Consider the following 57,488-nt stretch of genomic DNA (forward strand, 5'->3'; position numbering starts at 1 on the left):
GCTTCAGAGTCAAGTGATTAATTTCGCTTTTCTCTGCTGACCCGGCGGCGTGTGTGCCGTTGTTCCGTGTCAGTGGAGGCGCATTATAGGGAGTTATTCCGACGTGACAAGCATAAAATACAAAAAACTTTTCGTTCGCTCACTTTTCAAACTTAACGCTTATTTATGTCGCGAATCGCCCGTTAAATGTGCGATTTCCCGCGCAAAACTGGCCACCTGCGACCAGTCGGTATAAACCACTTCTTTACGCGTATCGGTTTCACCCCCCGTCATCTTCATAATCAGGCGGATCATAAAGCGGTCATACCAACGGTAGCGAGGGTAACGCAGCGCGCCGGCAAAGACGGCGCACAGGTCTGGCTGCCACGGCGAGCTGAGTAAAAACTTGCGCGTGTAGCTGTTGGTCTGCGGCGTACGCTTCTCAGCTTTACGTGCGACCAGGTTGACCGAGTAAAACGCACCAGGCAATTTGTTGAGCACCGCCGTGTGCTTTTTCACAAAGCGATCCAGCGCCGGATGGAAATGCCCGTAACGAATTGACGCGCCAATTACCACGCGATCGTACTCCTGCCAGGCAATCTGCTCCGCACGGTTCAGGTTCACCACATCAGAGTAAATACCCAGCTCTTTTAATTCCGACGCCAGACAGGCGGCAATCTCACGCGTTTGTCCGTCTCGCGTAGAGAAAAGAATCAATGTTTTCATCAACGGCTCCTTACTCACGCCAGAATGTAGGGGTGAACAGCACCAACAGCGTAAAGACCTCAAGACGACCAAACAGCATATTGGCGATGAGGATCCATTTCGCGACCGGGTTCATGCTGGCAAAGTTATCCGCCACAACGCCCAGGCCGGGCCCGAGGTTATTCAATGTTGCTACGACGGACGCAAAGGCGGAAAAATCATCCACCCCCGTCGCGATAATCGCCAGCATACTGACGATAAAGACCAGCGCATACGCCGAGAAGAATCCCCACACCGCTTCGAGGATACGTTCCGGCAGCGCGCGGTTCCCCAGCTTAATGCTGTAAACCGCGTTCGGGTGGACCAGGCGCTTCAGCTCACGGTTCCCCTGCTTAAACAGCAGCAGAATACGAATTACCTTCAGGCCACCGCCCGTAGAACCCGCACAGCCCCCGATAAATGCCGAGCATAACAGCAGCACCGGCAGGAACAGCGGCCAGCGCGCGATGCTGTCGGTGGTAAACCCGGCGGTCGTCGCCATTGATACCACCTGGAAGAAAGCCTGATTTAGCGTGGTCAGCGCGGAGTTGTAAACATCATGGAACCACAGCACCAGGGTACAGATGATCACCAGCGTAAGCTGGACGCCAATAAACATGCGGAACTCTGGGTCACGCCAGTACACCTTCAGGCTGCGCCCGCTCAGTAAAGAGAAGTGCAGACCGTAGTTACAGCCGGAGATCAGCAGGAAAATGGCAATAATAGTGTTAATCGTAGGGCTGTCGAAGTAGCCGACGCTGGCGTCGTGAGTGGAGAACCCACCGATCGCGATCGTCGCAAAGCTGTGTCCGATGGCGTCGAAAGCGGGCATCCCGGCAAACCATAGCGCCAGCGCACAGGCCACCGTCAGTAATACATAGATAAGCCAGAGGGTTTTCGCCGTCTCGGCAATACGCGGGCGCATTTTGTTATCTTTCAGCGGCCCGGGCATTTCGGCGCGATAAAGCTGCATGCCGCCAACGCCCAGAATAGGAAGAATAGCCACTGCCAGGACGATGATCCCCATCCCCCCGAACCACTGCAGCATCTGGCGATAAAAGAGAATGGCGTGCGGGAGTGAATCCAGCCCCACCAGCGTCGTCGCCCCGGTGGTTGTTAAACCGGAGAACGATTCAAAAAAGGCATCCGTGATGCTCAGATTAGGCTGTTCAGAGAAGATAAAGGGCAGCGAACCGACGCTCCCCAGCACCGTCCAGAACAGGACCACAATCAGAAATCCTTCGCGAGATTTCAGCTCACCTTTCTGACGACGGTTTGGCCACCACAGCAGCGAGCCGATCGCCAGCGCGACAAAGAAGGTCTGGGTAAATGCCCGCCCCGCGCCGTCCCGGTAGATAAGCGCCACCAGTCCTGGGAGAATCATCGTCCCGGAAAAGAGTATGACCAGCAGTCCAACGATTCGGGTTATGGCACGAAAATGCATCTCTGCCGCTTCCTTTGGTATTCAAAAAAGTGAGGTGGGGATTATTCTTCAATCGGCAGCAATTGCAACGAACCACGACTAAAATCAGCCAGTTTTGCTGAAAAAGCAGCCAGCTCCGCCTGAGGAAGCGCCACGCGTAATTGCACCATTGCCTGATATTCACTGTGCGCGATGACGCCGTTAAACTGTTTGAGCAGCGTTTCAATGCCCGATAGCTGAGCGTAATCGCACAACAAAGTATATTCGGTGAGCGGCGTTTTGCGGGTAGTTGTGAGCATATTCAGTGCCTGCTGAACTCCGCCGCCATAGGCTTTTACCAGCCCACCCGTGCCTAACAGGATGCCGCCGTAGTAGCGCACCACCACGGCGGTAATTTCACCCACGCCGCTGCCCATCAGCTGCGAAAGCATGGGTTTACCGGCCGTGCCCGCCGGTTCACCGTCATCGGAAAACCCCAGCTGTTGTGAATCGTCCGGCGGCCCTGCCACCCACGCCACGCAGTGGTGACGCGCGTCAGGATGCTCAGCCCGAACGGACTCGACAAACGCCTTTGCCGCCTCTACGCCGTCGGTATGCGCCAGCAGCGTAATAAAGCGGCTTTTCTTGATTTCCTCAACAAAGGTGACCGGTTCAGCCGGTATCAGCCAGCTTTCCATCAGGCCAGCTTCAGGTCTCGCGTCATATTCTCGATACCGTTTTCGTGAACCACCACGTTATCTTCGATGCGAATACCGCCAAACGGCTTCAGCGCGTCAATTTTTTCCCAGTTGAAGTGTTTGCTGAACTGGCCTTCACGCCACGGCGCCAGCAGGGATTCGATAAAGTAGATCCCCGGTTCAATCGTCAACACCATACGCGGCTCCAGAATACGGGTGCAGCGCAGGTAAGGATATTTAGACGGTGCCGCCAGGTGCGTGCCGGTGTCATCCTGCATAAAGCCCGCAACGTCGTGAACCTGCAGGCCCAGCGGATGGCCAATACCGTGCGGCATGAATGGCCCGGTTAGATCGTTCTCGACCATCGCCTCTTCGCTCATGTCTTTCACAATCTGATGTTTACGCAGCAGTTTTGCGATACGCTGATGGAACTGGATGTGGTAATCCACATAGCTGGTTCCCGCCTTCATGGTGCCAATCAGCGCCAGCTGTTCATCGTTTACGTCTTTAATCAGCTGCGCGAAATCGGTATCCGCATTCGCCGCCCAGGTACGGGTCAGGTCGGCCGCGTAACCGTTGTACTCGGCGCCTGCGTCAAGCAGGAAGCTGCGCATCTCCGACGGTACGTGGTGATCCAGTTTGGTGTAATGAAGCACAGACGCGTGCTCATTCAGCGCGACGATATTGCTGTACGGCACGTCGGTATCACGGTGGCCTGTCGCGGTCAGATAGGCCTGATTGATGTCGAACTCGCTCATCCCCGACTGGAATGCTTCATGCGCCGCACGGTGACCGTTCACCGCCGTTTTTTGCGCTTCACGCATGCAGTAAAGTTCGTAGTCGGTTTTATACGCGCGGTAATAGTGCAGGTAATCCAGCACCCCTTTCGGATTGAGTTTGTCTGCCGGAATATCCAGACCCAGCGCGCGCTCCGGAACAGGGCCAATATAGGCGATATTGCCCCGCGCGGCAGGCAGCTGGCTGCCAATGCCGTCCGCTTTCGGCAGTGCAATCACATCAATCTCTTCCGTCCAGAAAGAGGTCGGCAGCGGTTCTACGTTGTGCCAGTAATCGACCGGCAGGTAGAACCACAGTTTCGGCTTGTTCACGCCATCCACCAGCAGCCAGCAATTTGGAACCTGAGTCACCGGCACCCAGGCTTTAAACTGCGGGTTCACCTTAAACGGATAAGCGTGGTCATCCAGAAAGGTATTCATCAGCTCGCCGGAGTGGATCAGCAGCGCATCCAGCTTGAAGCGGGCCAGTACATCGCGGGTACGTTCCTGTAGGGTAACGATATGATTTTTATAAAGCGAAGCCAGTGAGTCCATCATTCTTCCTTTCGTTTTTTTGACCTCAAGTCATCGCATCTTAGCACACCTCACTCCGGCTGCGTGATTTCCACCGACCGTGATCAATGCAGCATTTTCTTAATGAGTAATTTGCATTTTATTAACATAAATCCCACACTCCGATTCATCTGGTATGACCAGATCCAATTGCTGGATTCAGGAGACTGACATGCTCTACAAAGGCGACACCCTGTACCTCAACTGGCTGGAAGATGGCATTGCCGAACTGGTGTTCGATGCCCCCGGCTCAGTGAATAAGCTTGATACCGCGACGGTGGCCAGTCTTGGCCTGGCGCTGGATGTTCTTGAAAAACAACCTGAATTAAAAGGGCTGCTGCTGCGTTCGAACAAAGCGGCCTTTATTGTCGGTGCCGATATCACCGAGTTTCTTTCGCTGTTCCTGGTCCCGGAAGAACAGCTGAGCCAGTGGCTGCACTTTGCCAACAGCGTCTTTAATCGTCTGGAAGATCTGCCTGTCCCGACCATTTCCGCCGTTAACGGCTATGCGCTGGGCGGCGGCTGCGAATGCGTACTCGCGACCGACTACCGTCTGGCGACGCCGGACCTGCGCATCGGCCTGCCGGAAACCAGGCTGGGCATCATGCCGGGCTTTGGCGGCTCCGTGCGTATGCCGCGCATGCTGGGTGCCGACAGCGCGCTGGAGATCATTGCCGCAGGTAAAGATGTCGGCGCAGAACAGGCCCAGAAAATCGGTCTGGTCGACGGCGTCGTGAAGCCAGAGAAACTGGTTGAAGGCGCACTCGCCATTCTGCGACAGGCCATTAACGGCGATCTCGACTGGAAAGCCAAACGCCAGCCGAAGCTGGAACCGTTAAAACTCAGCAAGATTGAAGCCACCATGAGCTTCACCATCGCTAAAGGCATGGTGATGCAGACGGCGGGTAAACACTACCCGGCACCGATCACGGCGGTGAAAACCATTGAAGCGGCTGCTCGTCTCGGACGCGATGAAGCGCTGAAGCTCGAAAATCAGAGCTTTGTCCCGCTGGCGCACACCAATGAAGCTCGCGCGCTGGTCGGTATCTTCCTCAACGATCAGTTCGTGAAGGGTAAAGCCAAACAGCTGACCAAAAACGTTGAGACGCCAAAACATGCGGCGGTACTCGGCGCGGGCATTATGGGTGGCGGCATCGCTTACCAGTCGGCCTGGAAAGGCGTGCCGGTAGTGATGAAAGACATCAGCGAGAAATCCCTGACGCTGGGCATGACCGAAGCGGCCAAGCTGCTGAATAAACAGCTGGAGCGCGGAAAAATTGACGGGCTGAAGCTTGCAGGCGTGATCTCCACCATTCAGCCCGTGCTGGAATACAGCGGTTTCGACCGCGTGGACGTAGTAGTCGAAGCCGTCGTCGAGAACCCGAAAGTCAAAAAAGCGGTGCTGGCGGAAACGGAAGACAAGGTTCGTCCTGAGACCGTGCTGGCCTCTAACACCTCCACCATTCCAATCAGCGAACTGGCGAGCGTGCTGAAGCGTCCGGAAAACTTCTGCGGGATGCACTTCTTCAACCCGGTACACCGTATGCCGCTGGTCGAAGTGATCCGCGGGGAAAAAACCTCTGACGAAACCATCGCTAAAGTGGTGGCATGGGCCAGCAAGATGGGCAAAACGCCGATCGTTGTTAACGACTGCCCGGGCTTCTTCGTCAACCGCGTGCTGTTCCCTTACTTCGCCGGTTTCAGCCAGCTGCTGCGCGACGGTGCAGACTTCCGCAAAATCGACAAAGTGATGGAGAAACAGTTCGGCTGGCCGATGGGCCCGGCGTATCTGCTGGACGTGGTCGGCATTGATACCGCTCACCACGCTCAGGCGGTGATGGCGGCAGGCTTCCCGCAGCGTATGCAGAAAGATTATCGCGACGCCATTGACGCTCTGTTCGACGCTAACCGCTTCGGCCAGAAAAACGGCCTGGGCTTCTGGCGCTATAAAGAAGACAGCAAAGGCAAACCGAAGAAAGAAGAAGATGCCGCAGTGGATGGCCTGCTGGCCGACGTTAGCCAGCCAAAACGCGACTTCACCGACGATGAGATCATCGCCCGCATGATGATTCCAATGATCAACGAAGTGGTGCGTTGCCTCGAAGAAGGCATCATCGCCAGCCCGGCAGAAGCCGATATGGCGCTGGTGTACGGCCTGGGCTTCCCTCCGTTCCACGGCGGCGCGTTCCGCTGGCTGGACACGCTCGGCAGCGCCCGCTATCTCGATATGGCTCAGCAGTATCAGCACCTCGGCCCGCTTTATGAGGTGCCGGAAGGGCTGCGTAACAAAGCGCGCCATAACGAACCCTACTATCCAGCAGTTGAGCCAGCCCGTCCGGTTGGCGAGCTGAAAACGGCTTAAGGAGTCACAATGGAAAAGGTTGTCATTGTTGATGCGATTCGCACCCCGATGGGCCGTTCAAAAGGCGGTGCATTCCGTAACGTGCGTGCGGAAGACCTCTCCGCGCATCTGATGCGTAGCCTGCTGGCGCGTAACCCGGCGCTGGATCCTGCTGCGCTGGACGATATCTACTGGGGCTGCGTGCAGCAGACCCTGGAGCAAGGTTTCAACATCGCCCGTAACGCGTCGCTGCTGGCGGAGATCCCGCATTCGGTTCCGGCCGTCACCGTCAACCGCCTGTGCGGTTCGTCAATGCAGGCGCTGCACGACGCGGCGCGGATGATCATGACCGGTGATGCGCAGGCCTGCCTGGTGGGCGGCGTTGAGCACATGGGGCACGTGCCGATGAGCCACGGGGTCGATTTCCACCCTGGCATGAGCCGTAACGTGGCGAAAGCCGCGGGGATGATGGGTCTGACCGCCGAGATGCTCTCTCGTCTGCACGGCATTAGCCGTGAAATGCAGGATGCCTTTGCCGCGCGCTCTCATGCTCGCGCATGGGCGGCGACGCAGTCCGGTGCCTTTAAGAATGAGATCATCCCGACCGGCGGCCACGACGCTGACGGCGTACTGAAGCAGTTCAGCTACGACGAAGTCATCCGCCCGGAAACCACCGTAGAAGCGCTTTCTACCCTGCGCCCTGCGTTTGATCCGGTCACCGGTACGGTAACGGCAGGTACTTCGTCGGCGCTGTCAGACGGTGCCGCCGCGATGCTGGTGATGAGCGAAAGTCGCGCCCGCGAGCTGGGCTTAACGCCTCGCGCACGGGTACGTTCGATGGCGGTCGTGGGCTGCGATCCTTCAATCATGGGCTACGGCCCGGTTCCGGCCTCGAAGCTGGCGCTGAAAAAAGCGGGATTAACCGCCAGCGACATCGACCTGTTTGAAATGAACGAAGCGTTCGCCGCGCAGATCCTGCCGTGCATTAAAGATCTGGGGCTGATGGAGCAGATCGACGAGAAGATTAACCTCAACGGCGGCGCGATCGCCCTCGGCCACCCGCTGGGCTGCTCCGGGGCGCGTATCAGCACGACGCTTATCAACCTGATGGAACGCAAAGATGCCCAGTTTGGTCTGGCAACGATGTGTATCGGGCTGGGTCAGGGTATCGCGACGGTGTTTGAGAGAGTGTAAATCAGGAAAAGTATCTCAAAGCCAATGGCGTCAGAACAAGGCGGCAAGCGAGCGAATCCCGATGAGCTTACTCAAGTAAGTGATTCGGGTGAACGAGCGCAGCCAACGCAGTTATGGCGTCATTGGCGAAGAGAGACAGTTTAGTTGCCGTTCTTCCCGCCTGTCAGGGGCGGGTTTTTTATTTAAATGAAGGCAAACGCATCGCCAAACAGGCGGTCTTCACGCGCGTCACGTTCGTTGCAGAACAGGTCGCGGGCAATTTTCGCCATCTCAAAACGGCCAGCGATATAGATATCGTGCCCTGCCAGCGTGCCGTGATCCTGCAGCACCGCCGTCAGCACCGTCCCGCTGCGACCACGCCAGCCCTCTTCCGGCTGCTCAACCACCGGCTCAATGCGCAGGTTAGGATGGGTTACGCTCAGCGCTTCCAGCTCAGACAGGTCGTACAGATGTTTCTCTTCGCGGCCACCCCAGTAAATGGTGATGTCACGGTCCGGGTTACGCGCCAGGGCGGTCAACAGAATAGAGCGCACATAAGAGAAGCCCGTACCGCCAGCGATCAGGATCAGTGGACGGTCTTCGTCATCGCGCAGCCACGCATCGCCGTGCGGAATATCCACCACGATTTCACGTTCCTTCAGGATCCGATCCATCACCGCCATCGCATACAGGTTAAGCTCTGACGCACCAATATGAAGCTCAATAAATTCCTGCTCCGCTGGCGTTGAGGCCATAGAGAAAGGACGCTTATCACGCTCATCCATCACAACCATCAGGTACTGACCCGCGCGGAAAGAGAATGGCGCTTCTGGCACTAAACGGACGCGATATACGGTGTCGGTGATGGCATCTACCGAGGTCACTTTACAGCTTAAGGTTGTCATTCGCTCTCTCTGTCGGGAAGTCTATAGGGCTTAACGGTCAGCTCAGGGTTTACCGTTATTCATTATGGCCAGCTCGTCCCAGATCGCGTCAATTCGCGCGGTCACTGCAGGATCTTTTTTGATCGGGCGACCCCATTCACGGTCGGTTTCGCCAGGCCATTTATTTGTGGCATCCAGTCCCATCTTTGAGCCAAGGCCGGAAACCGGCGAGGCAAAATCCAGGTAATCTATCGGCGTATTTTCGACTAACACCGTATCGCGCGCCGGGTCCATTCGCGTGGTAATGGCCCAGATTACGTCATTCCAGTCGCGGGCGTTAACGTCATCATCGCAGACAATAACAAATTTGGTATACATAAACTGGCGCAGGAAAGACCATACGCCCATCATCACGCGTTTAGCATGACCAGGATACTGCTTCTTCATCGTGACCACCGCCATGCGATACGAGCATCCTTCAGGCGGCAGATAAAAATCAACAATTTCCGGGAACTGCTTTTGCAGGATTGGCACAAACACTTCGTTCAGCGCCACGCCCAGCACCGCCGGTTCGTCCGGTGGACGTCCGGTATACGTGGAGTGATAAATCGCATCTTTACGCTGCGTAATGTGCGTCACGGTGAACACCGGGAAGTTGTCCACTTCGTTGTAATAGCCGGTGTGGTCGCCGTAAGGGCCTTCTGGCGCCATTTCACCCTGCTCAAGGTAACCTTCCAGCACAATTTCTGCACTGGCCGGAACTTCGAGATCGTTAGAAATACACTTCACGACTTCGGTTTTCGTTCCGCGCAGCAGGCCAGCAAACGCATATTCAGAAAGGGTATCCGGCACGGGGGTGACGGCTCCCAGAATGGTGGCCGGATCGGCGCCTAAGGCGACAGACACCGGGAAACGTTCTCCCGGATGCGCAGCGCACCACTCCTGGAAATCCAGCGCGCCGCCGCGATGCGACAGCCAGCGCATGATGAGTTTATTCTTGCCAATCAACTGCTGGCGGTAAATACCGAGGTTTTGCCGCTCTTTGTGCGGGCCGCGCGTAACGGTCAGCCCCCAGGTAATAAGCGGAGCGGCATCTTCAGGCCAACACTGCATGATAGGGATTTTGGTCAGATCAACCGCATCGCCTTCCAGCACTTTCTGCTGGCACGGCGCGCCGCGCAGGCGTTTGGTAGGCATGTTCAGCACCTGCTTAAACTGCGGCAGCTTGTCGAACAGATCGCGGAAGCCTTTCGGTGGCTCCGGCTCTTTCAGAAACGCCAGCAGTTTACCGACTTCACGCAGCGCCGTGACGTCTTCCTGCCCCATTCCCAGTGCAACACGACGCGGTGTACCAAACAGGTTGCACAGCACCGGCATGGAGTAACCTTTCGGATTTTCAAACAGTAATGCGGGGCCGCCGGCACGCAGGGTGCGGTCAGCAATTTCTGTCATCTCCAGATAAGGATCGACAGGAAGTGTAATACGTTTGAGTTCACCCTGCTTTTCCAGCAGCGTCAGGAAGTCGCGGAGATCGTGGTATTTCATGCAGTTAATCATGGCCTCTCTGTAAGCGCTTCATTATACGGCGTAAGCCTGCTTGATGCTGTAATTTTGTTAAATAAGCGTGAACTTATGCGTTCTGTTCCATTTTCCCCCATTATAATCAACTTAGCGATCCCGCCAGGGTTTTGATATGCTTGCGCCCCGAACTAAGGGAAAGAGTGATTATGCAGGCCTGGTATTTACTGTATTGCAAACGCGGGCAACTTCAGCGCGCGCAGGAACATCTTGAACGTCAGTCTGTAAATTGCCTGACACCCGTGATCACGCTTGAAAAAATGCAGCGCGGGAAGCGCACAACCGTCAGTGAGCCGTTGTTCCCGAACTACCTGTTCGTGGAGTTCGACCCGGAAGTCATCCACACCACCACCATCAGCGCAACGCGCGGCGTCAGCCACTTCGTTCGTTTTGGCGCCCACCCGGCAACGGTTCCGTCGACGGTCATTCATCAGCTGTCGATTTATCAACAGCCCGAAGGGATCACCGACCCCGAAACTCCTTACTCGGGCGATAGCGTCGTGATAACCGAAGGCGCTTTCGAAGGCCTGCAGGCGATTTTTGCCGAGCCGGACGGGGAAGCGCGCTCTATGCTGTTGCTCAATCTGCTGAACAAGCAGGTGCTGCAGAGCGTTAAAAACACCGACTTCCGCAAGCTTTAAACGTTTATCCCGAACAGATTACGCACGTTGTCATCCGTCTGCGCCGAAAGCCAGTGCGGATCCTCTCCGCGCCACTTCGCGACGCTCTCAACAATGTGCCCCAGATACGCGGGCTCATTCCGCCGCGATGCCGGTTTGGGCTTCATATCGCGCGGTAGCAGATAAGGCGCATCGGTTTCGAGGAGCAGCCGGTCAGCCGGGATTACCGGCAACAGCTCACGAAGTTCAAGCCCGCGGCGCTCATCGCACACCCAGCCGGTAATACCCAGATAAAGCCCTCGCGCCAGGCAATCCAGCGCTTCCTGCCGTGAACCGGTGAAACAGTGCAATACCGCGCCGGGCAGTTTCTCCAGCCACGGATCCAGAAGTGCCAGGAAACGCTCATGCGCGTCGCGGCAGTGCATAAATACGGGCATTCCAAGCTCTGCCGCCAGCGCAAGCTGGGCAGTAAACGCCTTTTCCTGCTCTTCAGGCGTGGAAAAGTTACGGTTGAAATCGAGACCGCATTCGCCGATCGCCACAACGTCTGGCGTCTTCGCCAGCCTGTACAGGATGTCGCCACTTTCCGCGGTCCACTGGCTGCTGTCGTGAGGATGCACGCCAGCAGTAGACCAACAGCGATCGTAGCGTTGCGCCAGCTGCTGCGCCTGCTCGCTCTCATGCAGGTTGGTGCCCGTCAGCAGCAGTCCTTTCACCCCGGCGGCAAACGCACGCGCAACCACCTCATCACGATCTTTCGCAAACTGCGAGCTGGTCAGGTTGAGTCCGATATCAAACATGCAAATCCCCATATAACAACCGCCCTGACGGGCGGCTGGTTTTACTCTTCAGTGGTCTTGTCGGACGTATCGTCTTCGTCATCCGCTCGACGTCCTTTACCCACGTAGAAACGCGAGAAGAAAACGCCGACCTCAAACAGACAGTACATCGGTATGGCCAGCAGCGTCTGCGAGAACACATCCGGCGGTGTCAGCAGCATGCCGACAACAAATGCGCCCACAAGGATATACGGACGCTTCTTACGCAGGTCATCCGGGGTCGTTACTCCTACCCAGCAGAGCAGCACAATAGCCACCGGCACTTCGAATGCCACGCCAAACGCCATAAACAGCGCCATCACAAAGCTGAGGTAGCTGGCGATATCCGTCGACACCTGGACCCCTTCCGGCGCGGTATGCGTCAGGAAGCCGAAGGCCAGCGGGAAGACAACGAAATAGGCAAACGCCATGCCGATATAGAACAGCAGCGAGCTGGACACCAGCAGCGGGATAACCAGCTTGCGTTCATGCTTATACAGCGCAGGCGCCACAAACGCCCACACCTGGTAAAGAATGACCGGTGCAGAAGCAATCAACGACACCCAGAAGGTCAGCTTGATGGGGGTAAAGAACGGAGAAGCAACATCTGTTGCAATCATCGTTGCGCCCAGCGGCATCTGCTTGATCAGCGGCGCAGAGACCACCTGATAGATATCGTTGGCAAAATAGACCAGGCACAGGAATATGAGTAAAACCGCAATAATGCAGTTTAACAGGCGCTTACGCAGCTCAATGAGGTGCGTAATCAGCGGTTGAGTATCATCTACTGCCATGTTTACGCTTTATCACTCGACGAGGGGGATGATTCGGAAACGGACGCAGCGGGCTTCACTTCCGCCGTTTTTGCTACCGGCTCTTCCGGCTGCGCCTGTTTTTTCACTTCGGTTTCCTGAGGCGTCTGTTCTGGCGCGGCAGCCTGATGTTCAGCGCTGGCAGGTGTTACGCCCTCGCGCTGCTCCTCGCTGCCCTTCAACACCGGGTTATGGATGGTGTTCGCTTCATCGCTCGCTTTTTCAGGATCGTTAACGCTATAGGAGCGCTTCATCGATTCTGCCGCTTCGCGCAGCTCATCCATTGAAGCTTTCAGTTCCGGCGTCAGGTTATCCATGCTCGCCTTCTCGACCTTTTTCAGGCTTTCCTGAAATTCCTGCAGCTTAAGCTCCTGCGCCAGTTCATTCTGAACGGTCGATGCCAGCGATCTCAGCGCACGAACCCAGCCCGCAACGGTTTTCACTGCCACCGGCAGACGCTGCGGCCCCAGCACAATCAGGCCAATCACAAAGACCAGCAGGAGCTCACTAAAACCAATGTCGAACACGACTTACACCTGCTCTTTATCGTGGCGTTTAGCGTCTTCCTTTTTGGCTTCTTCTTGCTTGTCGGCGATGGATTTAGCAGTAAAGTCAGCGTCCTGGCTGGTTTTATCCTGCTTGCTCTCATCATCGCTCATCGCTTTCTTGAAGCCTTTGATAGACGCGCCCAGATCGGAACCAATAGAACCGAGCTTTTTGGTGCCAAACAGCAGCACGACGATGACGGCAATGATCAACAATTGCCAGATACTGATACCACCCATACATGTTCCTCAGGGATAGATGATTAATGAGTCAGGCCGCATTATACGTATGCGACCCGTCGATAGCGACGCACGCTCAGCGCGTTTTTCGCCAGCCTGCTAGCCAGACTACCACTCCGCCAGCCATCAGCCAGGCGGGCATCATCTGCCAGTCCGGACGGTTGATCAGCAGCAGCGTACCGCTCAGCAGCAGCGTTGCGCCAATCCCAAAGAGATAACGTGACTGCCCCTGGCGAACACGGCTGGACTGAAGTTCGCGGGCGATTTTATCCATGCTGTGCTGAAGGTTCTTGCTCTGACGCAAACTGTCATAAACCAGTTCAGGAATTTCAGGCATTTTTTCTATCCAGAACGGGCCTTTCTCTTTCAGCGAGCGCACCAGCGCCGGAATGCCAACCTGATCCTTAATCCAGGATTCAAGGAAAGGTTTCGCGGTCTTCCACAAGTCTAACTGAGGATAGAGCTGTCGGCCTACACCCTCAACGTAAAGTAATGTTTTCTGGAGTAAAACTAGCTGTGGCTGAACTTCCATATTAAAGCGGCGAGCCGTGTTGAACAGGTTTAACAGCACATGCCCGAAGGAAATTTCCGCCAGCGGTTTTTCAAAAATCGGTTCACAAACGGTCCGGATCGCGAACTCGAACTCTTCGACGTTGGTGTCCGGCGGCACCCAGCCGGAATCGACGTGCAGCTCGGCCACCTTACGGTAGTCGCGGTTGAAAAACGCGATGAAGTTCTCAGCCAGATACCGTTTATCTTCTTTGTTCAGCGACCCCACAATCCCGCAGTCGATACCGATATACTTCGGATCCTCAGGATGTTCGTAGCTCACGAAGATATTGCCCGGATGCATGTCCGCATGGAAAAAGCTGTCGCGGAACACCTGGGTAAAGAAGACCTGTACGCCTCGTTCAGCCAGGAGCTTCATGTTCGTTCCCTGTTTCTCCAGGGCGACCACATCCGAAACCGGAATACCGTAGATACGTTCCATCACCATCATGTTCTGGCTGCAGTAGTCAGAATAGACTTCAGGTACATAGAGCATCGGGCTGTTTTCAAAGTTGCGACGCAGCTGAATGGCATTCGCCGATTCACGCAGCAGGTTAAGCTCATCAATCAGCGTTTTTTCATATTCCCGCACCACTTCCAGTGGACGAAGGCGACGCCCGTCCGGCAGCAGGCGTGGCACCCAGCGCGCCAGCCGATAAATCAGCTTCATGTCCGCTTTGATGACTGGCAGGATGTCCGGACGAATGACTTTAATAACGACTTCTTTGCCGTTTTCTTTCAGACGCGCGGTGTGCACCTGCGCGATAGAGGCCGATGCCAGTGGCTTAATGTCGAAATCGTCAAACCAGGTCTCGACGGGGACATTTCCCATCGCCTCTTCAATTTGCTTTTTCGCGCGCGCGCCGTCAAACGGTGCGACGCGATCCTGCAGCATCGCAAGCTCATCGGCAATCAGAGGCGGGAAGAGATCGCGGCGGGTCGACAGCATCTGTCCGAATTTAATCCAAACCGGGCCGAGCTCCTGCAGCGCCAGGCGCAGACGCTCACCCAGCGGTTGACCTTTATGGCGATTGGGCATCCAGAAGAGCATCCGCCGCCAGATACGAAGCGGCAGCGTGATACGCATTTTGGGGATAAGCTCGTCGAGCCCGTAGCTCAAAAAGGTGCGAATAATAAAATAGAGGCGCCGAATTTCACCAGGCGTCATTTGCCCTCCAGTTTTTCCAGCCGTTTGGTTAACGCATCAACCGCACGTTCAACAGCAGCGGTCTCTTCCGCAAACCATGCAACTTCCAGTGGCCCGGGCGCCATTCGCCACTCCTCAGTCAGCACTTCCGCCGCATAGCGTTGCTGGCGCTGAAGGTTTTTACGCGCAAAGGAGGCGCCGCCATGAAGGACTTTCCCGATGCCTTCGGCGGCAATGTCGCCGATAAAAGGCGCGAGCAGCTCTGCCGGGTCGAACTCCGCCAGATCGGTGAGCGCAACGAAGTTCTGCACGACCTGAATGTCGCCCTCCACTTCCAGCTCACCGCTGCGGATAAGCGCCGTTAATTGCTGGCGATCGCGCAGTTTTGGCAGCACGCTCATGTGCGTGATGACCGAGCAGTCGGCCTCACCTTCCCACGCCCCCAGAACGTCAAGCTGACGTTCGCTGAATACCAGCACAAGCGGCGTCGATAACTCTTTTAAAACAATGCGTAATACCTTCCCGTTAAGCCGCTGACGTGCAGCTTTCAGCGCCGGGGCGCGATACAGAAAAGCGTTCAGTACATTCTCGACGCCTGCGGAGACTAAGGGTTTAAAGGGCACGGGACACCTCCACTCAGAATTTGTAACCGCGATGCAGCGCGACGACACCGGCCGTCAGGTTGAAATATTCAACGTTCTCAAATTCCGCGTCCTGCATCATGGCTTTTAATGTGTCCTGATCCGGGTGCATACGGATAGACTCCGCCAGATAGCGGTAGCTTTCAGCGTCGTTAGCCACCAGCTCACCAATACGCGGCAGCACGTGGAAGGAATAGGCGTCGTAGGCTTTGCTCAGCGGCTCAATGATCGGTTTAGAGAACTCGAGCACCAGCAGACGTCCACCCGGCTTCAGCACGCGGTACATAGAGCGCAGCGCTTTTTCTTTATCGGTCACGTTACGCAGACCGAAAGAGATCGTGATGCAGTCAAAGGTATTGTCCGGGAATGGCAGCGCTTCGGCGTTTGCCTGCACATACTCCACATTCCCCACCACGCCGATGTTACGCAGCTTTTCGCGTCCCATTTTCAGCATGGAGTCATTAATATCGGCGAGAACTACGCGACCGGTTTCGCCCACCAGACGGGAGAATTTGGCGGTTAAATCGCCCGTGCCGCCGGCTAAATCCAGCACCGTTTGTCCACGACGTACGCCGCTGCAGTCAATGGTGAAGCGCTTCCACAAGCGATGAATGCCGAACGACATCAGGTCATTCATCACATCGTACTTCGCCGCCACGGAATGAAATACGTGGGCCACCATGTCAGCTTTCTGCGCTTTGGCGACAGTCTGAAAGCCAAAGTGCGTTGTGTCTTGTGAATCGTCAGCCATCTCAGAGCCTGCTTATCAGTAAAATGTTCGTGAAGTGTAACAGATTGGGCGCGTTTGCCCTACGTTTCAACCACCGTGAATGAAACGCGCAGGAGTCTCGTCTGGTGACAAATCCGCCGCTAACGTGTTGTCTTCACTGTTTGTCTTTTGTTCGTTCGCACCTTCTCGCAGGCGAAATTCTTCGTCCTGGGCGGTGGCCTGTTCGACCAATTCCGGATTAATCTCGCGTTTAACCTCAACCCCCAAGCTGCGGAATGATTCAGCCTGTGCCAGCAGATTGCCGCGTCCGGAGGCGAGTTTTTTCATCGCCTGGCGGTAGTTATCCTGCGCACGATCCAGGCTCTGCCCGACTGAAGACATGTCGTCCACGAAGAGGCGCATTTTGTCGTACAGCTTGCTGGCACGATCGGCAATCTGCTGCGCGTTGCGGCTCTGGTGCTCATAGCGCCACAGGTTCGCAATGGTGCGTAACGCCACCAGCAGCGTGGTGGGGCTGACCAGCATAATGTTATTTTTGAGCGCTTCGGTGATAAGCTCGGGCTGTCTGTCGAGTGCCAGCAGGAACGCGGGTTCTACCGGGATGAACATCAGAACATAGTCCAGCGAGCGCAAACCCGGCAGCTGCTGGTAGTCTTTTCTGCCAAGCAGGCGAATATGATTACGTACGGAGGCAATGTGCTCCTGCAGCGCAGACTCGCGGGTGTAGTCATCGTCCGCATTAAAGTAGCGTTCATACGCCACCAGCGTCATTTTGGCGTCAATCACCACATCTTTACCCTGCGGCAGCCGCACGATGACATCCGGCTGCATGCGCGAGCGGGCATCGTTTTCGATACTCACCTGCGTTTCGTATTCGTATCCTTCGCGCAGACCAGAGGCCTCCAGCACGCGGGTCAGCACCACTTCTCCCCAGTTGCCCTGGGTTTTGTTATCCCCTTTCAGCGCGCGGGTCAGGTTGACCGCTTCCTGCGCCATTTGCGCATTCAGCTGTTGGAGATTGCGAATCTCATGCGCCAGCGTGTGCCGCTCGCGGGCTTCCTGACCAAAGCTGTCCTGCACCTGACGGCGAAAACCGTCCAGCTGTTCGCGCAGCGGCGTCAGCAGGCTGTTCAGGCTCTGGCGGTTCTGTTCGTCAACGCGGCGGTTGCTGTGCTCAAAAATTCGGTTGGCGAGGTTCTCAAACTGTTCGCTGAGGCGCTGCTCGCTGTTGATCATCTGGCGGATTTTGTCTTCCGCATGCAGCTGGGTGGATTCAAGGCGGGTGGTCACTTCGCGGAGATCGGCCTCCAGTGACGTATTGATGTCTCGCAGATTACGCAGCTCGTTATTAAGCAATTCGCACTCGTCGCGCCAGTGTTCGCTCAAAGCAAGCTGCTGTTTTGTCGCACTTAAATCGGCGACCATCTCTTCTCGCTCGGCCAGCTGGTCGGCCTTCTGCTGCGCATGCTGGTAGCTGGAAATCAGCCAGCCAATCCCTAAGCCCACCAGCGCAATCACCGCGTAAATCAGGATTGAGATATCCACAATGCCCCCTGCATCAACGTATTACCCGCACAAAATAGAATTGTGCTGTATAAACGTCCAGTTTGAAAGGGTTTTCCTACGAGGCGCTACGCAAAAAATAAAGGCCGAACGCGTCGGCCTTTGATTACAGAAGAGAGGATCAGATCAGACGACGCGCTGCTTCCACCACGATTTTCACTGCATGACTTTCGGTCTGCTTCATGGTTTCGGCGTTCGGGATCTCCTGCTGGGTACGGTTGACGATAACGCCCGCCACCATACCGGCACGCAGACCCTGGCTTGCGCACATGGTCAGCAGCGTTGCGGATTCCATTTCGTAGTTCATCACGCCCATGGACTGCCACTCTTCCATTGAGCCTTTGAAACGGCTAACCACGCGGCCTGAGAAGGTGTCGTAACGCTCCTGGCCCGGGTAGAAGGTGTCGGAAGAGGCGGTGACGCCCACGTGGGTGGTTGCGCCCACGGATTTCGCAGCTTCAACCAGCGCGGTGGTGCATTCGAAATCAGCCACTGCCGGGAATTCCATCGGTGCAAAGTGCTGGCTTGCGCCGTCCAGACGAACGGACGCGGTCGTGACCAGCACGTCGCCGACGTTGATGTGCGGCTGGATAGCGCCAGTGGTACCAATACGCAGGAAAGTACGGATGCCCAGCTGTGCCAGCTCTTCAACAGCAATAGACGTAGACGGACCACCGATACCGGTAGAGCACACGATCACCGCTTTGCCATCCAGCTCTGCGCGCCAGGTGGTGAACTCACGATGGGCAGCCAGCTTGACCGGCTTATCCATCAGCGCGGCGATCTTTTCCACACGCTCAGGATCGCCAGGGACGATAGCGAGCGTAGCCCCTTGTAAATCGTTTTTGGTGAGGCCGAGATGAAAAACATCAGACTTAGACATAGGTGACTCCTCTGTGGGTCGGTTAGTCAGAAGAAGTAAAACGGTACTTTACAGAAGCAGTAAGCATATTTTCGTGACACACCTCACCATGAATGAAAATTATTACATTGAATTTCCATAAAAAAGTGATTCACATCACATTAACAAGTTATAACGCCAGGTGCTGCACAAAAGATAGACCGTTTAAGGCACTGTGAGTTGTTAACCTGGTGTCTATATTTACCTTTGCGCTAACTCATTGGTACGGAGAATGCCATGACTGAAAAAACCGGTTTTGCACCTGCTGCGGCCCCACATGCTTCAACCATCGTGTCGACGCCAGAAGCGGCAATTACCGCGGGCGAGACCTCCATTCCCTCGCAGGGGGAGAATATGCCTGCTTATCACGCACGGCCAAAATCGGCAGACGGTCCGCTGCCTATCGTGATTGTGATTCAGGAGATATTTGGTGTTCACGAACACATTCGCGACCTCTGCCGCCGACTGGCGCTGGAAGGGTATCTGGCCGTTGCGCCAGAGCTCTACTTCCGTCAGGGCGATCCGAACGACTACAGCGATATTCCAACATTGCTCAGCAACCTGGTGAGCAAAGTCCCGGACGCGCAGGTGCTGGCCGATCTCGACCACGTCGCCAGCTGGGCGGCGCGCAACGGCGGCGATCCGCATCGTCTGCTGGTCACGGGTTTCTGCTGGGGTGGACGCATTAGCTGGCTGTATGCCGCGCATAACCCGCAGCTCAAAGCCGCTGTCGCCTGGTACGGCAAACTGGTGGGTGAGAAAACGCTGAATTCACCGAAACATCCCGTCGATATCGCCACGGAGCTAAACGCCCCCGTGTTAGGGCTTTACGGCGGTCAGGACACCGGTATTTCGCTGGATTCGGTAGAGACCATGCGCCATGCGCTCCGTGCGGCCAATGCGAAGGCAGAGATCGTGGTGTATCCGGATGCCGGGCACGCGTTTAACGCCGATTATCGTCCGAGCTATCACGCAGAATCAGCCAAAGATGGCTGGCAAAGAATGCTGGCGTGGTTTAGCCAGTACGGCGTTAAGAAAGCGTAATAAAAAAAGCCCGGTGGCGGCTACGCCTTACCGGGCCTACGTATCATCAAGCCTGACGCAGGTTCTGCGCCGCCTTCACCATGTTCGCCAGCGCCGCGCGCGTCTCCGGCCAGCCGCGGGTTTTCAGTCCGCAGTCCGGATTCACCCACAGGCGCTCTGCCGGAATGCGCTGGGCCGCTTTTTTCAGCAGGGCTTCAATCCACTCCACGCTCGGCACGTTAGGGGAGTGAATGTCGTACACGCCCGGCCCGATTTCATTCGGGTAGTCGAACTCTTCAAACGACTCCAGCAGCTCCATGTCTGAACGCGAGGTCTCGATGGTGATCACGTCGGCGTCCAGCGCGGCAATCGAATCCATGATGTCGTTGAATTCGCAGTAACACATGTGGGTGTGGATCTGGGTGTCGTCCTTCGCCACCGCGGCGTTGATGCGGAACGCTTCCACGCCCCACTGCAGGTAGGCATCCCAGTCGCTGCGGCGCAGCGGCAAGCCTTCGCGCAGGGCCGGTTCGTCAATCTGAATAATGCCAATGCCTGCCGCTTCCAGATCCGCCACCTCATCACGCAGCGCCAGGGCGATCTGTTTGGCAATGGTTTCACGAGTCACGTCTTCACGCGGGAACGACCAGCAGAGAATGGTCACCGGACCGGTGAGCATCCCTTTTACCGGCTTGTCGGTCAGGGACTGGGCATACTTCGCCCACTCCACGGTGATCGCTTCCGGGCGGCTGACGTCACCGATAACCACCGGCGGCTTCACGCAGCGTGAGCCGTAGCTCTGCACCCAGCCGTTCTGGGTAAAGACAAAGCCGTCCAGGTGCTCACCGAAGTATTCCACCATGTCGTTACGCTCGGCCTCGCCGTGCACCAGCACGTCCAGCCCCAGGCGTTCCTGCTCGATAATCGCCTGCTTGATGTGTTCCGCGATGCCGGTGCGGTAGTGATTCGCATCCAGATTGCCCTTTTTAAAGTCCAGGCGCAGGCCGCGGATCTCCGTAGTTTGCGGGAAAGAACCGATCGTCGTTGTTGGCCACGCGGGCAGATTGAAGCGGGCGCGCTGCGCTTCAGCGCGCACCTCGTACGGGCTCTGCCGCTGGCTGTCCCGGGCGGTGATGGCCGCCAGGCGTTTTTCCACCGCCGGGTTGTGCACGCGCGCCGAGTGACGGCGCGCCTGGGTCGGCGCGCTCCATTCGGTAATCGCCGCCGTGTCGCCGCTGTTCAGCGCGTCGCGCAGCAGCGTCAGCTCTTCACATTTTTGCAGGGCGAAAGCAAACCAGCTTTTCACCTCGGCATCCAGACGGGTCTCTACGCTCAGATCGATCGGGCTGTGCAGCAGCGAACAGGACGAGGCCACCCACAGCTCACGTTTGCCGACGATGTCTTTGATTTGCGCGTATTTCTCGGTGAGATCGGCGCGCCAGACGTTACGGCCGTTGATCAGCCCGGCAGAGAGCAGCCAGTCCGCTGGCAAACGCTTGTGCAGCTCCGCCACATCATCTTTACCGTGTACGAGGTCAACGTGCAGGCCCTGGACCGGCAGCGCGGTAATGGTCTTCAGGTTCGGCGTCACGCCTTCAAAATAGGTCGTGAGCAGCAGCTTCACCTGCCCGGTGAGCGCGTCATACGCCGGTTTGAAGGCATCCAGCCAATCCTGCGGCAGCTCAAGCACCAGCGCCGGTTCGTCGATTTGCACCCACTGAATGCCGCGTTTGCCCAGCTCACTCAATACCTGTTTGTAGACCGGCAGAATATCTTTCAGCAGGCTGAGTCGGTCAAACGGCTCGCCCTTTACTTTGCCCAGCCACAGGTACGTTACCGGCCCGAGCAGCACCGGCTTCACCTGGTGGCCCAGCGCCAGCGCTTCATCCACTTCGTCCAGAAGCTGCGTCCAGGCCAGCCTGAACTGCTGACCTTTGACGAACTCCGGCACCATATAGTGATAGTTGGTGTTAAACCACTTGGTCATTTCCGCCGCTGCCGCTGGCTCACCCGTCGGCGCGCGGCCACGGCCGATGCGGAACAGGGTATCGATATCTACCGATCCATCTTTGTTCTGATGACGAGCCGGCACGTTGCCAAGCAGCAGGCTGGTCGTCAGAACATGGTCGTACCAGGCGAAATCGCCCACCGGCAGCAGGTCAATGCCCGCCTGTTTTTGCTGATCCCAATGGCGGGCGCGCAGCTCGCGTCCTGCCGCCAGCAGTTCTTCACGGGTGGCATTACCCGCCCAGTAGCTTTCTTGCGCTTTTTTCAGCTCGCGACGCAGGCCGACGCGAGGGAAACCGAGAGTGTGATTGCGGATTGTCATGGTGTGCCCCTTGTGAAATTCGTTATTTAGACGTCCAGATGTTTACACTTCTATAATTGGCAGGTACTGTATATTCCTCAAGCGCAATATGTTCATGGCGAAGTGAAGGACTTTCATGATCGAGATTAAACACCTGAAAACGCTACAAGCGTTGCGGAACTGCGGTTCGCTCGCGGCGGCTGCGGCCACGCTGCACCAGACCCAGTCCGCCCTTTCTCACCAGTTCAGCGATCTGGAACAACGCCTCGGCTTCCGTCTTTTTGTGCGTAAGAGCCAGCCGCTACGCTTTACGCCGCAGGGTGAAATTCTTCTTCAGCTGGCGAATCAGGTACTGCCGCAAATCGCGAGCGCGCTGCAGGCGTGTAACGAACCGCAGCAGACCAAACTGCGCATCGCCATTGAGTGCCACAGCTGTATTCAGTGGCTGACCCCCGCGCTTGAAAACTTCCGCCAGAAGTGGCCGCAGGTGGAGATGGACTTCAAATCCGGTGTGACCTTTGACCCGCAGCCGTCGCTGCAGCAGGGCGAGCTGGATCTGGTCATGACCTCTGACATCCTGCCGCGCAGCGGCCTGCACTATTCGCCGATGTTTGATTATGAAGTGCGCCTGGTGCTGGCGCCGGACCACCCGCTGGCCGCCAAAACGCGCATCACGCCGGAAGACCTGGCGACAGAAACGCTGCTGATTTATCCGGTGCAGCGCAGCCGCCTGGATATCTGGCGCCACTTCCTGCAGCCGGCAGGCATTAGCCCGCAGCTGAAAAGCGTGGATAACACCCTACTGCTGATTCAGATGGTGGCGGCCAGAATGGGTATCGCGGCGCTGCCGCACTGGGTGGTGGAGAGTTTTGAACGCCAGGGTCTGGTGCAGACCAAAACCCTGGGTGAAGGACTGTGGAGCCGGCTGTACGCTGCCGTGCGCGATGGCGAGCAGCGTCAGCCGATTACGGAGGCGTTTATTCGCTCAGCGCGGAACCACGCGTGCGACCATCTTCCGTTTGTGCGGAGCGCGGAGCGACCCATCGGCGATGGACCCACAGCGAAGCCAGGATCACCGCTCCCCCAATAATAAAGCTCGGCCAGTGCGGCTGTTGCTGCCAGATGGCGAGGTTGACCAGCAGCCCTGCCGGAACATGCACGTTGTTCATGATCCCCAGCGTACCGGCGTCTACCTGCGTAGCGCCGTAGTTCCACATGAAGTACCCCAGCCCTGACGCCACTACGCCCAGCCAGACCAGAACGCCCCACTGCACGGCGGTGGTCGGCAGCTTTTGCGGATTACCGAGCATAAACCACGCCGCCACCGCGACAATCGCGGCGCCCATATAGAACCAGGCAAACGCGTTATGCTGCGGCATCGGGCGGGTTTCCATCAGGCGTTTGTAGCCCACCATGCCGATGGCGAAGCTGATGTTGGCAAGCTGGACGAACATCAGCCCGGTCCAGAAGTGATCGCTGACTTTGTCATAGCGAATAATCGCCGCGCCGATCACCGCCAGCGCGGCGCTCAGCAGGTATCCCCAGCGCAGACGGCGTCTGCTGAGCAGGTCATAAATCAGCGTGATATAGAGCGGCGTCAGCACGGTAAAGAGCAGGAATTCAGAGACGGACAGGTAGACGTAGGCCCGGAAGCTGAACAAATACATGATGCCGAGCTGCATCGCTCCCACCAGCATATACAGCACAATCGTTTTCAGCGATTGCCCGCGCGCGCGCAGAAACGGCAGGAACACCAGCGCCGCCAGCCCCACGCGCATCAGCACCGAGAAGTAGCTGTCGACCGAACCGGCAAGGTATTCGCCAATCAGGCTAAAGGAGAAGGCCCACAGGATAGTGGTGATAATGAGTAGCGCCACAATGCTTGTCTCTCAGAAAGAAGGAGAGGCATTGTAGCGAACTCTTTAGTTGACAACTGAGCAATAAACAACCGAATGAAGATTATTCAAGGAACAGTTTGCGCAGATACTTCGGTACCGCGTTGTCAGCGTTAGAACCAATCACTTCCAGCTCAGGGTGCAGATCCTTCAGACGCTGGTGCGCGTTCTGCATGATGCAGCCCTTGCCCGCCATCGAAAGCATCTCGGCGTCGTTCATGCCGTCACCGAAGGCGATACAGTCTTTCAGCCCGAAGCCCAGACGTTTCGCAACGGCTTCCAGCGCGTGACCTTTAGAGACGCCTCCCGCCATTACTTCCAGACAGGTCAGGGTTGAGAAGCTCACGTTGACGCGATCGCCCCAGCGGGCGTTGATCGCCTGTTCCAGCGGGAGCAGCTCTTCGTGGCTGTCACAGGTGAAGAACACCTTGCTGATCCCTTCCGGCTCCAGCAGGCCCGGTTCGTAGAGGGAGTAGTTGAATACCGCTTCCTTGAAGAAACGCATTTCATCCGGGCGATGGCGGTTCATAAACCAGTCGTCGTCGCGGTAAACGTTAGTGACGATAGCCGGGTTGTTATGCACCACGCCGAACAGATCGGCGGCGATATCGCGATCCAGGTTGTGGGTAAAGATCAGGTTGCCGTCGGTATCATGCACGCGCGCACCGTTGGAGGTGATCATGTACGATTTGATCTCAAGATTATCGCGGATCTGCCCCACGTCCACATGGTGGCGGCCGGTGGCGAACACAAAGTTCACGCCACGGGCAGTCAGGAGTTTTAAGGTCTCTTTCGCGTAAGGCGACAGGGTGTGGTCGGGGGAAAGCAGCGTGCCATCTAAATCAGATGCAACAACCTGGTACATAGGGATTTCAACCTCTGGTGGAAAACAAGAATCAATTATGCCTGTTGAAAAATTCAACAATGGCGTTAAGCGCGACTGAGCGCATAGCGTCCTTTTCAAAAAGGATCTCATGGAACGCGCCGTTAATGACCAGCGGTTTACCCCCTTCACAAGGGTGACCGGCTGCAGCGCGCAGTTCACAATAGCGGTCATGCATGCGGTTATCCACCACACGCTCTTCTTCCGCCTGGATCAGAAGCGTCGGCGTGTCATCATCGCCTACGCCCGCCAGCACCTGCTCACCGGCCAGAATCCCCTCCCGCACCCAGTGCCAGGTCGGGCCGCCGACGCGCAAGCGCGGTTCATCGGCATAAAAGCGCAGGTTGCGGCGATAACGCTGCCGGCTGTGGGTTAAGACGTTGATGGCGAACGGCAGCGCACGCCAGCGTCCTGTGCCAATGGCATAACCTTCACGAATGCGCTGATGGCCCTCAGCCCAGTCAAGAAGATGGCGCACCATCCAGTCAGGAAAACGGATCACGATACCGTACATCGGCGCGGTGAGCGCAATGGCGTCGCACTGGTGCGCGTAACGCTGCAAAAACAGCGTCGAAATGGCGCCGCCCATGGAGTGCGCAAGGATATACCGCTTGCGCCAGGGGCCGGGCTGAACGTCCTGCTGCCAGAACGCGGCAAAATCGTCGACGTAATCGCTGAAGCGATCGACGTGCCCGCGGTGCGTGTCCGGCAGCATACGTCCGGACAGCCCCTGTCCACGATGGTCGATGATCAGGACATCGAACCCCATATGGACCAGGTCATAGGCCAGCTCGGCATATTTAACGTAGCTTTCAATACGCCCAGGGCAGACCACTATCACCCGGTCATTTTTTTCATTTCGGAAACGAACGAAACGCACCGGGACGCCCCCGATGCCCGTAAACTCATCTTCCTCACGCTGCCGCCAGAAATCGGTCAGCGGCCCCATAGAGAAAGCAGCAAAAGCGTTTTCTCGTGTTTCCCAGTCCTTTTTCTGCTGAAACATTGGGTTTCCACTCACGTAATCCAGGGAATATCGTTTTTTTCGTCACCGGTCACAAAATGACTCAATAATAGCGTATTGTGGCATAAAAATAGACGGTTCGGGAGTTTCAAATGACCTTCGAATGGTGGTTCGCCTACCTGCTGACATCCATTATCCTCAGCCTTTCTCCGGGTTCGGGTGCTATTAACACCATGACCACCTCCATCAACCACGGCTACCGCGGTGCAGCGGCGTCGATTGCCGGTTTGCAGACCGGGCTGGGCATTCATATTGTGCTGGTCGGGATCGGTCTGGGGACCCTGTTCTCCCGCTCCGTGCTGGCCTTTGAGGTGCTGAAATGGGCCGGGGCAGCGTATCTGATTTGGCTCGGCATCCAGCAGTGGCGCGCGGCAGGCTCCATCAACCTGAATACGCTGGCTCAGACGCAAAACCGCGGCCATCTGTTTAAACGTGCGGTGTTCGTCAACCTGACCAACCCGAAGAGCATCGTTTTCCTCGCCGCGCTGTTCCCGCAGTTTATCGTTCCGCATCAGCCGCAGGTGATGCAGTACGTGGTGCTGGGCGCGACCACCATTATTGTCGATATCATCGTGATGATTGGTTACGCGACGCTGGCGCAGCGAATTGCGGCGTGGATTAAAGGGCCTAAGCAGATGAAGGCCCTGAATAAAGTCTTTGGCTCGCTGTTTATGCTGGTTGGCGCGCTGCTTGCGTCAGCGCGTCACGCTTAGCGAGAAATGATGAGATGAATGCCGAAGCCGGCGAACAGCGCGCCGGCGAAGCCGTCAATCCACTTCGCGATACGCTGATAGCCGCGGCGCATCGCCGGTAAGGCGAACAGGCTGGCCACGATGGTAAACCAGGCAAAGGTTTCAACGACGATCAGCAGGAAGATGCCCCAGCGTGCGCCCGCGCCGACGCTATCGCCGACAAACAGCGAGAACACCGAGCCGAAATAGATAATCGCTTTTGGGTTCGCCAGATTGGTCAGCAGCCCTTTTACAAAGCTGCGACCGCCCGTAGCCAGCTCGACCTTCGGCTCTTGCGGTTTTTTCTCTTCTTTCTTCAGCGCCCCGCGCAGCATCTGGTAGCCCATCCAGCACAGGTACAGCCCGCCGCCGACCATAATGATGTTATGCAGCCAGGCCATCTTCGCCAGGATAAGGTTCAGACCGAGCAGCGCAACGGCCGCCCAGACCATAACGCCCATGGTGATACCGAGCACGCCCATCATCGCCTCTTTGCGGGAGCGGCTGACGGCCGTTTGTGATACGAAGAAAAAATCCGGGCCGGGGCTCATCAGCGCAACGATATGCACCAACGCCACGGTGAGAAATAGCATTAACATAATTAGCTCGCGGGGAAATAATTTAGTGAGTCATCATCCTGGCACTTTTTCGCCCGGCTGACTACTCCTCATCATCACCGTCGGCGTGAGAGCGGATGAGCGCCATAAACTCTTTACCGAAGCGCTCCAGCTTGCGCGTTCCCACGCCGTTGACGCTGAGCATTTCGCTGGCGCTGAGCGGCATCTGCTCGGCCATCTCGATCAGCGTCGCGTCGTTGAACACCACGTAAGGCGGGATGTTTTCTTCGTCGGCGATGGCTTTACGCAGCTTGCGCAGTTTGGCGAACAGCTTGCGGTCGTAGTTGCCGCCGTAGGATTTCTGCATCACGCGTGGCTTCAGGGCGATGACGCGCGGCACGGCGAGCTTGAGCTCAACGTCACCGCGCAGGACCGGGCGCGCCGCCTCGGTCAGCTGCAGGGCGGAGTGCTGGGCAATGTTCTGCGTTGCGAAGCCGAGGTGGATCAGCTGGCGAATAATACTCACCCAGTGCTCGTGGCTCTGCTCCTTGCCAATACCGTAGACCGGCAGCTTGTCGTGGCCCATATCGCGGATACGCTGGTTATTGGCGCCGCGCAGCACCTCCACCACGTAGCCCATCCCGAAGCGTTGATTCACACGGTAAATGGTCGAGAGCGCTTTACGCGCGTCCATCAGGCCATCGTACTGTTTCGGCGGATCGAGGCAGATATCGCAGTTGCCGCACGGCTCCTGGCGCCCTTCACCGAAGTAGTTGAGCAGAACCAGACGACGGCAGGTTTGCGCTTCGGCAAACGCGCCCATCGCGTTGAGCTTGTGGCGCTCGATATCCTGCAGCTGTCCCTGCGGCTTCTCTTCCAGACAGCGGCGCAGCCACGCCATATCGGCCGGATCGTAAAACAGCATCGCTTCCGCAGGCAGACCGTCACGCCCGGCGCGGCCGGTTTCCTGATAGTAGGATTCGATATTGCGCGGGATGTCAAAGTGCACCACAAAGCGCACGTTTGGCTTGTTGATGCCCATCCCAAACGCCACCGTTGCGACCACGATCTGCAGGTCATCGCGCTGGAATTTCTCCTGCACGTCGGCGCGGATGTGGTTCTCTAATCCGGCGTGATAGGCGGCGGCGCTAAAGCCGCGGTTTTGCAGACGCGCGGCGGTGTCTTCCACCTTCGCACGGCTGTTACAGTAGATGATGCCGGACTTGCCGCGCTGCTCCTGGACGTAGCGCAGGAGCTGATCCAGCGGCTTGAATTTTTCCATCAGCATATAGCGGATGTTAGGGCGGTCGAAGCTGCTGACCTGAATATAGGGGTCGTTCAGCCCGAGCAGACGAACGATGTCCAGACGGGTGGTGTCATCCGCCGTGGCGGTAAGCGCCATAAACGGCAGCTCGGGGAAGCGCTGACGCAGCTGGCCGAGAGCGGCGTATTCCGGGCGGAAATCGTGTCCCCACTGGGAAATACAGTGCGCTTCGTCCACCGCCAGCAGGACCGGGTTCCAGTGCGCCAGGTGGTCGAGGAAGTTATCCAGCATCAGGCGTTCCGGCGCGATATACAGCAGGCGGATCTGCCCGGTACGACAACCGGCCATCACCTCTTGCTGCTGCTCCCGGGTTTGGGTCGAGTTGAGACAGGCCGCCGCCACGCCGTTGGCGAGCAGCTGGTCAACCTGGTCTTTCATCAGAGAAATAAGGGGGGATACCACGACCGTCAGGCCGTTAAGCACCAGCGCGGGCACCTGATAACAAAGGGACTTGCCGCCACCGGTCGGCATCACCACCAGGCAATCACGACCTTCCAGCACCGTTTCAATGATGGTTTCCTGGCCGGGGCGGAACTGCTGGTAGCCAAAGGTTTCATGCAAAACCTGTTTAGCCAGCGACTCCTGATTCAATACTTCCGCCTGCGCCACGTTAACCCCATATGCCAGAAATGAAACAGGCGCTATTTTCAGCGCCTGAGAGAGAAACTTCAACGTTTAACGCAAAAACATTCGAACAGCCTAGAGAATATCGTTCAGCATCACGCCCACGCCGATGCGGGTCTGGTTGAAGTTGTAATCGATAAGCGACTCGCCGTAACCGCTGTACACCTGAGTATAGATGCGGACATGCTTCGTCATTGGATAGCTTAAGCCCACTTCCGCACCGCCGTAGCCGGTGTTCCAGTTGTACTGGCCTTTGGCGCTGAGCACAGCATCACCCAACTGATAGCCGACTTTAAGCTGGTAGTAGCCCATATATTTGGTGATATCCGGGTTGTCATCGGTTTCGCCCACCACATACCACGGCTTCACTTCCACCATCCAGTTACCGTTCTGCGCCATCAGACGCGTATAGGCACGGTTCCAGCTGCGCGAGGTAGGGTCAGAGCGACCGTTGGAATCGTGGTTAAAGCCCACTTCGACGTCACGCAGCGTCCAGCCCGCAAACTCATAATCCGTTGCAAAACCGAGGAACAGCTGCGGCTCATAGTTGGTTTCACGGAACGGCGAGGACTCTCCGCTGTTAGACAGCTGCCACCAGGATTTCTGCGTGTAAGACGCCCCGAGCACCGAGTTTGGCCCCAGAATACCGCGCCAGAACGGGAACGCGAGGCTGAGCTGGAACTTCACCTCATCTTTACGCGCATTATCAGACCAGTTATAGGAGCTTATCGCCTCTTTGTTGAGATCGCTGGTCTGGGTATAAATCACGTAGTTGGTGTCATACGGATAGAGCGTGAACGGATTGTCATGCTCCTGAAGAAGGTTCGCGATAATGCTACCGTGAACGGCAGGTTTATCATGCACCTCTTTGATCGTCGCTTCCTGCGCATATGCTGTGAGGGGCAGCGCAACCGCCGCCAGTAACCAGGCCAGATACGTCCGCATCGGTGGTGTTCTCCTGCAAAAGAGTAAAATTAGCTGAATAGTTATGTGGCGAACATTCTACAGACTTCTGCGACAACTGCTGCATCCTCGTTTCTGAAAGTGGAATTCCTTGTTGCCGAGGCATAAAATCAACATTTCGTTAACAATAAGGATGTGATGCCTCATGTCAGCCATGCTTACCGCCGAAGAAGTGTTAAAACTCGTGGGCGAGATTTTTGTTTACCATATGCCGTTTAACCGCGCGCTGGGACTGGAGCTGGAGCGTTACGAGAAAGATTTTGCCCAGCTGAGCTTTAACAACCAGCCGATGATGGTGGGTAACTGGGCGCAAAGTATTTTGCACGGCGGCGTGATTGCCTCCGCGCTGGACGTGGCGGCAGGTCTTGTCTGCGTGGGCAGCACGCTGACCCGCCATGACACCATCAACGAAGACGAACTCCGCCAGCGTCTGGCGCGCATGGGCACCATTGATTTGCGCGTCGACTATCTTCGCCCGGGGCGCGGAAATCGCTTTACCTGTACCAGCAGCCTACTGCGCGCGGGAAATAAAGTTGCCGTGGCACGCGTTGAATTACACAACGAAGAGCAGGTATATATCGCCAGCGCAACCGCCACTTATATGGTGGGTTGAGGCGGCAAAATCGGGTAAAATTAATTCACTTTTTTGTAACGGATTTTCCCGATGGATGCTAAACAGACGCGGCAGGGCGTTTTACTCGCCCTTGCCGCTTATTTTATTTGGGGTATCGCCCCGGAGTATTTCAAGCTTATCGCCTACGTTCCGGCCGATGAGATCCTGACTCACCGTGTTATCTGGTCATTCTTCTTTATGATTGCACTGATGAGCCTCAGCCGTCAGTGGTCGGGCGTCAAAACGCTACTGCAAACCCCGAAAAAGATTTTCCTGCTGGCGCTCTCCGCGGTGCTGATTGGCGGCAACTGGCTGCTGTTTATCTGGGCGGTGAATAACCATCACATGCTAGAAGCGAGCCTGGGGTACTTCATTAACCCGCTGGTGAATATCGTGCTGGGGATGATTTTCCTCGGTGAGCGCTTCCGCCGGATGCAGTGGGTGGCGGTGATTCTGGCCTTCTGCGGCGTACTGGTGCAGCTCTGGACCTTCGGCTCGCTGCCGATTATTGCCCTCGGTCTGGCGTTCAGCTTTGCATTCTACGGCCTGGTGCGTAAGAAGATTGCGGTGGAAGCGCAGACGGGGATGCTGTTTGAAACCCTGTGGCTGCTGCCCGTGGCGGCGATTTATCTCTTCGGCATCGCCGACAGCGCCACCAGCCATATGGGCAGCAACCCGTGGTCGCTGAACCTGATGCTGATGGCAGCGGGCGTGGTGACCACCATTCCACTGCTGTGCTTCACCGGTGCCGCGACGCGCCTGCGTCTCTCCACGCTGGGCTTCTTCCAGTACATTGGCCCGACGCTGATGTTCCTGCTGGCGGTGGTGTTCTACGGTGAGGTGCCGGGGGCGGATAAGATGGTGACGTTCGCCTTTATCTGGGTGGCGCTGGCAATCTTTGTTGCGGATGCGATTTATACCCAGCGCAGGGTGCGCAAAGGGTTGTGATGTTGCCCTCACCCTAACCCTCTCCCACTGGGAGAGGGAATTCGATCGTAGGGCGGGTTAGCGAAGCGCCACCCGCCAGATTTTTACAGCCAGTTCCGGCGCTTAAAGTACAGATACGGCGCCAGCCCCGCGAGGATCATGAAGATAATCGCCCCCGGGTAGCCAAAGCTCCACTTCAGCTCCGGCATAAACTCAAAGTTCATCCCGTAGCTGGACGCCACCAGCGTCGGCGGCAGGAACACCACGGACACCACCGAGAAGATCTTGATGATGCGGTTCTGCTCGATGTTGATAAAGCCCATCGCCGCCTGCATCAGGAAGTTCACCTTCTGGAACAGGGATTCGTTGTGCGGCAGCAGGGATTCGATATCGCGTAAGATCTCACGCGCCTGCTCCAGCTGACCGCCCGGCAGACGCGCCTTGCGCACCAGGAAGTTCAGCGCGCGCTGGGTATCCATCAGACACAAGCGCACCTTCCAGCCGATATCTTCCAGCTCCGCCAGCGTGGAGAGCGCTTCGTCGTATTCATCGCCCTGATGGCCTTCCATGATCACGCGGCTCAGCTTTTCCAGATCGCTGTAGATGTTTTCAATTTCGTCCGCCAGCTGTTCAATTTTGGTCTCGAACAGATCGAGCAGCAGCTCGTAAGCGTTACCGTCCACCATTGCCTGGCTGCGGGCGCGCATGCGGTAGAGGCGGAATGCCGGCAGCTCGCGCTCGCGCAGGGTAAACAGACGGCCGTCGCGAATGGTAAACGCCACGGTGGAGTTACCCGCGTGGTCTTCCGCATCTTCAAAGAAGAAGAAGGAGTGAATATGCAGACCGTCTTCGTCTTCAAAAAAACGCGCGGATGCTTCGATGTCTTCCAGTTCCGGGCGGGTTGCCAGGCTTTGCCCCAGTTCAGATTGTACGCGAAGGCGTTCATCGTCGTCCGGCTCGACCAGATCCACCCATACGGCATCAATGAGGGGCTGTGACTCTTCGGCTTCAAGCCGAGTCAGTCGGTTTTTTTCGAGTTGAAATGCGCTCAACATGACCGGGACTCCCAATGCAAAAAATATCGGACAGTTCGGTGGGCACACAGAAACAAATTGGGTTTCAGACCATTAAACAGCCTGACTCAGCGCGACGGGAATAATGCAGGTCGCTGACAACCACTAAGGCCATCAGCAAGAGGAGATAGCCTTAGGAGTTGTTCCTGGATGACAGGGAATTGAGCCAGTATCTACTGGGTGTGTCCAAGGCGAATGTCCTCTTAGCGTAATCGTGCGCGCATGTTACGCCAGCTATAACTATGGCGTCAACACGCAACGGAACGCTGAAGGGCATTAATTGACCTTCGCTGTATAAGGCTAGCAGATTATTACAAAATAATGATATTTTTCTGAATGTTAGACTGTTTCCAGCTTCGCATAGGCCGCCACCAGCCATTTGATCCCCTGCCCCTGGAACGCTACCTGCAGGCGGCTGTGCTCGCCGCTGCCTTCCAGATTCACAATGGTGCCTTCGCCAAACTTCGAATGGCGCACGCGCTGGCCCAGCTTGTAGCCGGTGTCGGTTTCCGCAATCGGCGAGCCCATGCGCTGATGGCTGACCGGACGGCTGATGCTCGCCCGCAGACGCACCTCTTCCACGCACTCCTCCGGCAGTTCGCCGATGAAGCGCGACGGACGGTGATAAACCTCTTTGCCGTACAGGCGGCGGGTTTCGGCGTAGGTTAGCGTCAGCTTTTGCATCGCGCGCGTCACGCCCACGTAGGCCAGACGACGCTCCTCTTCCAGACGTCCGCCTTCATCCAGCGACATCTGGCTCGGGAACATCCCCTCTTCCATCCCGACAATAAACACCTGCGGGAACTCCAGGCCTTTGGCGGAGTGCAGTGTCATCAGCTGAACCGCATCCTGCCAGGTGTCCGCCTGCCCTTCACCCGCTTCCAGCGCGGCGTGGGAGAGGAACGCCTGCAGCGGCATCAGATCTTCGTCTTCTTCGTTGTAGCTGAACTGGCGCGTTGCCGTGACCAGTTCCTCTAAGTTCTCAATACGGGTCTGGCCCTTCTCGCCTTTCTCCTGCTCGTACATGGTTCTCAGGCCGGAGTCTTTAATCACCCGGTCGGTCTGCACGTGCAGCGGCATGTCGGCGGTTTCCTGCGCCAGAGCGTCAATCAGCTCAAGGAAGCGCTGTAATGCGCTGGCGGCACGTCCGGCGAGCGCTTTTTCCTGCAGCAGCTCGCGGCACGCCTGCCACAGCGTCAGCTGGCGATCGCGCGAGGCCTGACGCACAACGTCCAGCGTGCGGTCGCCAATCCCGCGGGTCGGCGTATTGACCACGCGTTCAAACGCCGCGTCGTCGTTACGGTTCGCAATGAGGCGCAGATACGACAGCGCATCTTTGATTTCCTGACGTTCGAAGAATCGCATGCCGCCATAAATGCGGTACGGCATGCTCACCTGCAGCAGCGCCTCTTCCAGCACGCGCGACTGGGCGTTGCTGCGGTAGAGAATGGCGCACTGCTCCAGCGCGCCGCCGTTGTCCTGCCAGGTTTTGATGCGGTTCACCACGAAGCGGGCTTCGTCGAGCTCGTTGAAGGCGCAGTAAATCGAAATCGGTTCGCCGTCGACGCCGTCGGTCCACAGCTTTTTACCCAGACGCCCGTTGTTGTTTTCAATCAGGGCGTTGGCCGCGCTCAGGATGTTGCTGGTTGAACGGTAGTTCTGCTCCAGACGGATAGTTTCCGCGCCGGGGAAATCGTTGAGGAAGCGCTGAATGTTTTCCACCTGCGCCCCGCGCCAGCCGTAGATCGACTGGTCATCATCGCCCACGATCATCACCTTGCCGGTATCACCGGCCAGCAGGCGGATCCACGCGTACTGGATGTTGTTGGTATCCTGGAATTCGTCCACCAGGATATTGGTGAAGCGTTCGCGGTAGTGCTGCAGGATGTGCGGCTTGTTGAGCCACAGCTCGTGGGCGCGCAGCAGCAGCTCGGCGAAATCCACCAGACCGGCGCGATCGCACGCTTCCTGATAGGCCTTGTAGACGTTCTGCCAGGTCTGCTCGACCGGGTTGCCGAAGCTCTGAATGTGGTGCGGGCGCAGCCCCTCGTCCTTCTGGCCGTTGATGTACCACATCGCCTGACGCGGCGGCCACTGCTTCTCGTCGAGGTTCATCGCCTTGATCAGGCGCTTCAGCAAGCGGAGCTGGTCTTCGCTGTCGAGGATCTGGAAATCCTGCGGCAGGTTGGCGTCCATATGGTGCGCGCGCAGCAGGCGGTGCGCCAGGCCGTGGAAGGTGCCAACCCACATGCCGCCCTGGCTGGTGCCCATCAGCTGAGCGATACGGTGGCGCATCTCTGCTGCCGCCTTGTTGGTAAACGTCACCGCCATGATGGAGTACGGGGAGCAGTTCTCCACGCTCTGCAGCCAGGCGATACGGTGAACCAGCACGCGCGTCTTACCACTGCCCGCCCCAGCCAGCACCAGCATGTTGGTGCGCGAGGCGGCAACCGCGTCACGCTGTTTGTCATTAAGGCTGTCGAGCAGGTAAGAAACGTCCATTGGCACCGTCACATAGTATTCAGGAACACAGCGAAGCGCCCGGTGGCGCTTCGCTTACCGGGCCTACAACTGCAAACCCCTGGTAATTTATACAATATTAATGGTGATTATATCAGCGTCGTGAGGGATGCCAACCGTGAAATTTCCACGTGCGGCAGAAGACGGCTGTCGGTTGCGGTCATTAGTTCCGCATTTTCCGGCTTGATCCAGCAGGCCTGCATCCCGCAGCGAATAGCACCGGCCACGTCTGTGGTCAGGTCATCCCCCACGTGCAGAATGTTACCCAGCGGCAGGTTAAGCTTATCCGCCGCCAGATGGTACATATCATTAAACGGCTTCGCGCGCCCGTGCGGGCCCGCGCGCAGCACAAATTCAAAGTAATCGCTGAGGCCAAACAGCTCGGGCTGGGCATTGCCGTTGGTGATGGCCACCAGCGGCCACTTTTCGGCAAGCTTCGCCAGCGTGTCGTGGGTCTCCTGCGGCACGTCGATACGGCTGCGCCATTTGGCAAAGTTTTCCATGGCCGCTTCGGCACCGATGGCCGCGTCCTGCGCGCTCAGGCCAGCATTGAGCATCGCCTGCTCGACCGCACGACGACGCCATTCGGTCACGTCGTGGTAAATGTCCGGCTCGGTTTCCCGCAGGGACTGACGGAGCTTCTGAAAGTCCTTGTTCTGTATCGCTTTCAGCGCGGGGTGGTAGTTCTGCACAAACGCCAGCGACTCCTGCTCGGTACGCAGGATCACCTCGCGGTTGTCGTAAAGGGTGTCATCAAGGTCAAACGTCAGGGCTGAGATCTGACCAAGTGGGCGGTAAAAACGCATTATTTCCCCCGTTTGGCGCGTGGATGCGCCGCGTCATACACCGAGGCAAGGTGTTGGAAGTCTAAGTGGGTATAAATTTGTGTGGTCGACAGATTCGCGTGGCCAAGCAGTTCCTGCACGCCGCGCAGATCGCCGCTCGACTCAAGCATGTGTGTCGCAAAGGAGTGGCGCAGCTTGTGCGGGTGTACGTGGCTGTTCAGCCCCTGCTTAATGCCCCACTCCGCAAAGCGCTTCTGGACGTTACGCGCCGAGATCCGTTTGCCGAGCTTCGACAGGAACAGCGCATCCTCTTCGCTGCCAAACAGCCCGCGCAGGTCAAGCCAGTGCTCAATCCAGGAAATCGCATTGCGGCCAATCGGCAGGCGGCGCTCTTTGCTGCCCTTACCCATTACCCACACTTCACCGGACTCCAGATCGAGGTGTTTGATATCAAGATTAACCAGCTCGGACAGACGCAGCCCGGCACCGTACATCACCTCCAGCATCGCGCGGTCGCGCACGGCGAGCGGATCGTTAAGGTCGATATCCAGCAGGCGGTTTACGTCGTCGATGTCGATATTTTTAGGCAGATGGCGCGGCGCTTTCGGCGTGGCGATCCCCTTTGCCGGGTTGGCTTTTAAGCCCCCCTGGCTAACCAGCCAGTCGAAGAAACTGCGCAGCGCTGAGAGCCTGAGCGCCAGGCTCGCCGGGCTGAGATTTTTTTTACGGCTACGCACGACGAACCCGCGTACCGTCGCAGCGTCACATTGTTGCCAGCTTTTCAGGCCGATGTCGTCGGCGATCTGCATGATGGCATCAAGCTGACGCTGGTAGTTGAGCAGGGTAATGGGGCTAAGCTGACGCTCCACGCCCAGATAGCGCAGAAAGCGCGAGACGTCAGTGGCGAGCAGTCCGTCCATCATACGCGCTCAATCCAGCGCTCCAGCAGCTCGGGCAGCATCAGGGCGATCTCCTGCAGCAGGTGCGTGGCTTGCCCCTGCTCATAGTGATGCGCATCGCGGCTGGTAAATAACATGACTCCCAGATCGCCATCGCGCCCCATCAGCGACATCGCCACCGAGCCAATCGCTTTGGCTTCCGGTAACACCACCAGTAGCTCAGGCCCGTTCAGCGGCCCCAGATAGTGGTGCTCATGGCCCAGACGCTGAATGCGCAGCGGTTCAAACGCCTGACGGCTGAGCGCCAGATGGGTGAACCCCGACGGTGCGCCAATGCGCCAGCGGTCCGGGAACAGGCGAATCGTCGCGCCCGCCAGCCCAAGCTCACGAGCCCAGCGGTGGAAGCGGCTGAGGAACTCGTCAAGACTGTGCGCCGACGCCAGACGCGCCTGCAGGTGCAGCAGACGATAGAACAGGCTTTCGTTGGTGCTGGCCTGCTCCATCAGCAGCGTCATATTCTCTTCAAGCTGATTGATGTGGTTGCGCGAGCGCGCCATGTGCCATTCGACCAGCGACACGGTCCCGCGAACCGGATGCGGCACGCGCATCTCTTCGACGACGCGTGCATTACGAATAAAAAACTCAGGATTGCGCAGCAGATAATCAACAACAGCTCTGTCGTCCAGTTCCGTCACTGTTTCCTGCAGTTCTTCCCCTGGTTGTTTCATAGATGGATAAACCCGTCATAGACATGTGCCGCCGGGCCAGTCATATACAGTGGATGACCCGGTCCTTTCCAGGCGATATCAAGCCGACCGCCCGGTAACTCCACGCGAACCTCTTCAGCCAGTAACCCCTGGGAGATGCCAACGGCCACCGCTGCACAGGCACCGCTTCCGCAGGCCTGAGTCTCGCCCGCGCCGCGCTCGTAAACCCGCAGGCGAATGTGCTCGCGCTTCACCACCTGCATAAAGCCGATGTTCGCGCGCTCCGGGAAACGTTCGTGGCTTTCCAGCACCGGGCCGAGCGTTTCGACCGCGGCGGTTTCCACATCATCAACCTGAATCACGCAGTGTGGGTTACCCATTGAGACGACGCCGCACAATACTGTCTGCTCGGCCGCACGCATAATATAGGTCTTTTCCGCTTTGTTTGCGCGAAACGGCACGACGGAGGGCTCGAAGTTAGGCTCGCCCATGTTCACGCGCACCAGCTCATCATCGGTGACGCTGAGCACCATGCGGCCATTGGCCGTGCTGACGCGAATATCACGCTTGTTGGTCAGCCCTTTCAGGCGGACAAAGCGGGCAAAACAGCGCGCGCCGTTGCCGCACTGATTAACTTCGCTGCCGTCCGCGTTAAAAATACGGTAGTGGAAATCGAGGTCGGGATCGTACGGTGGCTCAACCACCAGCAGCTGATCGAACCCCACGCCCAGATGCCGATCCGCCAGGCGACGGATCAGTTCCGGGGAGAAAAACACATTCTGCGTTACCGCGTCGACGACCATAAAATCGTTGCCAAGGCCATGCATTTTAGAGAACTGCATCATTTGCTCCATTGCGCGGGTACAGAACGTTGTCGTCAGAGATTAACCTGAGTCGGGCCACCGTTGTCGCCACGATCGTTAGTATTTGGCGTGGTGGACTCAATGCCGCTTTGCACGGGTTTCGTCGGCGGCGGCGCGGTTTTATCCGCAGGTGGGAAGTACAGTGGTCCCTTCAGTCCGCAGCCAGTCAGGCTAAACAGCGTGATGAGAACGGCAAGCGTTCGGAAAGCGTTTTTCATTATAAAGTTGCCCGTAAGTTCAAATCTGTTTCTATCATCGCAGGAGAAGACACAAAAGCAAGAGTTTGCCGCTTTCCTGCAACGGGAATTATTTAGGGTTATACTGCCGGCATCACGAAAAACAGGAACAAAACCATGAACGACAGTGAATTCCATCGCCTTGCCGACAACCTGTGGATGACCATCGAAGAGCGTCTTGACGACTGGGATGGCGACAGCGATATCGATTGTGAAATCAACGGCGGCATTCTGACCCTGAGCTTCGAAAATGGCAGCAAAATTATTATTAACCGCCAGGAGCCGCTTCACCAGGTGTGGCTGGCCGCGAAACAGGGCGGCTATCATTTCGATCTGAAGGACGGGGAATGGGTTTGCGACCGTAGCGGCGTACCGTTCTGGGATCTGCTGGAACAGGCGGCGACCGCGCAGGCGGGTGAGGCTGTGAGTTTCAGGTAGTTTTGTTGCCGGGTGGCGCTGCGCTTACCCGGCCTACGGGTTCGAGCTGTTGTAGGCCCGGTAAGGCGTAGCCGCCACCGGGCGAGCGAAAAGGCTCAGGAGAAATACTGCTGCAACAGCGGCGCGGTGTCCTGATTGGCAGGCGCGGCAGGCGTTACGGCCTGGGTGCGGAACGGGATCACCTGCGTACGACCGTCGACGTTCACAATCTGGTAGAACTGCGGCAGGTTAAAGTTGATAAAGCTTGAGCCATAGGTGAAACGGTCGTGCGAAGAGGAGTAGAAGCGGCTGACGTCGCGCACCAGCTCCTCTTTACTGCCTTCACAGTGGTGATACACCTCGGCGCGGTTGGTTTCATCCAGAATGTAGATATTGAACCCGGCATCGTCGCCCGACTCTTCAAAGAAGAACTGAATAATCCCTTCGCTGGCGAATCCGTCCACCACCTGCGGCAGCTTAACGTGGTTGGTTTCCACCTGCACAGACAGGCCATGCAGCTTGTTGTGTGAAATCGCGCCGTAGAACTCGATGGCGTTTTCCAGCTTCTGTACCGACACGTTCAGGCGTTCGAAGAACAGGCCCCAGGTCTGACCGGAGACGCGCAGCGCTTTAAAGCGCCCGGTTTCCTGGCGGGTGCTGGAGAGACGCAGTTCGATACACTCAGAAACCAGCTGCTGCACGCGGGTACGAATTAAACCGCGCAGGTGCTGGCTGTAGCAGAACACCTCAACGCTGTCCGGCGGTGCGGCATCCTGGTGCATCTTGCCGAGAATCGTTTTCAGCGCTTCGATCATCGCCTGCTCGCCGTTGAAATGCAGGGTACGCACTTCGTTCCACGAGTTGCGGTACAGCAGATCGACGCTGCCCACCAGGCAGTTTTGCTGCTCGCCAAAGCTGAAGACGTCCAGCTTGCGGAAGTCAAAATGAACCACCTGATTGCGGAAGGCCGCCGTCGGGTCGTATTCCAGGTTGACGATAATCGCCAGATGGCGAATTTCGCACGGGCTGTAGAGCGCTTTCGGCGTTGGGGCAGGCAGACGCAGCGGGAAGTGGTGCGAGACATCCGCGACCATCTCCTGCAGCTTAGCGAGATCAACCACCTCGTTGCCTTTGATAAACAGGCGCGTGCGCGAGGTCAGCAGGCCGTTAAACCAGGCCCAGGCCACCAGCTTGTTCAGGTAGCGGTTATACTCCAGCGGCTGATGGCTGATGATTGAGTCCATGCTTGGCGCACGGTTATACAGATACCACCCGGTGCGGTTTGCGCGGCCCGGCGGCACGTAGATAAAGGTCAGGTTCGGTTCTGACAGGTCTGGCGAAATCTGCGGGTTAACCAGGGTGACTTTACCCGGCAGCGCTTCAAACGCGGCGTACAGCTTGCGGGTCAAGACCCCGATGTCCTGCGGGCTGGCGGAAACGCTGAGGTTGTTACGGCGCGCAAAGCGGATCAGGTTACGGTAGCTTTGCATCATCGCATCGAGCAGTTCGTTGTGCGCTTCACGCACCTGATCGATTTTCCAGTTGGCCCGGTTGTCGAGCATCGACAGACGCGCTTCGTCCCATCCCCACTCTTTCACTAACTGACTGACCACTTCACGACGCCAGCCCACACAGGCGCGCTCGCGGCTCAATTTCTCACAGACTTTGAGATAGAAACATCGACGCACCAGGTCAAGACGCGTGGTGTCATCAATAGCTTTCAGGTATTCGGTCACGCGCTCCAGCATCATGCAGTAGGCGTCCAGCCCGAAGGAGACGATCTCCCCGTCGTGCAGACGCTGCTTGATATCTTTCGCCAGCAGGCGCGGCGTAGGGTATTCCCAGGAATAGGCTTCCAGCAGCAGCGTTTTCAGCACCGCTTTGTACGGTGAGTCGATACTCTTATAGAGCTGCCAGAGGCTTGCGCCAAAGTATTCTTCGGCTGACAGAGAGCTGAGGCCGCCGAGGTCCAGCCATTCGTTTGGCGTCAGTACACCCTGCGCGTAAAGCGACATGACGTAGTCATCGTAATGCTCTTCTTCTTCGCAAGGGACCATATTCCACAGAATACGCTTTCCGGCCAGACGCACAGCAGTACGGTAAAATTCATCCAGCAGTAAGATGTGCTGGGTCGAGCCGCAGTCCTCACCACCCAGACTGCCGCTTTCATTATGGCGGAAACGGTTTTCATCAATCAGGAAGAAGCTTACTTCCACGCCGAGCGAGGCCGCCCAACTCTCCAGCAGGCTGCACTTGCGCTGCAGCAGCTGACGCTCGTCGTTATCGAGCCAGGACTGATGGCAGACCCAGATGTCCAGGTCCGAAGAACAGCTTTGCCCTACCGATGAGGTGCTCCCCATAGAGTAAACGCCGGTAATCGGCAGTTCACCTTTTGGAGACTCCTGTGGCGGCATGCCGCGGTAGAGTTCCAGCTCGTTCAGGTAATGCTGTTGGGTTTCATCAGGCGTGAAAAGGCAAATGCCCTGGGGAACGTTACCGTCAAGGTAGCCAGGCATCAGCGGATGGTGATAGTGCAATAATGTCGGCAGCAGACTGTATACCTGCTGGAAAGCAGGGCCCATGGCAGCAAGCGCGCGATCCACACGCAGTTGATTAATGGCATCCAGTCTCTGTTTCAGAGTCTCAATATAGAGGTACAAGACGTATCGCCTGATGTTTCCGGGTGTCGCAAGCTATTCAAAACACGAATAACAGCGGACCCGCAGTATTTCAAAAAGATAACCGTTACCCTTTTTCGCCCTTATCATTTTTGGTGGTAGCGACGAAAAAATGGTCTAAAACGTGATCAATTTAACACCTTGCCGGTTGACCGTAAAGAAAGATGCGCTACATACAAGTGTAGCACCGTTCTGTACGTGTAAATTCCTGAATACGGCTATGGCTGACGAATACGCCGCCTTGTCCCTCTCACGCTTCATCAACCGTAAAACTGCCATCCCAGAGTCAACAATGTTAGGATGGTTAGCGATTGATAATGACGGTAACAAGCATGTTAGACAATGTTTTGAGAATTGCCACACGCCAAAGCCCCCTCGCGCTCTGGCAGGCACATTATGTGAAGCAGCGCCTTGAAGCCTGCCACAGTGGATTGCGCGTCGAGCTGGTGCCGATGGTCACGCGCGGTGACGTGATCCTCGATACGCCCCTGGCGAAAGTGGGCGGCAAAGGCCTGTTTGTCAAAGAACTGGAACTGGCATTGCTTGAGAACCGCGCCGATATCGCCGTACATTCAATGAAAGACGTGCCCGTCGAGTTCCCGGAAGGGCTGGGGCTGGTGACCATCTGCGAGCGCGAAGATCCGCGCGATGCGTTTGTCTCTAACCACTATGACTCCCTCGACGCGCTGCCGGAGGGTAGCGTGGTTGGCACGTCCAGTTTACGCCGTCAGTGTCAGCTGGCAGAGCGCCGTCCTGACCTGATCATTCGCTCGCTGCGCGGTAACGTCGGAACGCGTCTGGGCAAGCTGGATAACGGCGATTACGATGCCATTATCCTCGCCGTTGCCGGCCTCAAGCGTCTGGGGCTGGAGTCGCGCATTCGCGTGGCGTTGCCGCCAGAGCTGTCGCTTCCGGCCGTGGGCCAGGGTGCCGTAGGCATCGAGTGCCGTCTGGACGATGCGCGTACCCGCGAACTGCTCGCACCGCTGAACCATGACGAGACCGCTATCCGCGTAAAAGCCGAGCGTGCGATGAATACCCGCCTCGAAGGAGGATGTCAGGTACCGATTGGCAGCTATGCTGAATTAACAGAAGGTGAACTGTGGCTGCGCGCGCTGGTGGGCGCTCCGGACGGTTCCCAGATGGTACGCGGCGAACGTCGCGGTAAAGCGCAAGATGCCGAGCAGCTTGGCGTGTCGCTGGCGGAAGAGCTGCTGGATAACGGCGCCCGCGAGATTCTGGCTGACGTTTATAATGGAGAGCCCCCTGCATGAGTATTCTTGTCACCCGCCCTTCTCCCGCAGGAGAGCAGTTAGTGAGCCGTCTGCGCACACTGGGGCAGGTGGCCTGGAGTTTTCCGCTCATTGAATTCTCCCCCGGTCGGGAGCTCTCTGCACTCGCCGACCAGATGAATACCCTTCAGGAAGGCGACCTGCTGTTTGCGCTGTCGCAACATGCCGTGGAATTTGCCCACGCGCAGCTGCAACAGCAGGGTTTAGCCTGGCCACTTGCCCCCCGCTATTTCGCGATTGGCCGCACAACGGCACTGGCGCTGCATACCGTAAGCAGCGCGGACGTTCGTTACCCGTTAGATCGGGAAATCAGCGAAGTCTTGCTACAATTACCTGAATTACAAACTATTGCCGGAAAGCGTGCGCTCATTTTGCGCGGCAACGGTGGTCGCGAGCTGCTGGGCGAAACGCTGCGTGAACGCGGTGCAGACGTAACGTTCGTTGAGTGCTATCAGCGCTGTGCAAAACACTACGATGGCGCGGAAGAGGCGATGCGCTGGCACGCGCGCGGCATTAATACGCTGGTGGTCACCAGCGGTGAAATGTTACAACAGCTTTGGTCGCTGATACCGCTCTGGTATCGCGAAAACTGGTTACTCCGCTGTCGGCTTCTGGTCGTCAGTGAGCGTCTGGCGAACCAGGCCCGGGAACTGGGCTGGCAGGATATTCGGATCGCTGATAACGCCGACAACGATGCGCTGCTGCGCGCATTACAATAACTCTCAAATGGGAAGCCATAATGACGGAACACGACAAATCCTCCGCCGTGGTTGAAGAGACCAGGGAGACTGTGGAGACGACGCCACAGCCAGAGACGACTGAGAAAACCGCTGAGAAGAAAAACGGCAGCAACAAAACGAGCCTCGCGCTGAGCGCGATTGCCATCGCCATTGCGCTGGCAGCAGGGGTTGGCCTGTACGGCCTGGTGAAGCAACAGGGTGCGAATCAGACGTCCACCAGCGATGCGCTTGTGAATCAGCTCACTGCCCTGCAAAAAGCGCAGGAGACGCAGAAAACCGAGCTCGAAACGGTGATTAAGCAGCAGGCCGCCGCGCTTGCCGAGGCGAACAGCAAACAGGAAGAGCTGGCTAAACAGCTGGGCGACGTGCAGCAGAAAGTCGCCACGATTTCCGGTACCGATGCCAAAACCTGGCTGCTCTCGCAGGCTGACTTCCTGGTGAAGCTCGCCGGACGTAAGCTCTGGAGCGATCAGGACGTCACCACTGCCGCCGCGCTGCTGAAAAGCGCCGATGCGAGCCTGGCAGACATGAACGACCCGAGCCTTATCACGGCCCGTCGCGCGATCACCGAGGACATCGCCAGCCTCTCCGCCGTCTCGCAGGTGGATTACGACGGCATTATCCTTAAGGTGAACCAGCTGTCGAATCAGATTGATAACCTGCAGCTGGCGGATAACAACGACGACGATTCCCCGATGGATTCCGACGGTACCGAGCTTTCCAGCTCCCTGAGCGAATGGCGCATAAACCTGCAGAAAAGCTGGCAAAACTTTATGGACAGCTTCATCACTATCCGCCGTCGCGACGAAACCGCCGTGCCGCTGCTGGCGCCGAACCAGGATATCTATCTGCGCGAGAACATTCGTTCCCGCCTGCTGGTGGCGGCTCAGGCCGTGCCGCGTCATCAGGAAGAGACGTACAAACAGGCGCTGGATAATGTCTCAACGTGGGTACGCGCCTACTACAACACCGATGATGCGACCACCACAGCCTTCCTCGAAGACATTGATAAGCTGAGCCAGCAGAACATCACCATGAACGTGCCGGATAAGCTGGCCAGCCAGCCGATTCTGGAGAAACTGATGCAGACGCGCGTACGTAACCTGCTGGCGCAGCCGGGCGTACCGGCAGAGCCGACGGACGGAGCGGCACCTGCCCCGGCTCCGGCGCCTGAAAGCGCACCGCAAGGAGAGTAATGATGCTAAAAGTTCTCTTACTCTTCATCCTGCTGATCGCCGGGATCGTGCTGGGACCTATGCTTGCGGGTCATCAGGGTTACGTCCTGATCCAGACGGATAACTACAACATTGAAACCAGCGTAACCGGCCTGACGATCATTCTGATCCTCGGCGTGGTGGTGCTGTTTGCGATCGAGTGGATCCTGCGCCGCATTTTCCGCACCGGTGTCCACACGCGCGGCTGGTTCGTTGGCCGCAAACGCCGCCGCGCCCGCAAGCAGACCGAACAGGCGCTGCTTAAGCTTGCCGAGGGTGACTATCAGCAGGTTGAAAAACTGATGTCGAAAAACGCCGATCATGCCGAACAGCCGGTGGTGAATTATCTGCTCGCTGCCGAAGCGGCGCAGCAGCGCGGTGACGAAGCCCGCGCCAATCAGCATCTGGAGCGGGCGGCAGAGCTGGCTCACGGCGACCCGATTCCGGTAGAAATCACGCGCGTTCGCCTGCAGCTGGCGCGCAATGAAAATCACGCGGCGCGTCACGGTATCGATCGCCTGCTGGAAGTTGCGCCACGTCATCCGGAAGTGCTGCGTCTTGCCGAGCAGGCGTATATTCGTACCGGCGCCTGGGGCTCGCTGCTGGACATCATTCCGTCGATGGCGAAGGCCGAGGTGGGCGACGATGAACATCGTGATGAGCTTCAGCGTCTGGCATGGATTGGCCTCATGGATCAGGCGCGCGCCGACCTGGGCAGCGACGGTCTGAAAACGTGGTGGAAGAATCAGAGCCGTAAGACGCGCCAGCAGGTTCCTCTGCAGGTCGCCATGGCGGAACATCTTATTGAATGTGACGATCATGACACGGCTCAGGAGATCCTTCTCGATGGCCTGAAGCGCCAGTATGACGATCGTCTGGTGATGGTGATCCCGCGTCTGAAAACCAATAATCCTGAGCAAATCGAAAAAGTGCTGCGTCAGCAGATTAAAACCGTCGGTGACCGCCCGCTGCTGTGGAGCACGCTCGGTCAGTCGCTGATGAAGCACGGAGAATGGCAGGAGGCGAGCCTCGCCTTCCGCGCGGCGCTGAAGCAGCGTCCGGACGCGTTTGACTACGCGTGGCTTGCCGATACGCTGGACAAGCAGCACAAGCCGGAAGAGGCAGCCGCCATGCGGCGTGATGGGTTGCTGTTAACGCTGCAAAATAACGGTACGCAGCCGTAAATAAAAGGAGGCCAGAGGGCCTCCTTTTTTTATCGCCTTTCTCCTGCTACATTCTTTACACCCACATCCGCAAACGAATCCGCCAATGTAACGATGTCTTTTCATTAACCTTTTTTCACACACGCGCACATTTTGCAGCGTGGACTAAATCGTTTTTGAAAGGAAATCTCCATGAACTCGCTTTTGTATGCGCTTATCCAGGCGCTGCGCTGCCACCGCTGGCTGCGCCTGCTTGCCTGTGCTTTTATCTTTTCTTCGCTGGGGAATGGTCTAACCCAGGTTGTGGTCTTCGGTTTGCTGCTGGCGTGGTCAGCCCCGCCCGCTCTGCTCACACTCGCTTTTCTTTTCGCTACGGTACCAGGGTTCATCGGCAGTATCTTCGGCGAAAAGCTATGCTCACGCTTTTCGCCGATATCCCTGCTGATACTGACCGAGGGGCTGGGCCTGCTCGCCCTGCTCTTTCCCCTGCTTGGTGTGGGTTACCACAGCGTTGCCGCATTGCTCGCCGTGCAATCCACCGAAGCCCTGCTCAGCGGGATGAGCTGGCCCGCGCTGACATTGCTCTTTAAGCGCGGTCTCAGCGAAGCGGAGCTGCCCGCTGCAACCTGTCTGGAAAATGTGATTTTTGCTTCTCAGGTGTTGTTAGGGACCGGCCTGGGCGTGGTGCTGTTTCAGAAGACGTCCGTGTTTACCCTGCTGGCTATTGATGCCGCCAGCTTTCTCGGGTCAGTGGTACTACTATGGCTGGCTGGGCGCCGGTTTTCTCCGGCACCACATCCCACCGCTATGGAAAGGGGAGTTTCTGCAACATTACGCTGGCAGGCGTTGACCGTTCGGCAAAAACGCAGCCTGCTCATCCTGCCGGCGCTGGCTGCCGTCGGCTCACCGGCGATGGCGCTTCTTCCGGCACTGGCCCAGCAGCTTAGTCCTCAGGATGCGGCGGGCCTTGCTTTGCCTCTGCTTTTCGCGAGGAGTCTGGGGCAGCTTTGTGGCCCCCTGCTGCTAAAAAAAGAGAGCCTGACGCGCATTGCGGCCCACACGCCGCGAATAATCGTTTGCCTGAGCATCTTTCTGGCCGCTTATGGCATGCTGCCTTTTTTGTCCGGGTGGACAGTATGCGCGCTGGGGATGATCTTTATCGCGCATCTGGCCTCGAATGTTCTCTTCGCAGCGGGCACGTTTGGGGTACTCAGTAGTTTTCATCTCACGCAAACCGCTTCGGCCAGCGGTAAAGCCTGGCGCTGGCAAACGCTCAGCGCCTCTCTTTTCACCGGCATTGCAGCGGCGGTGGCTTCAGGGTTTGGCTCAGTACAGGCGCTCTATGCTGTCTCTGTATCGGCCCTGCTGATGGTTGCCCTGATCATGCGCCTGTATCGGGAATAAGGCATAAAAAAACGCCTGCTATAAAAGCAGGCGTTAAAACAGGTCTGTAAGACAACATATTTGGTGCTTCACTCAACGTTGTGTCCATGGTGTCTGATGAGGCCGAAGCGACATCTGTCAGTGGACGATAAGCACCGTAAATGGCTCTGCGTCATTCCTGAGTTTATGAGGCACTAAGGCGAACATAAGAGATGGAATGAGCATCTACACGCATATTATTGCACGTAACGTGCCAACATGACACCCAGAACTTTTACATGACGCAACATTTTAAGATAAAAGGAAATTATGCTGCCTGGCACCGTCTTAGGCTCTACAACGTATCGGGAAAAGACGGGAATATGTCTCCAGAAGGAGACAGCAAAACCCATAAATGGTTATTTTTTTAATTTTCAATGAGTTGCATGTCGCTGGATTGCGACAAAGAAAAAGGGCGCTGTCGGGGCATGACTACAGGAATGAGAGCTCGCAGAAAACAAAAAACCCCGCCGAAGCGGGGTTCAAAATTGGTCGGCGAGAGAGGATTCGAACCTCCGACCCACTGGTCCCAAACCAGTTGCGCTACCAAGCTGCGCTACTCGCCGATGTACTGCTTTTTGAATTTTTAGTTCAATTCATTTAAAAAGTCGTGGTGCGAGGGGGGGGACTCGAACCCCCACATCCAAAGGACACTAACACCTGAAGCTAGCGCGTCTACCAATTCCGCCACCTTCGCAATTCACAACTCTTTCAAATAATGGGGTGGCTAATGGGATTCGAACCCACGACAACTGGAATCACAATCCAGGGCTCTACCAACTGAGCTATAGCCACCACTGTATTCTTTCACGCGGTACTGACTACTTCTCAGACCACCGCAGCTCTAGCGCCGGGACTAAAATGGCGCGCCCGACAGGATTCGAACCTGAGACCTCTGCCTCCGGAGGGCAGCGCTCTATCCAGCTGAGCTACGGGCGCTTAGCGCCGTTGCGGGGCTGGATATTACGTACCTCCGTCCCCGCTGTCTAGTGCTTTTTTGAAAAAAATGCGCGTTTGGTTATGGTTTGCACATTTTGCCGCTTATTCCTCCACTTTCTGCGTGGTGCCGCGGCGACCCAGGCCAAAAAGCTTATATGCAGCCGTTACAGCCGCCAGGAAGATCATCCCGACAAACAGCGACATGCGGGTATCTTCATTAAAGTACATGCCGATTAATACGCAAATCAGGAACGCCATCGTCAAATAGTTCGCATAGGGGAACAGAATTGAGCGGAACGGATGGCTTTCAATCGCTTTTTTATGCGCATGACGGAAACGCAGCTGGCTGATGAGGATAACAAACCACGGCACCATGCCCGGCAGTACGCTGGCGCTGTAGACGTAAACGAACACGCGCTGCGGGTTAGGAATGATGTAATTCAGGCAAGAGCCAATCAGCAGGATTACGATGGAGACCGCCACACCCGCCACCGGTACGCCGGCACGTGAGACTTTACTCATCGCCGCAGGCAGCTGGTTATTCTTCGAAAGCGCATAGAGCATACGCCCGCAGCTGTACATCCCGCTGTTACAGCCTGATAGCGCTGCCGTCAGGACCACAAAGTTGATAATACCCGCCGCCGCCGTGATACCAATTTTGGCGAAGGTTAATACAAACGGGCTACCCGTCGTGCCAATTTCGTTCCACGGGAAGATGGTCACGATGACGAAGATCGCGCCCACATAGAAAATCAGAATACGCCACAGCACTTTGCCCACCGCGCTACGCAGCGTGACCTGCGGGTTTTTCGCTTCACCGGCGGTAATACCGATCAGCTCCACGCCCTGATACGAGGCCACAACGATACACAGCGCCGTCAGGAAGCCCTTCCAGCCGCCGGCGAAGAAGCCGCCGTTTTCGGTCAGGTTGCCAAAGCCGATAGCGTGCCCACCGTTGCCAAAGCCGAAGAAAATCACGCCCAGGCCGACGACAATCATTACGATAATCGTGGTGACTTTGATCATTGCGAACCAGAACTCAATTTCACCGTAAAGGCGCACGGCGGCCAGGTTTGCCAGCGCCACCAGCCCCACGGCAATGAGCGCGGGTATCCACTGGACCATGTCCGGGAACCAGAACTGGACGTAGACCCCTATCGCGGTGATCTCTGAGATGCCCACCGCCATCCACATAAACCAGTATGACCAGGCCGTCAGGTAGCCGAAGAACGGGCTCATATAGCGATGCGCGTAAACGGCGAACGAGCCGGTTACCGGCTCCAGGAAGAGCATTTCGCCCATGGAACGCATAATGAAGAAAACAAACAGCCCGGCGATAATATACGCCAGTAATACGGAAGGGCCTGCCCATTTGAGCGTGCTTGCGGAGCCCATAAACAGGCCTACGCCGATAGTGCCGCCCAGCGCTATCAGTTCAATATGACGAGCTTCCAGCCCACGCTGTAGCTCCGGTTGTTTCTCTGCCATAGATCCTCGATTGTGTTTGCTGTTTCCCGGCTTAATACCGGGTATTGTTTTTTAGGGGTACTAAAATACGGAGCGAATGGTTTCCTAAAATCTGCCAAATGGCAAACGATGCATTAAAAAAATGAATGCATTGCACAGATTATCAGCAGTTTTGCAGGCGAGTTGCAGCGCGAATAGCATATCGCGCTACATTTTGATTACATTTTCCCGGTGTAATGCCAGGCGAGGTAGCGAAGCAGACGGATCTGTCGTTTAATGCGCGTCGGTTGCGATAGCAGGCGGTACAGCCACTCCAGCCCCAGATTTTGCCAGACCTTTGGCGCACGCTTAACGTGGCCGGTAAAGACGTCGTACGTGCCGCCGACGCCCATGTAGAGGGCATCCGGACAGACCAGACGGCAGTCGCGCATCAGGATCTCCTGGCGCGGGGAGCCCATCGCCACGGTGACAATTTTCGCCCCGCTGTCACGAACGCGCTCAAACAGAGCCTGCCGATCTTCCGGTTTGAAGTAACCATCCTGGCTGCCGACAATATTAACATTCCATTGACGACGCAGTTTCCCCTCCGTCTGGGCCAGTATCTCCGGCTTTCCGCCAATCAGGAACACGGGCGTACCCTGCGCACCAGCCCGGGCCATAAGCTGCTCCCAGAGATCGGCCCCCGCCACACGGGATACATTAGCGTCAGGATACTTTTTACGGATAGAGCGGACCACGCTGATCCCGTCCGCGTATTTAAATTCAGCCGCTTCAATCAGGCTTTTGACTTCCGCATTATCCTCAACCGCCAGCATTTTTTCCGCGTTGATGGCCACCAGCGTACCGGATTTCATCTGGCCGTCGGCGAACAGAAAGTCCAGCGCGTGCTGCATGTCGCGCCAGCCAATAAGCTGCAGGCCACGTAGCGCGTAGCGCGGTGCAGAAATTTTATCAGTCATTACTATCCTTACTCAGACTTGCGACAGCGTTGTGCTGCCCTGCCGCTCGCGCTTGTGCACGAGCCCTGCGCTGTCAAACAGCCAGTACAACAGTTTGGCCAGCAACAGGCAGAGGCCGAAAACAACCATGAAGAACACCACGCGCGAAACGAACGAGTCCAGCCCTTCGCGCGCCAGAACGATCATATTGAAAATGGCACCAAAGCAGAAACTGTGCAAAATGGCGGCTTTATAGCGGTTGGTCTCTTCGTTGCCGCGCAGGTAAAGCCAGTCGAACCACTTGATAATCAGCCCCACGGCAACCGCCCCGGGCAGAATGAACCACGCCCCCCCCATCACCACCAGGGAACCAATCAGCGTTGGCGAGATTGCCAGACCGGAATGGTTGTTCAGCACTTCCCAGGTAAAGTAATTCGCCGTGTTAAGCACCACGCCGGGCCGGTCCGGCCATAGCCAGGAAGGGATAAAGACGTAGAAGTCGCGAACAATCGGCGCCAGCCCCTGGAAATCAATCTTGTCGTAGTTTTGCAGCAGCAATGCCAGGTTTTCCCACGGCGAGAAGGTATCACGCGTCAGGTAGAGGAACGTGTAAAACGCCTCATCGCCCGCCACGTTCATCCCGTAGCGCTTCAGCGCCAGCCAGAACATCCCGACAATGCCAAACACGCCTGCCGCAACCAGCATCCACAGCGAGATCCAGCCGCGGATGATGCCGATAAACAGGAATATGGCGAAGGCGATGATGATGTTCGCGCGCGTGCCGCCCACAATCATGTAGGTCAGAATGCCAAACGCGACGGTGCTGACCAGAAAGAACAGCCACGCTTTGCTGTCCTGGCGCAGGAAAAAGACCACCAGCATCGCAGGGATGAAGAAGTAGAAGAAACGCTTAAGCGCCACGCCCGAGACTTCGGCCGAAAAAATCTGGCTGTAGGAGTGGAGCTTAAACAGCAGAAAGCCGTTATGCATGAAGAAGATACCGACGCTGACCAGGGCGATGGTCATCAGCATCACCCACGTCAGGTGGGTTTCCACCCGATTCATGGTAAAAAGCGGCCGACGCGGGACTGCAGCCTGCGCTGAACGTAGACGCGTTTTATAGGTGACGTAGTAGACGGCATAGAAGCAGGTCGCCGCCAGAAGGGCCTGGAGCAGGATTTCCGGCGGTGCGACGCTCACGTCAAAACGGAAGACCAGAATGCTGGTCAGCGGGAAGCCGAAAAAGAAGGTCAGCAGAAACAGTAACGAGAAGAATACGTTAAAGTTGAACCGCACCCGGCGGAATTCAAACCAGGTAAGCGTGGCGATAAACAGGGCGCTCAGAAGCCAGACAACCAGTAAGCCGCTGAATTGCAACTGACTCATGCTTTGTCTCCTGAAGCGATACGCAGCGCGCGGTGCCACGGCGTGAGGTAATTCGGGCTGAAAAAATCGATGCTATTTTTATCCACCAGCGTGAGCTGGCGTTGGGCTTCCCGTACCACCTCGACATTCAGCGTGTCTGAGGTAAACAGCACCGGAATATGCTGCTCGGCCATGTCCTGCCAGAACGGGTTGTCGCGGTTGAGCACGCACGGTACACCCGCCTGAATCAGCAGACACAGCGTGCCGATTCCCTGCTGTCGGGCGAAGATGAAATAGCCAAGATCGCATTTTCTCAGCAGCGCAAGATACTCATCAAATTCCAGCTTATTGCTGAGAATGTGCAAATTTTCTGCGCTAAACAGCGCAAGTCCCTGCTGGCGAACCTCAGCAATATAGGCGTCGTTGTTGGCGGGATAGCCCATCGGCACCACCACGTTCACCGTGTCGCCAAACTGCTGATGCACCGCCCTGAGCGCCGAGACGTGTTCGTTACTGCGATCACCGGAATTTCCCACCAGGATCGTTAGCTTGCCTTCACGCACCGCGTCATTCGCCATGGCGTTCAGCGCCGGATCCATGCGGGTTGGGAAATAGAGTAGTTCTCCGCGCACGTTCGGGTGCTGTTTAGCAAAATAGTTGAGATCGCCTCGGGTGGCAAACACGCAGCCTACGCGCCCCTGCGCCATGCGGCGCAGCGGATAGAAAAGACGGAATTTCCAGCCGCGGGAGACTTCGTAGAGATCGGCTCCCCAGATATGCCAGCTGAACTGGGAGGGTTTAATCCCCCCGCTGAGCAGCGCCAGCCACAGGCCGGTATTGAACTGCCCGTGGAAAAAGAAACGTTGCTTACGATCCGCCTTGGCTCTGGCAACGACCGCCTTCGCCAGCGCGGCCTTATCCGGCCAGAAGCGAATCGTCAGCGCCGGAAACGCCTCGCTCAGGCCCTTATCCTGACCTGCAACCATAAACTCACGCGCATCAGGATTACCCGATGCCAGCTCGTCGTTGAAGAACCGCAAAACGGTCTGGTTATGGTGTGGGATATCCGATCCCAGGATGTGAATCAGTGCAGTCATGCGCGTTTACGCCACAATAAAAATACGCCGCAACAGGCGGCGAAATAAACGATATAAGTTGTCATGTAGGCCTGAGCCGCCCCCAGCGCACCGTGCGCGGGTATCAGCCAGTGTGAAAATGCTGTCAGTAACGCAAACTGGCTAATTTCCGCCAGGATATACATCCGCAGGGACGCTTTTGCAATCACCAGATAGCCAAAAACGTAAGCACCCACTTTCAGCACATCACCCACCAGCTGCCAGGCAAAGAGATCGCGCATGGCGGTGAACTTCGCCGAGAACAGCAGCCAGATGGCGACATCGCGCAGTAGCCAGACGGTAAAGCTGGCCGCCGCGACGGCTGGCAGCACAAAGCGCAGCGATCGGAAAATCTCACGGGTAATATCCTGTCTGGACGTCAGACGCGATAAGGTTGGCAGCAGGTAAACGCTAAAGGAAGCCGTAATAAACTGGAGATAGGCGTCGGAAATACTGCTTACGCCCTGCCAGATCCCCACCTCATCCCAGCTATAATGTGCCGCCAGCAGGTTTCGCATCATCACGTAGGCCACCGGCAGCGTGACGGAGGTGATGAGCGCCATCAGGGTAAATTTACCCAGCTGGCTGGCAAGCATCGTGTCCCATTGCGGTTTCAGGTAGCTCAGAGGGATGACGCCCCGACGCATCAGCATAAATGCCGCAGGCACAACAACCAGTGCCGGGACCAGCGCCAGCCCCAGCAGTGCGCCTTCATAGCCGCCCAGGCGATAGCAAAAGTAATAGGCAATCACGCCGATGACGCTGCCCAGGATTAAGGCAAGCGCGTTCCCGGCGGCATCACGAAAACCTTTCATCAGCGCCAGCAGCAGGTTAGCCCAGGCAATACCCATCTGAACCAACGCGACCAGACGCACCAGCCCCTGATAATGGGTATGACCGAACAATCCCTGACTGATGGGCGCCGCCGCCAGCAGAAAGACAATCGCCATCAGGGTCGAAAAACCCGTGACCATCGCCGAAGAGGTACCCACCACTCTGCGCAGCTGAGCCGCATCATCGTGATACTGCGCAACGTATTTGGTGACGCCGTTGAAGATACCGGCACCGGCCAGCACGCCAAGGACGGTGACAAGCTGGCGGAAATTACCCGCCAGCCCCACACCAGAGGGGCCAAATGAGACGGCCAACAGCTTGACGACCAGCAGCCCGGCGCCAATTTTTACAAGCGTGGACGCGGCGGTCCACACCGATGCTTTTGCCAGAGACATATCAGCCGAAATAACTCAGAAGGGTATTAATTACCGTACGCTGGTTAACAGGCGCGAGGTTGTAGAACAGTGGCAGGCGAAGCAAACGCTCACTTTCTTTGGTGGTGTAACGATCTTCACCCGCGAACGTGCCAAACGCTTCGCCGGCCGGGCTGGAGTGCAGCGGGATGTAGTGGAACACCGCCATAATTTCGGCCTCTTTCAGCCAGGCGATGAGCTCGCTGCGGTCGTCGTTATCGCGCAGCTTGATGTAGAACATATGCGCGTTGTGGACGCAATCTGACGGGATGGTCGGCAGCTCAATACGCCCGGCTTTGGCCAGAGGCTCAAGCGCATCGTAATACGTTTGCCACAGGGAAAGACGCTGAAGGTTGATACGTTCCGCCGCTTCCAGCTGCGCCCACAGGTACGCCGCCTGCAGATCCGCCATCAGATAGCTGGAGCCGATATCGCGCCAGGTGTATTTATCTACCTGTCCCCGGAAGAACTGGCTGCGGTTGGTGCCTTTTTCGCGGATCACTTCCGCACGCTCCACGAGAGCCCGGTCGTTAATCAGCGTCGCGCCACCTTCTCCACCCGCCGTGTAGTTTTTGGTTTCGTGGAAGCTAAAGCAGCCAATGTGGCCGATCGTGCCCAGCGCGCGTCCCTTGTAGGTGGACATCACGCCCTGCGCGGCATCTTCCACCACGAACAGATTATGTTTTTTGGCGATGGCCATGATGGTGTCCATTTCACAGGCCACGCCCGCGTAGTGAACCGGCACGATCGCGCGTGTTTTGTCAGTGATCGCCGCTTCAATCAGCGTCTCATCAATGTTCATGGTGTCCGGGCGGATATCCACAAAGACGATTTTCGCTCCGCGCAGGACAAAGGCGTTTGCGGTGGAAACGAAGGTATAGCTCGGCATAATCACTTCATCACCGGGCTGGATATCCAGCAGCAGTGCCGCCATTTCCAGCGATGCCGTACAGGACGGGGTCAGCAGCACTTTGGCGCTGCGAAAACGCTGTTCCATCCACTGCTGACAGCGACGGGTAAAACCGCCGTCACCACAGAGTTTGCCGCTGCCCATGGCAGACTGCATATAGTCGAGTTCAGTTCCGACAACGGGTGGTGCGTTAAATGGAATCATCTTGTCACCTGTATAACCAGTAGGCGGTGGCGTCGATGTTGGCACCACTCGCAATGTAACGTTTAAGCGCGGCGGTGTTGCCCAGTTGGGTCGCGACCCGCAGCGTCACAAGCTGTTGCTGCTGCGCCCAGTGCAGCGCCGCCTGCATGAGTTTCTCACCCATGCCGCGCCCGGCTAATAAGCCGATACGCGCCTCGCGCTCGTTGAGCTTACGCAGCGAGACGAACCCCTGGATTTGACCGTCCCCTGCACGAAAAACCAGGCAGACGTGGTCAAAGGTGCCTTTGACCGCATTTTCTATCCACTGGGCATAGAAACGTCCGCTATCGTCAGGTGCATACCAGGGCGCACGAAAGCGGCTCTGAGCAAATGCCTGGGCCGCCATCTGACGCAGCGCGGGGATGTCCTGCTCTGTTGCAATTTCCGCGCCGGACGCATCGTGCCAGGTAAGGGTAATGGAAAGGTCTACCTCACCTTCAACCAGCTGAAAGCCGTGTTGCTGCAGCGCATCAAGCAGATCGGCACGCTCCGTCGGGATCTTAGCCTGCACCCGTTGCCAGGCGATAAAATCCGGTTCAGCCAGCACCGGCGCGTCATCGCGCAGACGCACGATGGCCGACGGCAGGCCGAAAAAGGCACTCTCCCACTGCAGGGACTCGAGCACCCCATTCAGGCTGTTCAACGCCAGACACCTTTGGTATCCACAATATACTGCTGACGAACGGCATCGCCGGACGTCGCTTTAAACTCTTTATGATCTACCAGCAGCACCAGCACGTCCGCCGTCGCCAGCGCGTCGTCCAGCGCCGTCAGCGTGCAGTGCCCCGCCAGTTTTGCCGGTAATTCATGGATATTCGGCTCAACCACCAGCGTTTCACCCTTGTGCCATTCGGCAATCATCTCGGCAATTTCCATCGCCGGGCTTTCACGCAGATCGTCAATATTGGGTTTGAATGCCAGACCAAAGCAGGCAATTTTCAGCTCGCTGGCGCGCTTGCCGCTCTCTGCCAGACAATCCGCTACCGTCGCTTTAACCTGATTGAGCACCCAGTGAGGCTTGCTGTCGTTCACTTCACGCGCGGTGCGAATCAGACGCGCCTGCGCCGGATTTTGCGCCACGATAAACCACGGGTCGACGGCGATACAGTGTCCGCCCACGCCCGGACCTGGCTGGAGAATGTTCACGCGCGGATGGCGATTCGCCAGACTAATCAGCTCCCAGACGTTAATCCCCTGATCGGCACAGATCAGCGACAGTTCGTTCGCAAAGGCGATATTGACGTCGCGGAAGCTGTTTTCCGTCAGCTTGCACATCTCGGCAGTGCGGGAGTTGGTCACCACGCACTCACCTTCCAGGAAAATCTTGTACAGCGCGCTGGCACGTTCGGAACAGACGGGCGTCATACCGCCAATGACGCGGTCGTTTTTAATCAGTTCGACCATGACCTGGCCTGGCAGCACGCGCTCCGGACAGTAGGCGATGTTGATATCCGCCTGCTCACCCGCCTGCTGCGGGAAGCTTAAATCAGGGCGCGCGTCGGCCAGCCACTGTGCCATCTGCTCGGTAGCGCCGACCGGAGAGGTCGATTCCAGGATCACCAGCGCCCCTTTCTTCAGCACAGGCGCGATGGATTTTGCCGCCGCCTCGACGAACGCCATGTCGGGCTCGTGGTCGCCTTTAAATGGAGTGGGGACGGCAATCAGGTAG

53 protein-coding genes and 4 tRNA genes (1 of these 57 running past the window's edge) are annotated in these 57,488 nt (G+C 57.0%); 14 read left to right on the top strand and 43 right to left on the bottom strand.

What is annotated here, in order from left to right; genetic code table 11:
- Nucleotides 1–159 precede the first annotated feature (159 nt).
- The 4 genes from hemG to pepQ are packed head-to-tail and all read right to left on the bottom strand — an operon-like array spanning nt 160 to nt 4,154.
- Entirely contained in the window at nt 160–705 is a 546-nt protein-coding gene (hemG, locus tag UR289_RS20845; protein WP_048980580.1) for a menaquinone-dependent protoporphyrinogen IX dehydrogenase, read from the bottom strand.
- A gap of 10 nt (nt 706–715) precedes the next feature.
- Nucleotides 716–2,167: a Trk system potassium transporter TrkH gene (gene trkH, locus UR289_RS20850; protein WP_023309600.1), complete on the bottom strand. Its 1,452-nt coding sequence runs from the start codon at nt 2,165–2,167 to the stop codon at nt 716–718.
- Between the two features lie 41 nt (nt 2,168–2,208).
- The gene (locus UR289_RS20855) at nt 2,209–2,823 is read right to left on the bottom strand and encodes an IMPACT family protein (RefSeq protein ID WP_033146883.1); all 615 of its coding nucleotides are present in this window, start codon (nt 2,821–2,823) and stop codon (nt 2,209–2,211) included.
- Complete coding sequence (gene pepQ, locus UR289_RS20860) at nt 2,823–4,154, bottom strand: Xaa-Pro dipeptidase (RefSeq protein WP_033146884.1); 1,332 nt, start codon at nt 4,152–4,154, stop codon at nt 2,823–2,825. The genes UR289_RS20855 and pepQ overlap by 1 nt, the downstream gene beginning before the upstream one ends.
- 190 nt (nt 4,155–4,344) lie before the next feature.
- Here pepQ and fadB point away from each other — a divergent pair, with 190 nt between their 5' ends.
- Together fadB and fadA are read left to right on the top strand one after the other, a co-directional pair.
- Complete coding sequence (gene fadB, locus UR289_RS20865; protein WP_320711507.1) at nt 4,345–6,534, top strand: fatty acid oxidation complex subunit alpha FadB; 2,190 nt, start codon at nt 4,345–4,347, stop codon at nt 6,532–6,534.
- A 9-nt stretch (nt 6,535–6,543) separates the two neighbouring features.
- Nucleotides 6,544–7,707 (top strand): acetyl-CoA C-acyltransferase FadA, encoded by a 1,164-nt coding sequence (gene fadA / locus UR289_RS20870; protein ID WP_008501515.1) that lies wholly within the window; start codon nt 6,544–6,546, stop codon nt 7,705–7,707.
- Nucleotides 7,708–7,889: 182 nt separating this feature from the next.
- Here fadA and fre read toward each other — a convergent pair whose 3' ends face one another.
- Entirely contained in the window at nt 7,890–8,591 is a 702-nt protein-coding gene (fre, locus tag UR289_RS20875) for an NAD(P)H-flavin reductase (protein ID WP_008501516.1), read from the bottom strand.
- 42 nt (nt 8,592–8,633) lie between these two features.
- On the bottom strand, nt 8,634–10,124 hold the full coding sequence (ubiD, locus tag UR289_RS20880) for a 4-hydroxy-3-polyprenylbenzoate decarboxylase (protein ID WP_320711536.1): 1,491 nt from the start codon (nt 10,122–10,124) through the stop codon (nt 8,634–8,636).
- A 173-nt stretch (nt 10,125–10,297) separates the two neighbouring features.
- On the opposite strand from ubiD, the gene rfaH reads away from it, so the two are divergent.
- Nucleotides 10,298–10,789 (top strand): transcription/translation regulatory transformer protein RfaH, encoded by a 492-nt coding sequence (rfaH, locus tag UR289_RS20885; protein ID WP_033146887.1) that lies wholly within the window; start codon nt 10,298–10,300, stop codon nt 10,787–10,789.
- Here the strand turns inward: rfaH and tatD are convergent.
- From tatD to udp, 9 genes are all read right to left on the bottom strand, one after another.
- Nucleotides 10,786–11,568 (bottom strand): 3'-5' ssDNA/RNA exonuclease TatD, encoded by a 783-nt coding sequence (gene tatD, locus UR289_RS20890; RefSeq protein WP_033146888.1) that lies wholly within the window; start codon nt 11,566–11,568, stop codon nt 10,786–10,788. The genes rfaH and tatD overlap by 4 nt on opposite strands.
- Nucleotides 11,569–11,609: 41 nt before the next feature.
- Nucleotides 11,610–12,380, bottom strand: a complete 771-nt coding sequence (tatC, locus tag UR289_RS20895; protein WP_023309607.1) for a Sec-independent protein translocase subunit TatC — start codon at nt 12,378–12,380, stop codon at nt 11,610–11,612.
- Between the two features lie 2 nt (nt 12,381–12,382).
- Nucleotides 12,383–12,925, bottom strand: a complete 543-nt coding sequence (gene tatB / locus UR289_RS20900; RefSeq protein ID WP_320711509.1) for a Sec-independent protein translocase protein TatB — start codon at nt 12,923–12,925, stop codon at nt 12,383–12,385.
- Between the two features lie 3 nt (nt 12,926–12,928).
- Nucleotides 12,929–13,183 carry a Sec-independent protein translocase subunit TatA gene (gene tatA / locus UR289_RS20905; RefSeq protein WP_024908000.1) on the bottom strand — a complete coding sequence of 85 codons (255 nt, stop codon included), beginning with the start codon at nt 13,181–13,183 and terminating at the stop codon, nt 12,929–12,931.
- A gap of 76 nt (nt 13,184–13,259) precedes the next feature.
- Nucleotides 13,260–14,900, bottom strand: a complete 1,641-nt coding sequence (gene ubiB, locus UR289_RS20910) for a ubiquinone biosynthesis regulatory protein kinase UbiB (RefSeq protein ID WP_029741825.1) — start codon at nt 14,898–14,900, stop codon at nt 13,260–13,262.
- On the bottom strand, nt 14,897–15,502 hold the full coding sequence (ubiJ, locus tag UR289_RS20915; protein ID WP_320711510.1) for a ubiquinone biosynthesis protein UbiJ: 606 nt from the start codon (nt 15,500–15,502) through the stop codon (nt 14,897–14,899). The genes ubiB and ubiJ overlap by 4 nt, the downstream gene beginning before the upstream one ends.
- Nucleotides 15,503–15,515: 13 nt before the next feature.
- Nucleotides 15,516–16,271 (bottom strand): bifunctional demethylmenaquinone methyltransferase/2-methoxy-6-polyprenyl-1,4-benzoquinol methylase UbiE, encoded by a 756-nt coding sequence (gene ubiE, locus UR289_RS20920; RefSeq protein ID WP_023309612.1) that lies wholly within the window; start codon nt 16,269–16,271, stop codon nt 15,516–15,518.
- Between the two features lie 66 nt (nt 16,272–16,337).
- The gene (gene rmuC / locus UR289_RS20925; protein WP_320711512.1) at nt 16,338–17,795 is read right to left on the bottom strand and encodes a DNA recombination protein RmuC; all 1,458 of its coding nucleotides are present in this window, start codon (nt 17,793–17,795) and stop codon (nt 16,338–16,340) included.
- Nucleotides 17,796–17,934: 139 nt separating this feature from the next.
- Complete coding sequence (gene udp / locus UR289_RS20930; protein WP_214539137.1) at nt 17,935–18,696, bottom strand: uridine phosphorylase; 762 nt, start codon at nt 18,694–18,696, stop codon at nt 17,935–17,937.
- Nucleotides 18,697–18,951: 255 nt separating this feature from the next.
- On the opposite strand from udp, the gene UR289_RS20935 reads away from it, so the two are divergent.
- Nucleotides 18,952–19,758 (top strand): dienelactone hydrolase family protein, encoded by an 807-nt coding sequence (locus UR289_RS20935; protein WP_320711514.1) that lies wholly within the window; start codon nt 18,952–18,954, stop codon nt 19,756–19,758.
- A gap of 46 nt (nt 19,759–19,804) precedes the next feature.
- Here the strand turns inward: UR289_RS20935 and metE are convergent, their stop codons facing one another.
- Entirely contained in the window at nt 19,805–22,066 is a 2,262-nt protein-coding gene (gene metE, locus UR289_RS20940) for a 5-methyltetrahydropteroyltriglutamate--homocysteine S-methyltransferase (RefSeq protein ID WP_033146892.1), read from the bottom strand.
- Nucleotides 22,067–22,181: 115 nt separating this feature from the next.
- On the opposite strand from metE, the gene metR reads away from it, so the two are divergent.
- Nucleotides 22,182–23,135 carry an HTH-type transcriptional regulator MetR gene (gene metR, locus UR289_RS20945; RefSeq protein WP_023309616.1) on the top strand — a complete coding sequence of 318 codons (954 nt, stop codon included), beginning with the start codon at nt 22,182–22,184 and terminating at the stop codon, nt 23,133–23,135.
- Here metR and UR289_RS20950 read toward each other — a convergent pair.
- From UR289_RS20950 to pldB, 3 genes are all read right to left on the bottom strand, one after another.
- Nucleotides 23,023–23,922 (bottom strand): carboxylate/amino acid/amine transporter, encoded by a 900-nt coding sequence (locus tag UR289_RS20950; protein WP_039264251.1) that lies wholly within the window; start codon nt 23,920–23,922, stop codon nt 23,023–23,025. The genes metR and UR289_RS20950 overlap by 113 nt on opposite strands.
- A gap of 82 nt (nt 23,923–24,004) precedes the next feature.
- Nucleotides 24,005–24,805: a sugar/pyridoxal phosphate phosphatase YigL gene (gene yigL, locus UR289_RS20955; protein WP_029741831.1), complete on the bottom strand. Its 801-nt coding sequence runs from the start codon at nt 24,803–24,805 to the stop codon at nt 24,005–24,007.
- A 31-nt stretch (nt 24,806–24,836) separates the two neighbouring features.
- Nucleotides 24,837–25,829, bottom strand: coding sequence for a lysophospholipase L2 (gene pldB, locus UR289_RS20960; RefSeq protein WP_033146896.1), 993 nt, complete (start codon nt 25,827–25,829; stop codon nt 24,837–24,839).
- A gap of 110 nt (nt 25,830–25,939) precedes the next feature.
- On the opposite strand from pldB, the gene rhtB reads away from it, so the two are divergent.
- Entirely contained in the window at nt 25,940–26,560 is a 621-nt protein-coding gene (gene rhtB, locus UR289_RS20965) for a homoserine/homoserine lactone efflux protein (protein ID WP_008501533.1), read from the top strand.
- On the opposite strand, the gene rhtC is transcribed toward rhtB, so the two are convergent.
- The 3 genes from rhtC to pldA form a co-directional block, all read right to left on the bottom strand.
- On the bottom strand, nt 26,557–27,177 hold the full coding sequence (gene rhtC / locus UR289_RS20970) for a threonine export protein RhtC (RefSeq protein WP_025757538.1): 621 nt from the start codon (nt 27,175–27,177) through the stop codon (nt 26,557–26,559). The genes rhtB and rhtC overlap by 4 nt on opposite strands.
- Before the next feature lie 61 nt (nt 27,178–27,238).
- The gene (recQ, locus tag UR289_RS20975; RefSeq protein ID WP_029741834.1) at nt 27,239–29,068 is read right to left on the bottom strand and encodes an ATP-dependent DNA helicase RecQ; all 1,830 of its coding nucleotides are present in this window, start codon (nt 29,066–29,068) and stop codon (nt 27,239–27,241) included.
- A 90-nt stretch (nt 29,069–29,158) separates the two neighbouring features.
- Entirely contained in the window at nt 29,159–30,028 is an 870-nt protein-coding gene (gene pldA, locus UR289_RS20980) for a phospholipase A (RefSeq protein WP_087822933.1), read from the bottom strand.
- 163 nt (nt 30,029–30,191) lie between these two features.
- On the opposite strand from pldA, the gene yigI reads away from it, so the two are divergent.
- Together yigI and rarD are read left to right on the top strand one after the other, a co-directional pair.
- Nucleotides 30,192–30,659 carry an acyl-CoA thioesterase YigI gene (gene yigI / locus UR289_RS20985; RefSeq protein ID WP_008501538.1) on the top strand — a complete coding sequence of 156 codons (468 nt, stop codon included), beginning with the start codon at nt 30,192–30,194 and terminating at the stop codon, nt 30,657–30,659.
- A 51-nt stretch (nt 30,660–30,710) separates the two neighbouring features.
- A complete protein-coding gene (gene rarD, locus UR289_RS20990) occupies nt 30,711–31,607 on the top strand; it encodes an EamA family transporter RarD (RefSeq protein ID WP_320711516.1) in 897 nt (298 codons plus the stop codon).
- An 83-nt stretch (nt 31,608–31,690) separates the two neighbouring features.
- Here the strand turns inward: rarD and corA are convergent, their stop codons facing one another.
- The 8 genes from corA to lptM all read right to left on the bottom strand — a co-directional run bounded on the left by corA (nt 31,691) and on the right by lptM (nt 38,651).
- Complete coding sequence (corA, locus tag UR289_RS20995) at nt 31,691–32,641, bottom strand: magnesium/cobalt transporter CorA (RefSeq protein ID WP_033146898.1); 951 nt, start codon at nt 32,639–32,641, stop codon at nt 31,691–31,693.
- Between the two features lie 151 nt (nt 32,642–32,792).
- Nucleotides 32,793–32,849: a YsgD/CorL family protein gene (gene ysgD, locus UR289_RS21000; RefSeq protein ID WP_212743980.1), complete on the bottom strand. Its 57-nt coding sequence runs from the start codon at nt 32,847–32,849 to the stop codon at nt 32,793–32,795.
- 149 nt (nt 32,850–32,998) lie between these two features.
- Nucleotides 32,999–35,161: a DNA helicase II gene (uvrD, locus tag UR289_RS21005; protein ID WP_033146899.1), complete on the bottom strand. Its 2,163-nt coding sequence runs from the start codon at nt 35,159–35,161 to the stop codon at nt 32,999–33,001.
- A 107-nt stretch (nt 35,162–35,268) separates the two neighbouring features.
- Nucleotides 35,269–35,985, bottom strand: a complete 717-nt coding sequence (gene yigB, locus UR289_RS21010) for a 5-amino-6-(5-phospho-D-ribitylamino)uracil phosphatase YigB (protein ID WP_033146900.1) — start codon at nt 35,983–35,985, stop codon at nt 35,269–35,271.
- Complete coding sequence (gene xerC, locus UR289_RS21015) at nt 35,985–36,887, bottom strand: tyrosine recombinase XerC (protein ID WP_320711518.1); 903 nt, start codon at nt 36,885–36,887, stop codon at nt 35,985–35,987. Before xerC ends, yigB begins: the two co-directional genes overlap by 1 nt.
- On the bottom strand, nt 36,884–37,591 hold the full coding sequence (locus UR289_RS21020) for a DUF484 domain-containing protein (protein ID WP_023309626.1): 708 nt from the start codon (nt 37,589–37,591) through the stop codon (nt 36,884–36,886). The genes xerC and UR289_RS21020 overlap by 4 nt, the downstream gene beginning before the upstream one ends.
- A complete protein-coding gene (dapF, locus tag UR289_RS21025; protein WP_008501545.1) occupies nt 37,588–38,412 on the bottom strand; it encodes a diaminopimelate epimerase in 825 nt (274 codons plus the stop codon). The genes UR289_RS21020 and dapF overlap by 4 nt, the downstream gene beginning before the upstream one ends.
- Nucleotides 38,413–38,447: 35 nt before the next feature.
- Nucleotides 38,448–38,651 (bottom strand): LPS translocon maturation chaperone LptM, encoded by a 204-nt coding sequence (gene lptM, locus UR289_RS21030; protein ID WP_014885650.1) that lies wholly within the window; start codon nt 38,649–38,651, stop codon nt 38,448–38,450.
- 135 nt (nt 38,652–38,786) lie between these two features.
- Here lptM and cyaY point away from each other — a divergent pair, with 135 nt between their 5' ends.
- Nucleotides 38,787–39,107 carry an iron donor protein CyaY gene (cyaY, locus tag UR289_RS21035; RefSeq protein WP_023333807.1) on the top strand — a complete coding sequence of 107 codons (321 nt, stop codon included), beginning with the start codon at nt 38,787–38,789 and terminating at the stop codon, nt 39,105–39,107.
- Between the two features lie 95 nt (nt 39,108–39,202).
- Here the strand turns inward: cyaY and cyaA are convergent, their stop codons facing one another.
- Nucleotides 39,203–41,746 (bottom strand): class I adenylate cyclase, encoded by a 2,544-nt coding sequence (cyaA, locus tag UR289_RS21040; protein ID WP_023309629.1) that lies wholly within the window; start codon nt 41,744–41,746, stop codon nt 39,203–39,205.
- 350 nt (nt 41,747–42,096) lie between these two features.
- Between cyaA and hemC the strand changes: the two genes are divergently transcribed.
- The 5 genes from hemC (at nt 42,097) to UR289_RS21065 (ending at nt 47,577) form a co-directional block, all read left to right on the top strand.
- Nucleotides 42,097–43,038, top strand: a complete 942-nt coding sequence (hemC, locus tag UR289_RS21045; protein ID WP_033146903.1) for a hydroxymethylbilane synthase — start codon at nt 42,097–42,099, stop codon at nt 43,036–43,038.
- Nucleotides 43,035–43,775 carry a uroporphyrinogen-III synthase gene (hemD, locus tag UR289_RS21050; RefSeq protein ID WP_033146904.1) on the top strand — a complete coding sequence of 247 codons (741 nt, stop codon included), beginning with the start codon at nt 43,035–43,037 and terminating at the stop codon, nt 43,773–43,775. The genes hemC and hemD overlap by 4 nt, the downstream gene beginning before the upstream one ends.
- 20 nt (nt 43,776–43,795) lie before the next feature.
- Nucleotides 43,796–44,992, top strand: a complete 1,197-nt coding sequence (gene hemX, locus UR289_RS21055) for a uroporphyrinogen-III C-methyltransferase (protein WP_033146905.1) — start codon at nt 43,796–43,798, stop codon at nt 44,990–44,992.
- Between the two features lie 2 nt (nt 44,993–44,994).
- A complete protein-coding gene (gene hemY / locus UR289_RS21060) occupies nt 44,995–46,194 on the top strand; it encodes a protoheme IX biogenesis protein HemY (RefSeq protein WP_320711538.1) in 1,200 nt (399 codons plus the stop codon).
- A 171-nt stretch (nt 46,195–46,365) separates the two neighbouring features.
- The gene (locus UR289_RS21065) at nt 46,366–47,577 is read left to right on the top strand and encodes an MFS transporter (protein ID WP_320711520.1); all 1,212 of its coding nucleotides are present in this window, start codon (nt 46,366–46,368) and stop codon (nt 47,575–47,577) included.
- 507 nt (nt 47,578–48,084) lie between these two features.
- Here UR289_RS21065 and UR289_RS21070 read toward each other — a convergent pair.
- The 12 genes from UR289_RS21070 to wecC all read right to left on the bottom strand — a co-directional run.
- Nucleotides 48,085–48,161: transfer RNA gene (locus UR289_RS21070), tRNA-Pro, on the bottom strand.
- Between the two features lie 45 nt (nt 48,162–48,206).
- Nucleotides 48,207–48,292 (bottom strand) — tRNA-Leu (locus UR289_RS21075).
- A 22-nt stretch (nt 48,293–48,314) separates the two neighbouring features.
- Nucleotides 48,315–48,390: transfer RNA gene (locus UR289_RS21080), tRNA-His, on the bottom strand.
- A gap of 67 nt (nt 48,391–48,457) precedes the next feature.
- Nucleotides 48,458–48,534: transfer RNA gene (locus UR289_RS21085), tRNA-Arg, on the bottom strand.
- 102 nt (nt 48,535–48,636) lie between these two features.
- Nucleotides 48,637–50,022, bottom strand: coding sequence for a bifunctional threonine/serine APC transporter ThrP (gene thrP / locus UR289_RS21090; protein ID WP_023309635.1), 1,386 nt, complete (start codon nt 50,020–50,022; stop codon nt 48,637–48,639).
- 197 nt (nt 50,023–50,219) lie between these two features.
- Nucleotides 50,220–50,960, bottom strand: coding sequence for a lipopolysaccharide N-acetylmannosaminouronosyltransferase (gene wecG / locus UR289_RS21095; RefSeq protein ID WP_320711522.1), 741 nt, complete (start codon nt 50,958–50,960; stop codon nt 50,220–50,222).
- 12 nt (nt 50,961–50,972) lie between these two features.
- Complete coding sequence (gene wzyE / locus UR289_RS21100) at nt 50,973–52,325, bottom strand: ECA oligosaccharide polymerase (protein WP_033146908.1); 1,353 nt, start codon at nt 52,323–52,325, stop codon at nt 50,973–50,975.
- Nucleotides 52,322–53,401 (bottom strand): TDP-N-acetylfucosamine:lipid II N-acetylfucosaminyltransferase, encoded by a 1,080-nt coding sequence (locus UR289_RS21105; protein ID WP_320711523.1) that lies wholly within the window; start codon nt 53,399–53,401, stop codon nt 52,322–52,324. Before UR289_RS21105 ends, wzyE begins: the two co-directional genes overlap by 4 nt.
- Nucleotides 53,398–54,648: a lipid III flippase WzxE gene (gene wzxE, locus UR289_RS21110; RefSeq protein WP_320711525.1), complete on the bottom strand. Its 1,251-nt coding sequence runs from the start codon at nt 54,646–54,648 to the stop codon at nt 53,398–53,400. The genes UR289_RS21105 and wzxE overlap by 4 nt, the downstream gene beginning before the upstream one ends.
- 1 nt (nt 54,649) lies before the next feature.
- Nucleotides 54,650–55,780 carry a dTDP-4-amino-4,6-dideoxygalactose transaminase gene (gene rffA, locus UR289_RS21115; protein WP_210867621.1) on the bottom strand — a complete coding sequence of 377 codons (1,131 nt, stop codon included), beginning with the start codon at nt 55,778–55,780 and terminating at the stop codon, nt 54,650–54,652.
- A 4-nt stretch (nt 55,781–55,784) separates the two neighbouring features.
- Nucleotides 55,785–56,462 carry a dTDP-4-amino-4,6-dideoxy-D-galactose acyltransferase gene (rffC, locus tag UR289_RS21120; RefSeq protein WP_320711527.1) on the bottom strand — a complete coding sequence of 226 codons (678 nt, stop codon included), beginning with the start codon at nt 56,460–56,462 and terminating at the stop codon, nt 55,785–55,787.
- Nucleotides 56,459–57,488, bottom strand: partial view of a UDP-N-acetyl-D-mannosamine dehydrogenase gene (gene wecC, locus UR289_RS21125; RefSeq protein ID WP_033146912.1) — the 3' portion only. Its footprint extends 233 nt past the window's final position; the window shows 1,030 of its 1,263 coding nt (coding positions 234–1,263); its start codon lies off the right edge, out of view — the gene reads right to left on this strand; its stop codon occupies nt 56,459–56,461. Before wecC ends, rffC begins: the two co-directional genes overlap by 4 nt.

The organism is Enterobacter sp. 302C9 (assembly GCF_034106085.1).
Taxonomy (GTDB): domain Bacteria; phylum Pseudomonadota; class Gammaproteobacteria; order Enterobacterales; family Enterobacteriaceae; genus Enterobacter; species Enterobacter asburiae_B.

Excerpts from the sequence above, each read along its gene's own strand:
- rfaH (WP_033146887.1), top strand. The coding sequence starts at position 10,298 with ATGCAGGCCTGGTATTTACTGTATTGCAAACGCGGGCAACTTCAGCGC.
- wzyE (WP_033146908.1), bottom strand. The coding sequence starts at position 52,325 with ATGAGTCAGTTGCAATTCAGCGGCTTACTGGTTGTCTGGCTTCTGAGC.
- rhtC (WP_025757538.1), bottom strand. The coding sequence starts at position 27,177 with ATGTTAATGCTATTTCTCACCGTGGCGTTGGTGCATATCGTTGCGCTG.
- dapF (WP_008501545.1), bottom strand. The coding sequence starts at position 38,412 with ATGCAGTTCTCTAAAATGCATGGCCTTGGCAACGATTTTATGGTCGTC.
- pldB (WP_033146896.1), bottom strand. The coding sequence starts at position 25,829 with ATGTTTCAGCAGAAAAAGGACTGGGAAACACGAGAAAACGCTTTTGCT.
- corA (WP_033146898.1), bottom strand. The coding sequence starts at position 32,641 with ATGTTGAGCGCATTTCAACTCGAAAAAAACCGACTGACTCGGCTTGAA.
- metR (WP_023309616.1), top strand. The coding sequence starts at position 22,182 with ATGATCGAGATTAAACACCTGAAAACGCTACAAGCGTTGCGGAACTGC.
- uvrD (WP_033146899.1), bottom strand. The coding sequence starts at position 35,161 with ATGGACGTTTCTTACCTGCTCGACAGCCTTAATGACAAACAGCGTGAC.
- thrP (WP_023309635.1), bottom strand. The coding sequence starts at position 50,022 with ATGGCAGAGAAACAACCGGAGCTACAGCGTGGGCTGGAAGCTCGTCAT.
- ubiB (WP_029741825.1), bottom strand. The coding sequence starts at position 14,900 with ATGACGCCTGGTGAAATTCGGCGCCTCTATTTTATTATTCGCACCTTT.
- hemX (WP_033146905.1), top strand. The coding sequence starts at position 43,796 with ATGACGGAACACGACAAATCCTCCGCCGTGGTTGAAGAGACCAGGGAG.
- yigB (WP_033146900.1), bottom strand. The coding sequence starts at position 35,985 with ATGCGTTTTTACCGCCCACTTGGTCAGATCTCAGCCCTGACGTTTGAC.
- UR289_RS21105 (WP_320711523.1), bottom strand. The coding sequence starts at position 53,401 with ATGACTGCACTGATTCACATCCTGGGATCGGATATCCCACACCATAAC.
- UR289_RS20855 (WP_033146883.1), bottom strand. The coding sequence starts at position 2,823 with ATGGAAAGCTGGCTGATACCGGCTGAACCGGTCACCTTTGTTGAGGAA.
- yigL (WP_029741831.1), bottom strand. The coding sequence starts at position 24,805 with ATGTACCAGGTTGTTGCATCTGATTTAGATGGCACGCTGCTTTCCCCC.
- UR289_RS20935 (WP_320711514.1), top strand. The coding sequence starts at position 18,952 with ATGACTGAAAAAACCGGTTTTGCACCTGCTGCGGCCCCACATGCTTCA.
- lptM (WP_014885650.1), bottom strand. The coding sequence starts at position 38,651 with ATGAAAAACGCTTTCCGAACGCTTGCCGTTCTCATCACGCTGTTTAGC.
- UR289_RS21065 (WP_320711520.1), top strand. The coding sequence starts at position 46,366 with ATGAACTCGCTTTTGTATGCGCTTATCCAGGCGCTGCGCTGCCACCGC.
- fadA (WP_008501515.1), top strand. The coding sequence starts at position 6,544 with ATGGAAAAGGTTGTCATTGTTGATGCGATTCGCACCCCGATGGGCCGT.
- rffA (WP_210867621.1), bottom strand. The coding sequence starts at position 55,780 with ATGATTCCATTTAACGCACCACCCGTTGTCGGAACTGAACTCGACTAT.
- metE (WP_033146892.1), bottom strand. The coding sequence starts at position 22,066 with ATGACAATCCGCAATCACACTCTCGGTTTCCCTCGCGTCGGCCTGCGT.
- rhtB (WP_008501533.1), top strand. The coding sequence starts at position 25,940 with ATGACCTTCGAATGGTGGTTCGCCTACCTGCTGACATCCATTATCCTC.
- udp (WP_214539137.1), bottom strand. The coding sequence starts at position 18,696 with ATGTCTAAGTCTGATGTTTTTCATCTCGGCCTCACCAAAAACGATTTA.
- wecG (WP_320711522.1), bottom strand. The coding sequence starts at position 50,960 with ATGACTGATAAAATTTCTGCACCGCGCTACGCGCTACGTGGCCTGCAG.
- tatA (WP_024908000.1), bottom strand. The coding sequence starts at position 13,183 with ATGGGTGGTATCAGTATCTGGCAATTGTTGATCATTGCCGTCATCGTC.
- UR289_RS21020 (WP_023309626.1), bottom strand. The coding sequence starts at position 37,591 with ATGAAACAACCAGGGGAAGAACTGCAGGAAACAGTGACGGAACTGGAC.
- tatD (WP_033146888.1), bottom strand. The coding sequence starts at position 11,568 with ATGTTTGATATCGGACTCAACCTGACCAGCTCGCAGTTTGCGAAAGAT.
- wzxE (WP_320711525.1), bottom strand. The coding sequence starts at position 54,648 with ATGTCTCTGGCAAAAGCATCGGTGTGGACCGCCGCGTCCACGCTTGTA.
- pldA (WP_087822933.1), bottom strand. The coding sequence starts at position 30,028 with ATGCGGACGTATCTGGCCTGGTTACTGGCGGCGGTTGCGCTGCCCCTC.
- hemG (WP_048980580.1), bottom strand. The coding sequence starts at position 705 with ATGAAAACATTGATTCTTTTCTCTACGCGAGACGGACAAACGCGTGAG.
- pepQ (WP_033146884.1), bottom strand. The coding sequence starts at position 4,154 with ATGGACTCACTGGCTTCGCTTTATAAAAATCATATCGTTACCCTACAG.
- yigI (WP_008501538.1), top strand. The coding sequence starts at position 30,192 with ATGTCAGCCATGCTTACCGCCGAAGAAGTGTTAAAACTCGTGGGCGAG.
- ubiE (WP_023309612.1), bottom strand. The coding sequence starts at position 16,271 with ATGGCTGACGATTCACAAGACACAACGCACTTTGGCTTTCAGACTGTC.
- hemY (WP_320711538.1), top strand. The coding sequence starts at position 44,995 with ATGCTAAAAGTTCTCTTACTCTTCATCCTGCTGATCGCCGGGATCGTG.
- xerC (WP_320711518.1), bottom strand. The coding sequence starts at position 36,887 with ATGATGGACGGACTGCTCGCCACTGACGTCTCGCGCTTTCTGCGCTAT.
- hemC (WP_033146903.1), top strand. The coding sequence starts at position 42,097 with ATGTTAGACAATGTTTTGAGAATTGCCACACGCCAAAGCCCCCTCGCG.
- hemD (WP_033146904.1), top strand. The coding sequence starts at position 43,035 with ATGAGTATTCTTGTCACCCGCCCTTCTCCCGCAGGAGAGCAGTTAGTG.
- rarD (WP_320711516.1), top strand. The coding sequence starts at position 30,711 with ATGGATGCTAAACAGACGCGGCAGGGCGTTTTACTCGCCCTTGCCGCT.
- fre (WP_008501516.1), bottom strand. The coding sequence starts at position 8,591 with ATGACAACCTTAAGCTGTAAAGTGACCTCGGTAGATGCCATCACCGAC.
- tatC (WP_023309607.1), bottom strand. The coding sequence starts at position 12,380 with ATGGCAGTAGATGATACTCAACCGCTGATTACGCACCTCATTGAGCTG.
- cyaY (WP_023333807.1), top strand. The coding sequence starts at position 38,787 with ATGAACGACAGTGAATTCCATCGCCTTGCCGACAACCTGTGGATGACC.
- trkH (WP_023309600.1), bottom strand. The coding sequence starts at position 2,167 with ATGCATTTTCGTGCCATAACCCGAATCGTTGGACTGCTGGTCATACTC.
- fadB (WP_320711507.1), top strand. The coding sequence starts at position 4,345 with ATGCTCTACAAAGGCGACACCCTGTACCTCAACTGGCTGGAAGATGGC.